Annotated in this window: 46 protein-coding genes (2 of these 46 only partly in view); 37 read left to right on the top strand and 9 right to left on the bottom strand. The window is 54.8% G+C overall.

Going from position 1 to position 57,671, the window contains the following annotated elements:
• From purH to AL01_RS04225, 4 genes are all read left to right on the top strand, one after another.
• Nucleotides 1-310 carry the final stretch of a bifunctional phosphoribosylaminoimidazolecarboxamide formyltransferase/IMP cyclohydrolase gene (purH, locus tag AL01_RS04210; RefSeq protein WP_077396202.1) on the top strand. Its footprint begins 1,280 nt before the window's first position, so 310 of the gene's 1,590 nt are visible here — the last part of the coding sequence; its start codon lies beyond the left edge, outside the window; the stop codon is at nt 308-310.
• 5 nt (nt 311-315) lie between these two features.
• Nucleotides 316-705: a hypothetical protein gene (locus AL01_RS04215; RefSeq protein WP_077396203.1), complete on the top strand. Its 390-nt coding sequence runs from the start codon at nt 316-318 to the stop codon at nt 703-705.
• 8 nt (nt 706-713) lie between these two features.
• Nucleotides 714-1,472: an NAD kinase gene (locus tag AL01_RS04220; protein WP_077396204.1), complete on the top strand. Its 759-nt coding sequence runs from the start codon at nt 714-716 to the stop codon at nt 1,470-1,472.
• A 126-nt stretch (nt 1,473-1,598) separates the two neighbouring features.
• The gene (locus AL01_RS04225; RefSeq protein WP_077396205.1) at nt 1,599-2,075 is read left to right on the top strand and encodes a TM2 domain-containing protein; all 477 of its coding nucleotides are present in this window, start codon (nt 1,599-1,601) and stop codon (nt 2,073-2,075) included.
• An 87-nt stretch (nt 2,076-2,162) separates the two neighbouring features.
• Here AL01_RS04225 and AL01_RS04230 read toward each other — a convergent pair whose 3' ends face one another.
• The 5 genes from AL01_RS04230 to AL01_RS04250 form a co-directional block, all read right to left on the bottom strand.
• Entirely contained in the window at nt 2,163-3,110 is a 948-nt protein-coding gene (locus AL01_RS04230; RefSeq protein ID WP_077396206.1) for a 2-hydroxyacid dehydrogenase, read from the bottom strand.
• Nucleotides 3,111-3,162: 52 nt separating this feature from the next.
• Nucleotides 3,163-3,654, bottom strand: a complete 492-nt coding sequence (locus tag AL01_RS04235; RefSeq protein ID WP_077396207.1) for a low molecular weight protein-tyrosine-phosphatase — start codon at nt 3,652-3,654, stop codon at nt 3,163-3,165.
• The gene (locus AL01_RS04240; protein ID WP_077396208.1) at nt 3,651-4,631 is read right to left on the bottom strand and encodes an AEC family transporter; all 981 of its coding nucleotides are present in this window, start codon (nt 4,629-4,631) and stop codon (nt 3,651-3,653) included. The genes AL01_RS04235 and AL01_RS04240 overlap by 4 nt, the downstream gene beginning before the upstream one ends.
• Nucleotides 4,632-4,724: 93 nt before the next feature.
• Nucleotides 4,725-8,750: a Hint domain-containing protein gene (locus AL01_RS04245; RefSeq protein ID WP_077396209.1), complete on the bottom strand. Its 4,026-nt coding sequence runs from the start codon at nt 8,748-8,750 to the stop codon at nt 4,725-4,727.
• 62 nt (nt 8,751-8,812) lie between these two features.
• Complete coding sequence (locus AL01_RS04250; RefSeq protein WP_077396210.1) at nt 8,813-9,376, bottom strand: hypothetical protein; 564 nt, start codon at nt 9,374-9,376, stop codon at nt 8,813-8,815.
• Between the two features lie 572 nt (nt 9,377-9,948).
• Between AL01_RS04250 and AL01_RS04255 the strand changes: the two genes are divergently transcribed.
• The 8 genes from AL01_RS04255 (at nt 9,949) to AL01_RS04290 (ending at nt 23,697) form a co-directional block, all read left to right on the top strand.
• Entirely contained in the window at nt 9,949-10,488 is a 540-nt protein-coding gene (locus AL01_RS04255) for a DUF3576 domain-containing protein (protein WP_077396344.1), read from the top strand.
• Nucleotides 10,489-10,497: 9 nt separating this feature from the next.
• Entirely contained in the window at nt 10,498-13,113 is a 2,616-nt protein-coding gene (leuS, locus tag AL01_RS04260) for a leucine--tRNA ligase (RefSeq protein WP_077396211.1), read from the top strand.
• Between the two features lie 14 nt (nt 13,114-13,127).
• The gene (locus AL01_RS04265) at nt 13,128-13,874 is read left to right on the top strand and encodes a hypothetical protein (protein ID WP_241502698.1); all 747 of its coding nucleotides are present in this window, start codon (nt 13,128-13,130) and stop codon (nt 13,872-13,874) included.
• Nucleotides 13,871-14,881 (top strand): DNA polymerase III subunit delta, encoded by a 1,011-nt coding sequence (gene holA / locus AL01_RS04270; RefSeq protein WP_077396212.1) that lies wholly within the window; start codon nt 13,871-13,873, stop codon nt 14,879-14,881. Before AL01_RS04265 ends, holA begins: the two co-directional genes overlap by 4 nt.
• A 216-nt stretch (nt 14,882-15,097) precedes the next feature.
• Nucleotides 15,098-17,458 carry a TonB-dependent receptor gene (locus AL01_RS04275; RefSeq protein ID WP_077396213.1) on the top strand — a complete coding sequence of 787 codons (2,361 nt, stop codon included), beginning with the start codon at nt 15,098-15,100 and terminating at the stop codon, nt 17,456-17,458.
• Nucleotides 17,459-17,768: 310 nt separating this feature from the next.
• A complete protein-coding gene (locus tag AL01_RS04280) occupies nt 17,769-20,153 on the top strand; it encodes a TonB-dependent receptor (protein WP_077396346.1) in 2,385 nt (794 codons plus the stop codon).
• Between the two features lie 335 nt (nt 20,154-20,488).
• Nucleotides 20,489-22,867, top strand: coding sequence for a TonB-dependent receptor (locus AL01_RS04285; RefSeq protein WP_077396214.1), 2,379 nt, complete (start codon nt 20,489-20,491; stop codon nt 22,865-22,867).
• A gap of 146 nt (nt 22,868-23,013) precedes the next feature.
• A complete protein-coding gene (locus AL01_RS04290) occupies nt 23,014-23,697 on the top strand; it encodes a Fe2+-dependent dioxygenase (RefSeq protein WP_077396215.1) in 684 nt (227 codons plus the stop codon).
• Nucleotides 23,698-23,712: 15 nt separating this feature from the next.
• On the opposite strand, the gene AL01_RS04295 is transcribed toward AL01_RS04290, so the two are convergent.
• The 4 genes from AL01_RS04295 to minC form a co-directional block, all read right to left on the bottom strand.
• On the bottom strand, nt 23,713-26,235 hold the full coding sequence (locus tag AL01_RS04295) for a TonB-dependent receptor plug domain-containing protein (protein WP_077396347.1): 2,523 nt from the start codon (nt 26,233-26,235) through the stop codon (nt 23,713-23,715).
• Between the two features lie 380 nt (nt 26,236-26,615).
• Nucleotides 26,616-26,924, bottom strand: coding sequence for a cell division topological specificity factor MinE (gene minE, locus AL01_RS04300; RefSeq protein WP_077396216.1), 309 nt, complete (start codon nt 26,922-26,924; stop codon nt 26,616-26,618).
• Complete coding sequence (minD, locus tag AL01_RS04305) at nt 26,921-27,736, bottom strand: septum site-determining protein MinD (RefSeq protein ID WP_077396217.1); 816 nt, start codon at nt 27,734-27,736, stop codon at nt 26,921-26,923. Before minD ends, minE begins: the two co-directional genes overlap by 4 nt.
• 177 nt (nt 27,737-27,913) lie before the next feature.
• The gene (gene minC / locus AL01_RS04310; RefSeq protein WP_077396218.1) at nt 27,914-28,702 is read right to left on the bottom strand and encodes a septum site-determining protein MinC; all 789 of its coding nucleotides are present in this window, start codon (nt 28,700-28,702) and stop codon (nt 27,914-27,916) included.
• A gap of 82 nt (nt 28,703-28,784) precedes the next feature.
• On the opposite strand from minC, the gene AL01_RS04315 reads away from it, so the two are divergent.
• The 25 genes from AL01_RS04315 to rplP form a co-directional block, all read left to right on the top strand.
• Nucleotides 28,785-29,453, top strand: coding sequence for a glutathione S-transferase family protein (locus tag AL01_RS04315; protein WP_077396219.1), 669 nt, complete (start codon nt 28,785-28,787; stop codon nt 29,451-29,453).
• Between the two features lie 27 nt (nt 29,454-29,480).
• Nucleotides 29,481-30,671 carry a BaiN/RdsA family NAD(P)/FAD-dependent oxidoreductase gene (locus AL01_RS04320; RefSeq protein ID WP_077396220.1) on the top strand — a complete coding sequence of 397 codons (1,191 nt, stop codon included), beginning with the start codon at nt 29,481-29,483 and terminating at the stop codon, nt 30,669-30,671.
• 69 nt (nt 30,672-30,740) lie between these two features.
• Nucleotides 30,741-31,472: a response regulator transcription factor gene (locus tag AL01_RS04325; RefSeq protein WP_077396348.1), complete on the top strand. Its 732-nt coding sequence runs from the start codon at nt 30,741-30,743 to the stop codon at nt 31,470-31,472.
• The gene (locus AL01_RS04330; protein WP_077396349.1) at nt 31,459-32,898 is read left to right on the top strand and encodes a sensor histidine kinase; all 1,440 of its coding nucleotides are present in this window, start codon (nt 31,459-31,461) and stop codon (nt 32,896-32,898) included. Before AL01_RS04325 ends, AL01_RS04330 begins: the two co-directional genes overlap by 14 nt.
• Nucleotides 32,899-33,169: 271 nt before the next feature.
• Nucleotides 33,170-36,349 (top strand): efflux RND transporter permease subunit, encoded by a 3,180-nt coding sequence (locus tag AL01_RS04335; protein ID WP_077396221.1) that lies wholly within the window; start codon nt 33,170-33,172, stop codon nt 36,347-36,349.
• Complete coding sequence (locus tag AL01_RS04340; protein ID WP_077396222.1) at nt 36,346-37,692, top strand: efflux RND transporter periplasmic adaptor subunit; 1,347 nt, start codon at nt 36,346-36,348, stop codon at nt 37,690-37,692. The genes AL01_RS04335 and AL01_RS04340 overlap by 4 nt, the downstream gene beginning before the upstream one ends.
• The gene (locus AL01_RS04345; RefSeq protein ID WP_077396223.1) at nt 37,692-39,296 is read left to right on the top strand and encodes an efflux transporter outer membrane subunit; all 1,605 of its coding nucleotides are present in this window, start codon (nt 37,692-37,694) and stop codon (nt 39,294-39,296) included. Before AL01_RS04340 ends, AL01_RS04345 begins: the two co-directional genes overlap by 1 nt.
• Before the next feature lie 120 nt (nt 39,297-39,416).
• The gene (gene rplK, locus AL01_RS04350) at nt 39,417-39,851 is read left to right on the top strand and encodes a 50S ribosomal protein L11 (RefSeq protein WP_077396224.1); all 435 of its coding nucleotides are present in this window, start codon (nt 39,417-39,419) and stop codon (nt 39,849-39,851) included.
• A 3-nt stretch (nt 39,852-39,854) separates the two neighbouring features.
• Complete coding sequence (gene rplA, locus AL01_RS04355) at nt 39,855-40,547, top strand: 50S ribosomal protein L1 (RefSeq protein WP_077396225.1); 693 nt, start codon at nt 39,855-39,857, stop codon at nt 40,545-40,547.
• Between the two features lie 271 nt (nt 40,548-40,818).
• Nucleotides 40,819-41,343, top strand: a complete 525-nt coding sequence (gene rplJ, locus AL01_RS04360) for a 50S ribosomal protein L10 (protein ID WP_077396350.1) — start codon at nt 40,819-40,821, stop codon at nt 41,341-41,343.
• A gap of 62 nt (nt 41,344-41,405) precedes the next feature.
• A complete protein-coding gene (gene rplL, locus AL01_RS04365; protein WP_077396226.1) occupies nt 41,406-41,780 on the top strand; it encodes a 50S ribosomal protein L7/L12 in 375 nt (124 codons plus the stop codon).
• A gap of 227 nt (nt 41,781-42,007) precedes the next feature.
• Entirely contained in the window at nt 42,008-46,174 is a 4,167-nt protein-coding gene (gene rpoB, locus AL01_RS04370) for a DNA-directed RNA polymerase subunit beta (RefSeq protein ID WP_077396227.1), read from the top strand.
• Nucleotides 46,175-46,256: 82 nt separating this feature from the next.
• Nucleotides 46,257-50,573 carry a DNA-directed RNA polymerase subunit beta' gene (gene rpoC / locus AL01_RS04375; protein ID WP_077396228.1) on the top strand — a complete coding sequence of 1,439 codons (4,317 nt, stop codon included), beginning with the start codon at nt 46,257-46,259 and terminating at the stop codon, nt 50,571-50,573.
• Nucleotides 50,574-50,896: 323 nt separating this feature from the next.
• Nucleotides 50,897-51,268, top strand: a complete 372-nt coding sequence (rpsL, locus tag AL01_RS04380) for a 30S ribosomal protein S12 (protein WP_023979007.1) — start codon at nt 50,897-50,899, stop codon at nt 51,266-51,268.
• A 12-nt stretch (nt 51,269-51,280) separates the two neighbouring features.
• Nucleotides 51,281-51,757: a 30S ribosomal protein S7 gene (gene rpsG / locus AL01_RS04385; protein WP_043557827.1), complete on the top strand. Its 477-nt coding sequence runs from the start codon at nt 51,281-51,283 to the stop codon at nt 51,755-51,757.
• Between the two features lie 108 nt (nt 51,758-51,865).
• Complete coding sequence (gene tuf, locus AL01_RS04390; protein WP_077396229.1) at nt 51,866-53,056, top strand: elongation factor Tu; 1,191 nt, start codon at nt 51,866-51,868, stop codon at nt 53,054-53,056.
• Between the two features lie 114 nt (nt 53,057-53,170).
• A complete protein-coding gene (gene rpsJ, locus AL01_RS04395; protein ID WP_018980179.1) occupies nt 53,171-53,479 on the top strand; it encodes a 30S ribosomal protein S10 in 309 nt (102 codons plus the stop codon).
• Nucleotides 53,480-53,489: 10 nt separating this feature from the next.
• Complete coding sequence (gene rplC / locus AL01_RS04400) at nt 53,490-54,173, top strand: 50S ribosomal protein L3 (protein ID WP_077396230.1); 684 nt, start codon at nt 53,490-53,492, stop codon at nt 54,171-54,173.
• Nucleotides 54,174-54,178: 5 nt separating this feature from the next.
• Entirely contained in the window at nt 54,179-54,793 is a 615-nt protein-coding gene (gene rplD, locus AL01_RS04405) for a 50S ribosomal protein L4 (protein ID WP_077396231.1), read from the top strand.
• Nucleotides 54,794-54,834: 41 nt separating this feature from the next.
• Nucleotides 54,835-55,131, top strand: a complete 297-nt coding sequence (locus tag AL01_RS04410) for a 50S ribosomal protein L23 (RefSeq protein WP_181005181.1) — start codon at nt 54,835-54,837, stop codon at nt 55,129-55,131.
• 18 nt (nt 55,132-55,149) lie between these two features.
• Nucleotides 55,150-55,980 (top strand): 50S ribosomal protein L2, encoded by an 831-nt coding sequence (rplB, locus tag AL01_RS04415; protein WP_077396232.1) that lies wholly within the window; start codon nt 55,150-55,152, stop codon nt 55,978-55,980.
• Between the two features lie 16 nt (nt 55,981-55,996).
• Nucleotides 55,997-56,275, top strand: a complete 279-nt coding sequence (gene rpsS, locus AL01_RS04420; protein WP_043557836.1) for a 30S ribosomal protein S19 — start codon at nt 55,997-55,999, stop codon at nt 56,273-56,275.
• A 2-nt stretch (nt 56,276-56,277) separates the two neighbouring features.
• On the top strand, nt 56,278-56,703 hold the full coding sequence (rplV, locus tag AL01_RS04425; protein ID WP_077396233.1) for a 50S ribosomal protein L22: 426 nt from the start codon (nt 56,278-56,280) through the stop codon (nt 56,701-56,703).
• A 3-nt stretch (nt 56,704-56,706) separates the two neighbouring features.
• Entirely contained in the window at nt 56,707-57,384 is a 678-nt protein-coding gene (gene rpsC, locus AL01_RS04430; RefSeq protein ID WP_077396234.1) for a 30S ribosomal protein S3, read from the top strand.
• A gap of 59 nt (nt 57,385-57,443) precedes the next feature.
• Nucleotides 57,444-57,671 carry the 5' portion of a 50S ribosomal protein L16 gene (rplP, locus tag AL01_RS04435; protein WP_043557840.1) on the top strand. Its footprint extends 189 nt past the window's final position, so 228 of the gene's 417 nt are visible here — the first part of the coding sequence; its start codon is at nt 57,444-57,446; its stop codon lies off the right edge, out of view.

Below are 57,671 nucleotides of genomic sequence, written 5' to 3' on the forward strand. Positions count from 1 at the left end.
TGTGAAGAATCAGGCTACGGTGGGCATTGGTGCCGGGCAGATGTCTCGTGTGGACAGTGCACGGATTGCCGCCCGCAAGAGCGAAGATGCCGCTCATGCAGCTGGGGAGTCCGAGGCTTTGACCAAGGGATCCGTTGCTGCCTCTGATGCTTTCTTCCCCTTTGCCGATGGGTTGGAGAGCGTGGTTGCAGCAGGGGCTACAGCCGTCATTCAGCCCGGTGGGTCCATCCGGGATCAGGAAGTGATTGACGCTGCAGATGCTGCGGGTATTGCTATGGTCTTTACGGGGATGCGCCACTTCAGACATTGAGGTTTATGATGATCACCCGATTTTCTGCTCTTTCCGTACTGATAGCTGGGCTGGCTGGTCTGTTCCCCGTGGCCTCCCATGCGGCGGACTGCCAGTATGACGTAAAGCCAGTGCCGGTTTTTACCGGCACGGTCAGTCGGATCACGGGTGATGGCGTCCTACTTTCTGATGGGCGGGATGTCGTCATGCCGGAGTCCCTGTTGCCTTTTGTTCGTCTGTCCAATGATGTGAAAGTGCATGGGCTGCTCAGTCTGGATGGGCGGAAAATCTGGGTTCTAGCCCTCTATGATAAAGATAAGTTGGTTTGTCCTTCGGTTCTGGATGTCCGTAAGGGAGCTTATCCCGGTTCAGCGGCTTATGATGTGATCCAGCACCAGGGAAGCGAGGCTCCCTGAGGCGGCGTATGAATATAGCTTTCGTTGCTGCTCCTACCGAGGCTGCACAGGAGGCGTTGAAGCGTTTTACCGGGCGATACGGTAATGTTCCGCTGGAGCAGGCCGAGGTGCTGGTGTGCCTAGGTGGGGATGGCTTTATGCTGGAGACGTTGCTGCATATCTGCGGTAGTGATGTCCCTGTTTTCGGTATGAATTACGGGACGATCGGGTTCCTGATGAACTGCCCGGAAGAAGACCATCTTCCACAACGTCTGGCTCATGCTCAGCATACGGAAATCGCTCCCTTGCATATGTGGGCACGGACCAATTCTGGGGAGATTCATGAGGGTATAGGCTTTAATGACGTGTTCCTGTATCGGGAAACCCGTCAGACGGTCCATATTGGCATTGAGATTGATGGTCGGATGCGGATGCCCCGCCTGACATGTGATGGCATCATTTTGTCGACCCCCGCAGGCTCGACCGCATATAACCGTTCCGCCCATGGGCCAATTATTCCCTTGGGGGCAGAGCTTTTGTCTCTGACACCCATTTCCCCCTTTCATCCCCGGCATTGGCGGGGGGCCCTCTTACCTGCAGGGGTGACGGTCCGTTTCACCCTATCTGACACAGAGAAGCGTCCCGCTTCGGCTGTTGCAGGGCCGGAGGAGATTCGTGATGTGGATGAAGTGATTGTCCGGTTGGATAATGAAAAGAAAGTAACGCTTCTATTCGACCCAGATCATAGCCTGTCAGAACGGATTATTGCGGAACAATTTGCCGAATAGAGCGTACCGCTTGTAGGGTGGCACACTTGTTTTATGTCCGTCCGAGGGTGTTCGGCGGAAATGTTGCTTTATGTCTGGTCAGTTCTCTTTTACTCTTGGTTCTCTTAGTCGAGATGGAGAGATGAGATGCGTGGGACCATTCTAAATTACGATGTGAAGCAAGGTGAGGGCATTATCAGCGGGGATGACGGCAAACGTTATTCTTTTAAGGGAAGCAGCTTCGGGTCTGAAGGTGCCCTACTGCGTAACGGCACGGCAGTTGATTTTGAAGTGCAAGATGATAAGGCTCAGTCCATCTTCGCAGTTCCGCCAGTTCGGCAAGAGGGATTGGGGAATGTCTTTGATGGGATTGGTGGTAAATCCAAAATGATCGCTGGGCTGTTGGCCCTTTTTTGTGGCGGGGTAGGCGTCCACAAGTTTTATCTGGGTTACAACCGGACTGGTGTCATCATGCTGTTGGTGACGATATTTGGGATTATCCTATTGGGCTTCCCGAGCCTCATCATCGCTATTATCGCCTTTATTGAAGGCATTATCTACATGACAAAATCCGATGAGGATTTTTATTTGACGTACGTTAAGAACAAAAAGGAATGGTTCTAATCATCTCTGCTTCGACAGGTGAGATGACAGGCAGCCCGGAATATCTTTTGATGGGATATTCCGGGCTGCATGCGTTTGGAAGGCCAATTAGCAGGCTGGTGTGAGCAAAGGCTTGCCGCTGAAATGGGCTAGAAGATTGTCGATGATATTCTGCCCCATGGCCAGCCGTGTCTCGATTGTGGCGGAAGCCTGATGTGGCTGTAGCACGACATTATCTAGCGTTAGGAAGGCCGGATTGATTGTCGGTTCGTTTTGGAAGACATCAAGTCCAGCCCCGGCGATGCTTTTGCTCTTCAGGGCTGCCAGCAGGGCTTCTTCATCAATAACACTGCCTCGGGCTGTGTTGATCAGCACACCATCCTTGCCGAGTGCTGCCAATATGTCAGCATTGATGATATTTTTTGTCGCCGCAGTAGCAGGAAGTGTGATGACGAGGACATCTGCCCACGCCGCTAGTGCTTTGAGGCTGGGCTCGAACGGTAGGGAGCTACCTTCACGAGGATGGGGGTTAAAGTAAGCAACTTCCATATTGCTGGCTTGTGCCCGTCGTGCCACGGCCTGACCGATGCGGCCAAAACCAGCAATACCCAGCTTCCGGCCATTGAGAGAATGGGCCAGAGGAGGCAGTTTCCCGGCTGCCCAGTTGCCATCAAGCAGGAACTGTTCATTAGCCTTGAGATTACGCTTCAAGGCCAGCAGGAGGAGCATGGCCATGTCGGCGACATCATTAGTGGAAATGTCCGTGGTGACGGTCACCCGGATATGCCTCTTTCGGGCTTCTGTAAGGTCGATCCTGTCCAGTCCAACCCCGTTAACGGCAATAATCTCCAGATGTGGCAGAGCGGCCATGACCTCAGGTGCTACGCCGTAGGAGCCTCCTGTAGCAATGGCTCGGATATCCGGCGCAATCTTGGTCAGATCATCCATATTGGTGAAAGGATGGATGATGAAATGTTCCGCCAGTACCGCCAAGGTGGGTTCTGGAAGAGGCTCCAACAGAAGCAGATGCTGTTTTGTCCAAGATGATGCAGTCATGATGCATACTTTCAGAAAGAAGGAGATGGCTGGTTTGGGGGCCGGCTATCGTTTAGCGGGAGGATGGGGTGTCCAGATAACGGGCGGCTAAGGCTTTACACCCTGCCTCGACATCACGCCATGTGGTTTCAAAACCATCTTCAGAGCCATAATAGGGGTCTATAACATCCCGCCCTTGCTGGCCGGGGACATGGTCTAAGAGAAGGCTGACACGGGCTTTGCTGCCAGAGGGTTGAAGCTTTTTCAGGGCAGTAAGGTGAGATTTGTCTAGGGCGATGATATGGTCGAACCTATCAAAATCCATAGTCCTAACTTGGCGCGCCCGTAAGGGGTTGCCATCTAGGCCATGACGCTTTGCCGTGGCGCGGGCGCGCGGGTCTGGTCGGTCACCTTCGTGCCAGTTTCCTGTCCCGGCGGAATCAATATCAACCGTCAGACCACGTTGTTCGGCCTCTCGCCGCATGGCGAGTTCGGCCAAGGGCGAACGGCAGATATTGCCAGTGCAGACAAAAAGAAAAGAAGGAAAGGGAGAAGAGTGTGTCATGCGTTTGTCAGCCAGATGAAGAATGCCAGAGTCAATATGGAGCTAATTGTACCGAAAAAAAGGACTGAGGCGATCTCACGCTCCATCATGTGATAGCGCATGGCGAGAATGACATTCATGGCAGCACTGGGCATAGCCATGGCGAGGACCCCTTGTTGCATGGTTAAGGAGGGGAGATGCCACAGGAAAGCGAGCGCACAGACGCCAAGCGGGATGAGAATGTTCCTACCCAGCACCATGAGGCCCACAGGTAGGCTGAACCGAACCTGTCGGGCACAGAGGACTACGCCAGAGGCGAACAGTGCTGTCCCCCCTGTGGCATGCCCCAGAAGCTGGAGAGAGCTTTTGAGCGGCAAAGGGAGGCGGATATTAGCGAGCACCATTAGAAAGGCCAGCATAGGCACCCAGACAACAGGCTCTTTGCAGGAATGGAGAAGATGGCCACCTAGCTCCCGCAATGTGGTTTGCCATGTGGATTGTGCCTCATCATCCTGACGCTGCCGACGTTGTTGGTCATGGTTCATCAGGATGAGTGTCAGAGGGATCTGACACAGATTCATAACGAGAGATGCAACAGAGATAGGTACGGCACTGGTCGGGCCAAAGAGCTGCCCAAGAACGGGAATCCCAATAAAAGGAACAGACGGGCCCGTCACGGTCATGGTGATCAGGGCGGCTTCACCTTGTTTGCGTCCTAGCCCCCAACGCAGAATAGCGAAGAGAACACTATAGACGCCGAGCATGGCTATGAGGATGAGGCCTGCTAACGGCCCTGCCGAGAGAACCCGTTCCCGTGGTGTGCTGAGGATAGAGGCTAGAAGAGCCAGTGGTAAAGCGTAGAGCATGACAAGCCGGATGAGAACACCAGCCTGATGGGAGTCGAAGTCCCTGCGCCATGCAGCCAGATAGCCTAACCCAAGTGTAACCAATATGGGCAGGATGGCTTCTATAATTGTCAGGAAAAGGGCTGTCGTCATGGGCTGCCATCAGTCCTGCTTAGGGAAGTGATGAAACAGCCTATGACGTTTCAGCCCCCAAGGGAACAGTTCTATTCCCTTGGGGAGCAGGTTTTAGGCCTGCCGGTAAGGACCGCCGGCCTGCACTTCGATGCTGAGCATGTTCTGGCCAACGTTAGCGGACGGAACATCATGCAGAAGAAGTTCTGCTTCCCCCTGCGTCCAGCGATGCGGTCCAGCTTCGATGACATCCCAGCCCTTCAGGTGCCGTTCTGTCAGATGGCGGGTGATGACATGTTCATGGCCACCAGCCCAGACAGATACCTGGCCAACCAGCATACCGAGCTCACGGCGGTCATCCATATGCGGCCCGATATTTTCGGAAGGACGGAACGTCCGAGAGCCAAGTATGACACGACGGGCATGGGCAGGCAGTGAGAAGAGATAACGGCCTGCTTCATGCCGCTGCGGGCGAATAGTCCGCCCATCTTCCAGTCGGATATAGGGGGCGGGGTCTGCCGTCATACCATCATGGGAGGTATCAGCAGCCGTTTCGACCTTTGTAATACCCAGTTCAGCCGCCCGTGCAGCGAAGGTCTCGTGAAGTGGTTTCACGAAGGCCTGCGAAACATCCAGCGGTGCTGCAGCATGTTCGTCCCAGTTAAGCCGCTGACGCTCTGCCAGGCTCAGGATGTCTTCCGAGGAACCATCTGGCTTGTAGAGTTCTTCCTCGTCTGTATCCAGCCAGCTTTCTGTCAGAACATCATTGGCCCAGATGACGGAATGAGGTGCCGTCTGCACATGGTAGTAGTCATACTCTACCTGGCTGTGGTCGTAGCGGATTGATGTGCCGTTGACGAGCATACGGGCAGGAACGAAGCGTCCTTCGAAGTAGAAGCAATGTTCCGGCGTGACAGAAAGGTCCTTATTGGGCAGACCCTCGCCAAAGGCATTCTTCGACACGATGACGGACCAACCGGCCATATCCTCAGGCTGGGACGTGTTAACACGGGCACGACGCTGGATGACGGCTGTAATCTCGCGAACGTCTTCTTTCCCGTCTTTAAAGACGCAGATCTGCTCGCCCTTACGCAGCCGCTCCACAGCTTTCTCCCCCTTGGGGGTGCGGATCATGCTGCCAGCAAGGAAGCACTTCTGATAGACAATAACGGTATTGCCGTTTCCGTCATCATTGATGATGAACCCGTTGTCAGCGTAGCTACCTGTCAGGTTTATCTGCCAAGTCTGACCGTTCTCGGAAACCGTTAGAAGACCCTGTTTGAGGCTAACACTGCCGGAATTGCTGTATTTCAGTCCAGCAACACGGATACGAGCGTTGTAGCCCATGGAGGTGTTGACGAGTACGGCACCAGAATCAATGTTCAGCAGGCCGCCCAGGTTGTTTGTTCCAGCACTATCTGTGGCACCGACAATCGTAGCGCCGGACATGGTACCGCCGGACTGAACCATGGTGTTGGGGCTGCTGGAAACATGCTGGCCAGAACCCGCATCGTACGTGACGAGGGTCTGAACAGCCGTACCGCCAGAGGACACAGTCAGCTCGCCACCATTGGCAATGCGTGCCCCGCTGACCCATCCGCCATTAGCAACGTCGATGTGCTGGACAGACGCCCCGGAGTTCAGAATACCGGAAGCCCCGCTCATGATGGTCAGGCGGCTAATGAACGCACCAGAGGCGACAGTAGCCTGACCGGATGAGAGGTACACGCTGTTGAGCTGAGCACCGGAGTTGATGATGCTCGTTGCTCCATTGAAAGCAGAAAGGACCTTAACGCCTGCACCACCCTGAGGGATGTCCGTATTGACACCATTCAGCGTGACATTCGGTACTATAGCACCGCTGGCGATGGCGAGAGAGGCGCCCTGGCTGGCACTGAGCATGGTGGTAATGCGGGCACCAGAACTGACGCTGTTTACACCACCGATTGCGTTGAAGGTGTAGAGGAACGCCCTAGCGGAAATAAGGTTCGTTGCATTCGTAGCGTTGAGGTTGAGGATAGCCCCGCTGGTAAGGCTGTTCGTTCCGCCCGTTGCATTGAGGTCACCGATGACACCCCCACCGGAGATGGTGTTTGTCGCACCCGAGGCTGTCAAAGTCCCAACGGTGCCTGCGGCGTGAATAGTATTCGTTCCGCCGGTCGCATTGAGGTTAACGACGTAGGCTCCACTGGAGACGTCGTTCGTTCCGCCCGTTCCGTTGAGGGTACCTACGATAGCCTTACTGGAGATGTTATTCGTCCCGTTCGAGGCGTAAAGGTACTGGATTGTTCCTGTGCCGAGAATATTATTAACAGCATTGGGGGCACCATTAATGGTGAAGACATCGGCGCCATTAATGGTGGCTGTCCCATTGCTGCCAACATCAATTTCCTTGAAGCTGTAGCCGGAATCAACAAACAGGGACCCACCAACAGCCGATGTGGTTGTTGGGGCGCCATACCACGACCCTTGTGCAACCGTCGCAGTGCCAGCAGAGACCTGTAGCGGTATACTGTTGTTGATCAAGCCACCGGACATGAGGCTACCCGTACCACCAACGATGGAGAGCCCGTTAGCGATCGCCCCTCCAGAGCTGAGGACAACGGCACCATTTATCTGGGCTGTTGCGGAGGAGACAACACCCCCGTTGCCGATAACAACAGCACCGCCGGTGGCGGACGTGTTATTGGGGTCCGACCCAGAGCCGGCCATAGCAGTACCAACGGCAGCACCCGAGCCGGAAACAAGAGCCGTACCACTACCAACAGCATAGATAGCGTTGCCACCAATTGTAGCACCGGACGTGATAACCGATGTACCACCACTGGCCACGATATAATCCACCGATGCCCCGCCCGGGAAGACGGTGCGGTCAGTCGCATTGGTGATGATGGTAGCACCGTTTCTGATGGTCCCGCCGGAGAGGAGTGTCAGGGTACCGCCGTTACTTACAACGAGATGACTGGCGCTACCGCCGTTATCGACCTGGATGGTACCGCCATTATTGGCGACAAATTCAGACCCAACACCACCGGATTGAATTTCAGCATAGCCCTGGCTGGCACTCAGGCCAGAAATATAGCCACCCGAGGCAACAAGGGCAGAACCACCATTTTTGACAGCCCCATTGAGGAGCGTCCCGCCGGAACTAACAGTCTCTGTACCACCGGTGATAGTGGGGCCCACGCTTGTCCCGCCATAAAGAACCGTGCCCTTTGCCCCACTTGAGAGGACAGAGCGCGTTACGGTCCCATCACTACCGACGATCTCAGTCGCACCGGATGTAATGACATCGTCATAAGAGGAGCCGAGACCATAGCTACCGTATTGCAGGGCGTAGCCAGCGTTAAGCCAACTGAAATACGTCCCACCGGTGACCTGCATTGTCCCACGATTGCTGATGGTGGCACCGGAGGTGGTTCCGCCAGAGTTGAGAAGCGTACCACCCAATATGGTAGCGTTGGAGGACAAACCGTTACTGAGGACCAGCTGGATACCTTGGCTATGTGCAAAGAGCTGATCTTTGGAGAGACCACCGGAGAACACGGCCTGACTACCGAAGAGGGTTCCGCCGCTCCCTGTTCCCCCGTTACCAACCCCGTAAAGGCTGCCCGGGTTAAATGTTCCGCCGCTGATCAGACCACCGGACCCGTTCACCGCATAGCCTTTAACGACGAAGTCAGCCGCACCACCACCAGCAAGTGCATACCCACCGGAGCCGACAATGGGGTCTAGCGCGGTACCACCCGCACTGACGTACTTTGCGTTAGCACCGGCACCGGTCACACCACCGGCAAAGATGGCCCCTGATGAGCCGACAATCCCACGGGAGATGACGCCACCACCCAGAGCCTCAATAGAGGCATTGTAAAGTGCCGTGGCACCCGTCATGAGGCCGCTCGACCCAATAATGGCTATGGAGCCACCATTAACGGCAATCCCGCCATCTGAAAGGCCATTATATGAATATAGAAGACTGTTCTTGCCAGACCTAGTGACACCACTGACGTAGTTGTTGGACGTATCGTCGTCGTGCTTTGTGCTGCCGTTAAGAACCGTATGCCATTTTGAAGGAAGGCTATTCGTACCAATGGCGAAAAGGCGATCGTACTGGGTGTCGTAAGTGTAGGAAGTGGCCATAACGCAGGGAATCCTTCGGCTATGCTGTGGCAGGCAAGATTAAGCAAATATAAATGAACGTTTTAAGAATCTCCAGAGGAATCGCTACATTCCTCAGATAACATTTGGAGATAGTTCACACTGCTAAGATCGGTGTCGTCTTCATAAAAACTACAGACCAAAACGACACCATCCCCTTTAGGGGAAAAGAAGACAACACGAGCGGCACTGCCGTTTGTAAGGTCTATGGTGCGTAGCTCCTCTGCCATCTTAAGTGATGGGTGTGCCTGTTCTAGTCGTGGTTTGTGGGGGTCAACTCCTCGGTGTTCCAAGAACCGATCTGGCACAAGATCACGTCCATGTGATTCAATAAAATTAGGTACTGTGGATGTATCACAGTCAAACGAACCACCAAGGAAAGCCATTATGGCTGACTTTTCATCAGGAAAGGCGAATGTATACTTCCGACCCTGCGGAATGTAGCAGAGTTCCGCCTGATATCCGTTACGCCGATAGAGGGTGATGGTAATCATACCGTCTTTGTGGGCGGTCGGCTGATGGAGGGGAATGTGTGTCAGGCCGGGGCCGGATATGGAAAGAAACCATTTCTGAAAAGCCCGCAGGGCCTCAGTATTTCGTTGGGTCATGCAGGTTTCCTTGCGGGCAGGGGAGAATCTGCTCCGGCTGTCATCCTAGTCTATCCTATTGGTGTTTTGTGTGGTGTCCACGGGGGGATTCGAACCCTCGACCCCAGGATTCATACCACTTCGGTTTTCACCGCCGGTCCCCCCTTGGAGGAAGGGCCGTTCGTGGTCTGGACTGTCTCTTCACCACAGGCGTTTTGCCTGCCATGGTGTCGCCCGTACAGTCTCTACACCTTCCTGCCCACTAAGTAGGGGGTAGGCTTGGCTCGGGATTGGCTTGGCCTAAAACGGCGTTAGCGTTCCCCGACTTTGAGCGAATTCACCGGGTGGTTTGCCATCCCGGTGCCCAATTACGATTAGGAATCCTGTGCTCTATCCTGCTGAGCTACGTGGACACGCAACGTCTAGCTAGCGTTTTTTTTACACTTTCGCAAGTCTGTCACCGTACCATGTCCCTTGGCCTGTGAGGGGGAACACGATAAGAAGGAATTGTTCTGACAGTCGATGCTTCCACCCCTGCCATGCTGGAAGCCTTGTTTAAGACCGGCCCTGGCACGGCCTTTGCAGGTTTGCCCATGTTCCTTTCATCATCACGCCCAGTATTCCGTTCTTCTGTCCTCTGGCACGGTCTACGCCGTCCTATGGTACTGTCGCTCTTGGCGGTGATGACTGTTGGCGGGCTGGCTGGCTGCGGTGGAAAGCCGCGTGATCCGTCTTCGCTGACATTGCCTCGCAACCATCTTCTGGGCGTGGACCGTGGCGCACAGGGTGGTGACGATCAGCTCCGTGGTGGGGTAAACGCTTATCTCTGGCGTGGGGCGATTGATACGCTTTCCTTCATGCCGATGGCCTCTGCCGATGCACAGGGGGGTGTTATCCTGACAGATTGGTACCAGCCCCCGGGCGCACAGGATGAACGCTTCAAGATTGCTGCCTATGTATTGGACCGCCGCTTGCGTTCGGATGCCATCCGGTTGAGCGTCTTCCGTCAGACACGCATTAATGGGGGAGAGTGGGAAGATACACCCGCAGCTCCCAATACAGCGGCGGACATCACAGCCCGTATTCTGGAGCGGGCACGTCAGCTGCGGGCCGAGAATGGCGGTGGGAAATAAGATAATCCAATGAGTGACATGACAGCCAATAACATTTCTGAGTCTTCCAATTTCGACTTCCATGCCCGTGAGCCTCACTGGCAAGCTCGGTGGGCGGAAGCCGACATTTTCCACGTACCGGATGTTCCCCCGGCCGATAAGCCGAAATATTATGTTCTGGAAATGTTCCCCTATCCTTCGGGGCAGTTGCATGTAGGGCATGTGCGCAACTATACGCTGGGTGACGTTGTCGCCCGGTATAGGCGTGCTCGTGGTTATGCCGTGATGCACCCGATGGGTTGGGATGCCTTCGGTCTGCCTGCAGAAAATGCTGCACGGGAGCGGGGTGTGCACCCGGGTAAGTGGACTCTCCAGAACATTGATACCATGCGTGGTACGCTCCAGCGGCTTGGTTTCTCTCTGGACTGGAAGCGTGAGATCGCAACCTGCCTGCCGGATTATTACGGCCAGCAGCAGAAGCTGTTTCTCGATATGTTGGCTGCTGGACTGGTGGAACGGCGTGATTCATCCGTTAACTGGGACCCTGTGGACCAGACTGTTCTTGCTAATGAGCAGGTCGTGGATGGACGAGGCTGGCGGTCTGGTGCGCTGGTGGAGAAGAAGACACTCTCCCAGTGGTTCTTGAAGATCACCGACTTTGCCGAGCCTCTTCTGGAGGGGTTGAAGGAACTGGATAAATGGCCAGAGCGTGTCCGCACGATGCAGGAACGCTGGATTGGCCGGTCCGAGGGGGCAAAGGTTCGTTTCAGCCTGCATAACCCGCCGCAGGGTTATGATGTGGACGGAGATTCTATTGAGGTCTTCACGACACGGCCTGACACGCTGTTCGGTCTGAGCTTCATCGGTATTGCGGCGGATCATCCGCTGGCTCGCAAGATTGCAGCGAGCAACCCGGAAGCACAGAGCTTCGTTGAAGAATGTCAGCGTGTCGGTACGTCCGAAGAAGCGTTGAGCACGATGGAGAAGCGCGGCTTCGACACAGGCTTGCGTGTGGTGAATCCGTTGAACCCGGAGCAGACGGCTCCTGTCTGGATCGCTAATTTCGTTCTGACAGAATATGGCACGGGTGCCGTGTTCGGTTGCCCTTGTGGGGATCAGCGTGATCTGGACTTCGCCCGTAAATATGGTTTGGATGTTCCTTCCGTCCTGCTGCCTGCAGGGGAGGAAGAAGCCAGCTTTACAGTGGGTAAGAAGGCCGTCACGGGTGAGGCAACGCTCTATAATTCTGGTTTTCTGAGCGGGAAGAACACGAAGGAAGCCATCCGAGCTGCTATTGAGCGGGTGGAGGAGCTTGGTGTTGGCCAAGGCGTGACCAACTGGCGTCTGCGTGACTGGGGTATCTCCCGTCAGCGTTATTGGGGGTGCCCGATCCCCATCATCTATTGCGACTCCTGCGGAGCTGTTCCCGTGCCGGAAGATCAGCTGCCGGTGACGCTGCCGGAGGATGTCAGCTTTGACACGCCGGGCAATCCGCTGGACCATCATCCGACATGGAAGCATGTTTCCTGCCCGAAATGTGGTGAAGCAGCACGGCGCGAGACGGATACCTGCGATACGTTCGTGGATAGTTCATGGTACTTTGCTCGTTTCACAGCTCCGAAGGCCGCAACCCCGACTGATCGCAAGGCCGCTGATGGCTGGCTGGCTGTGGATCAGTATATCGGTGGTATTGAACATGCCATCCTGCACTTGCTCTATGCTCGGTTCTTTACTCGTGCGATGAAAAAGACGGGCCATCTGGATGTGAGCGAGCCATTTGCTGGCCTCTTCACGCAAGGTATGGTCACGCATGAGAGCTACCGTGACGGAAGCCAGTGGCTCTATCCGGAAGAGGTTGAGCATCGTGGTGATGTGGTTGTTCGTAAGGATAATGGAAATCCCGTTACGGTTGGACGCTCGGAGAAGATGTCCAAATCCAAGCGGAACACGGTGTCCCCGGTAGAGATCATTGAGCGTTATGGAGCTGACACGGCCCGCTGGTTCGTGCTGTCTGATAGCCCGCCAGAGCGTGACATGGAATGGACGGCGGCAGGCGTGGCGGCTTCTGGGCGTTTCATGCAGCGTTTGTATCGGCAGGTTCAGGCTGTGGCGGCAAAGGATAAGGCCGATGCGGCTCACGGTGCCGCCGGGGAAGATCTGCGCCAGGTAACGCATCGGACGATTGCTGCCGTGACAGAGGCTCTGGAAGGTTTCACGCCGAATGTGGCTGTAGCCCGCCTGCATGAGCTATCTTCTGCACTGGGTGACGCTGAGGGCAAAGACGGAGAAGGTCTGTCTGCTGCCCGCCGTGAGGCTGCTTATGTGCTTGCCATGCTGATTTCTCCCATGATGCCGCATCTGGCAGAAGAGCTGATGCTGCTGCTGGAGCCGGAAGGCCCGATGGTGGTGGAACGGAGCTGGCCGGAAGCAGATGAAAGTCTGTTGGCTGTCAAGAAAGTGACCATCGCTGTGCAGGTTCTTGGTAAGCTGCGTGGCACCATCACATGCGCACCGGATGAAGCGAAGGATGCCGTATTGGCACAGGCCAAAGCAGAGCCGAATGTGGCGAAGGCGCTGGAAGGCAAGCGGATCGTCAAGGAGATTCACGTGCCGAACCGGATCGTCAACTTCGTGGTGGCAGGCTGAGTGTGAGAGGCTGGATGAGCAATATCTCCCCGATGAGGAAGATGGTCCGCTGGGGCCTCGGCGTCTTGATGGCAGGGGCCGGGCTTGCCAGTCTGGGAGCGTGTGGCTTCCAGCCTCTTTATGGTAAGCAGGCGGGACAAAAGACTGACGCCATTAGCAATCAGCTAAAGGATGTTTATGTAGCGAACATTCCGACCCGCTTCGGTCAGGAACTACGCCTTGGCTTGCAGAAAGAAATGGCAGGCGATGGGCCGGAACGCCCAGAGGGTTATATCTTGCAAGTGAGTGCTACGGCCTCGCTTGAATCGGTTGATATTCATCAAGACAACACATCCGGTCACACCCGGGGTGTTGGTTGGGCGGATTGGCGTCTCTATCGTGTTGGGGATGCGAATACTGTGCTGGCTCAGGGTTATGCTCGGACGCTGGACGGCTACAATATGAATATCGAGCAGTATTTCGCCGAGACGCTCAATAACGAGACGCTTTATAAGCGGATTGGCGAAAATCTGGCGCATGACATCACTATGCAGGTTGCTGTGTGGTTCCGGTCGCACCAGTCGCTAGGAGCAGAGAAATCCATCCGTCCGGGGCGGGACCCGTATCTGGACCGTCTGCCCGGTACCCAGCGGACAGACCTGCGCTATCTTGGTGTTGATGGCTTCCCGGCTAATGCAACAGGTCGTAGCAGTAACAACGCCTCCACACGGACCGGCGAAGATAGCCGGAATCTGGAGGAGGAAGAGGATAACGGTCTGTGAAGATCACGGCGCAGGCTGTCAGACAGACGCTGAAGAAAGCTGGCAGCTGGCGTGTAATTCTTCTTCATGGGGATGATGGCGGGTTGATCCGTGAGCGGGCGAAAGAGGCTGTTCAGACCGTTTTAGATGATCTGGATGACCCATTCCGGTTGGCCCGCCTCGAAGAGGAAGAGCAGGACAGATTGGGGGAGGAGGCTCTGGCTCTTTCTTTGACAGGTGGGCGACGTGTTGTCTGGTTGCGAGGAGCACAGGATGGCATTGTAGGTACGCTAAAGTCCGTTCTGGAGCATGAGAGTGATACGCTGATTGTTCTGGAAGGGCAGGGACTTGGTGCTCGGTCCAAATTGCGGCAGTTTGCAGAAAAAGCAAAAAATGTGGCCTCCATCGGTTGTTATCCGGAAGAGGGGCACTCTCTTTCCCGTACGGTGGTGGATCTTCTGGCAGAAGATAAAATCCGTATGGATCGAGACGGTATGGCCTGGTTGCTGGGGCATCTAGGTAATGACCGAGCATTGGTCCGCAGTGAAGTCGAGAAATTGCGCCTGTATGGCGAGCCTGGTGGCACCTTGAGTGTAGAGGATGTGCAGGCCTGTGTAGGGGATTCCGGGCAAGCCTCGTTGGATGATGCTGTTTATGCTGCCTTGGCAGGAAATCGGCTGGAGGCGGATCGGGCCTTTGAGCGAGCCATGGGGGATGGTGCTACCTCTGTGGCCTTTACTCGTGTAACGTTGTCCGTGTTGGAGCGGTTCCAGCAAGCCTTTTTACTGGTGCAGAATGGGCAGTCCCGTCAGGAGGCGATGGGTATGTTAAAACCGCCCGTTTTCTTCCGCCGTAAAGATGCGTTTCTGGCAGGGATGAGGCGGTGGTCGTTGGTGACGACGTCTCAGGCAGCACAGGCAACGCAAGAGTTGGAACTGGCCTGTAAGCAAAGCGGTACGCCTGATGATTTGCTCTGCCGCCGCCATCTGGTCAGGCTATGCCACCCTCGTGCGTTCGAGCAGGACTAGAGCAATGGTTCTTTATAAGAGGAACCATATTATTACATCGAATTAATTGATTTATCCGCTTATTGCTTGTTCTCGATACGGCAGAAAACGGGGGATTGTAGCTGCTTTCAGTGAGAGGGGCGGTGCGGTTCCGTGGTCTTTAAATTAAACTTTAGTATATAATGAAAATGATTATCATTTAGATGAACCCCAACAATATCTTTCTTGGGTGGGGTTATGAGTCGTTTTATTCGTAGTGGTCTTAAGCCGTTATCAGCTGCTCTGACATTAGGTGGTGTCGTGGGAGGGGCTCATGCAGAGCCGGGAGCTGCGGTAAACGTCACTCAGGATACAACGGCACCTGCCGAGGATACGGATGAAGGAAAGGGTCTTCAGGCCAAGGGTGTTGAACAGATCCATGTTATTGGTCATCCGTTCAATACAATGCATGCCAGTAACGATATGGGCCGTATGCCACAGGATGTCATGCATACGGCACAGACGATTGATGTCGTGCCGCGGGAGTTGATCAGACAGCAGAATGCGAAGTCTCTTGATGAAGCCCTGAAGAATGTTCCCGGTATTACCTCCTCGGTTGGGGAAGGGGCTGGCGGTATGAGTGGCGATCAGTTCCTCATCCGTGGTTTCCCTGCACAGAACGATATTTATGAAGATGGTTTGCGGGATTTTGGTGTTTATACTCGCGACAGCTTCTTTCAGGATTCCGTCAATGTCATTAAGGGGCCCTCATCGGAGGTCTTCGGGAATGGCACAACGGGCGGTGCCATCAATATCATCACCAAAACTCCGACATTGCGTGACCATTATGGAGCTGACTTTAGCGGTGGGTCAGGCAATTTCTATCGTGGTGTCGTGGATGTAAATAAACGCATCGGGGATACATCAGCCTTCCGTCTGGAGGGGATGGCGAACTCCAATGAGGTTGTGGGGCGTGACTATGTCCATTCCCATCGTTGGGGTATTGCGCCGTCTATCTCTTTTGGTATCGGCACCAAAACAACCGTTGTTCTTCAGGTCATGCATCAGACATCCCGCAATGTGCCAGATTATGGTGTGCCGGTTGTCAAAGGCCATCCGATCACGGAGAAATCGTCTTTCGGCGTGTCCCGGAACAATGTTTATGGCAAATCGCAAGATCACGATAACAGTGATGACACGATGGAGACATTACGGCTGAAGCATGTCTTCAACCGGCATTTTACATTCCATAATGATCTTCGCTTCGGAGAGTACAGCCGTGACTTTGCGGCTTCTACACCGCAGTGTGTCAATGCCACATGCTCGGAAATGCAGATTTATAACCCGGGCTACAAGAAGGTCAATCCGGCGGCTGGTATCGGCCTTAATGGTGGGCCGATGCCGTACAAACAGTCGAGCTGGTCTTTCCAAGATGTTGCCTCCTTGCAGGCGGATTTTAATACGGGGTTCCTGCGGCATCAGCTCGTGACAGGGTTCGACATAGAGTATGTGCAGGATTCCCGGCGGCAATATGCCTATGATGCTGTTGGAGCACACCGGGCCATCCCGTGGCAGGACACCTATAATCCGAAGCGTGATAATTACGCTTATTCAACATGTCGTGCTGATTCTGGAAATTGCTGGAAGAATACTAACTATAGTCTTGGGCGGCCTGATTCTCATGGTTATGGCTTCGATACGGGGCTGTTCCTGTATGATCAGGTATGGTTCACGAAGTGGTTGTCTGCCAAAGGTGGGCTGCGTTGGGATCGTTGGCAGACCAGGTATGAGACATGGGGCGCAGACGGGCAGGAAAGTGCAGCTCAACGTGGCCCGCTGGGGAAGGCCCCTTCTGCGGCCTTGGATTATCGTGATACGACAGGTGTTATCAATCCAACGGCTAGCCTGCTGATCACCCCTAATAGCTGGCAAACATTCTACTTTACCTATGCTAGCTCCACCACCCCGATGGGCATGTATGTGACGAACGGCGCCCTGCCAATCCGTCCTGTGAATGGGCAGGTCGCTAGTCAGCCTGAACGCTCCCAGCTTTATGAAGTTGGTTCCAAGATGAGTCTGCTGCATGACCGCCTTGGTGCTACGATTTCGCTCTTCCGGCTGGATAAGAATAATGCTCTGACGGCCGATCCAGTTGCTGGGCAGATACTTGCCACAGGTGTGAAGGAGCGTAATCAGGGGCTGGAGCTGTCCCTTGGTGGTGTGATCCTGCCGGGTTGGAACGTGACAGCTACTTACGCTTTGTATGATCCCCGGGTCATGTCTGGTGCTAATCGTGGGCGGAACATCCAGTACGTGCCGCATAATCAGGCGACTATCTGGTCTGCTTATGAGGCCTTCCCCGGCAAGCTGTGGAACTTCACCATTGGTGGCGGCCTGACATGGCGTCAGGGTGTGTATTTGGACCTCGCCAATACGGCTAAGGTACCAGCGAATGTGGAGTTTGACTCCTATATTTCGCACCGTATCAACCGGCATTGGGTTGTCTCGCTGAATGCGTACAATCTTTCCAATCGCCTCAATTATAACTCGCTCTTTACAAACCGGGTAACCCCGGCACCGGGGCGTGCCTTCCTCGGGCGGTTGAGCATGGATTACTGAACTTACCATCACGACATACGATGTGCTGGCTGCGCCCTTCTTTGATCAGAGGGGCGCAGTTTTTTTTATGGGGATGTCGTGAGAGGAGGGGATTGTCACCCTAAAGGTCTAACTGGCTATACCGATTACGAACTGCCATTCTATAGATAGTAAATAACTTTTTAAAATAAACGTGTTATTTTTAACACAGTTACTGTCCTTCTGTGCCGATGAAAGAATTCCTTAAAGTTAAAATTAAGACTTATTCGCATTTATGGAGCAGCTGTCCTTTCAGGACGTGCGTGACCCCCTTTCAGACAGAGATTGTTCCATGAGTCGATTTATTCATCAGTGTCTCCGACCAGTTTCAGCGGTGCTCACCTTGGGGAGTGTGGCGGGCGGGGCCTGTGCAGCGTCTGCTTCCCCGCAGGAAGAGACCATGCCCGTTACAGGGCAGAGAACAAACCACTCGGCGCAGCCCAACAGTGATGCACAGACACAGGGCGTTCAGGCCACGCATGTGGAGCATATCCATGTTATCGGCCATCCGTTCAATACGATGCATGCCAGCAACGATATGGGGCGTTTACCACAGGATGTCATGCATACGCCGCAGACGATTGATGTGGTGCCCCGTGAACTCATCAAGCAGCAGAACGTCAAGTCGCTAGATGAAGCCCTGCGTAACGTCCCCGGCATTACGGCGTCCGTTGGGGAGGGGGCTGGCGGCCTGAATGGGGATCAGTTCCTCATCCGTGGTTTCCCGGCACAGAATGACATTTATGAAGATGGCTTGCGGGACTTTGGTGTCTATGCTCGTGATAGCTTCAATTATGATTCGGTCAACGTCATCAAGGGGCCATCTTCACAGGTTTTTGGTAACGGTACGACAGGTGGTGCCATCAATGTCGTGACGAAGACGCCGACACTCACTGATCATTACAATGTGGATTTCAGCGGTGGGTCTGCGGATTATTTCCGTGGCACGGTGGATGTAAATAAGCGCATCAACGACAAGACCGCTTTCCGTTTGGAAGGATTGGGAGCCTCCAACAATGTGGTTGGGCGGGACCATGTCTGGGATCATCGTTGGGGTATTGCCCCCTCCATCGCCTTTGGGTTGGGGACGAAGACGACCGTTGTACTTCAGGTCACGCATCAGACCGACAACAGCGTGCCTGATTTCGGTATGCCTGTCATCAAGACAAAATGGTCGGCCTATGGGCGTCCATTGTCTGAATATGGCGTGCCTCGTCACAACTTCTTTGGCAAGCAGCAGGACCATAACCATACTGATGATACGATGGAGACGCTGCGGTTAAAGCACATCTTCAATGATCATCTGACATTCCATAACGATTTACGCTTTGGTGAGTATAGCCGCAATTTTGAGGCTTCCAAGGTTGTGTGTAGGGCAGGGTGTATTGATGCCATCAATGGCGGTGATTTTGCCAAGGGGCTGGTAAATCGCACGACGCCGGGCAATAGCGTGCCTTTGCCGTACAAGCAGAATAGCTGGTCTTTCCAAGATGTTGCCTCCTTGCAGGCTGACTTTAAGACCGGTTTCTTGCGGCATCAGGTCGTGACTGGGTTTGATATGGAATATGTCCATGATTCCCGTCATCAGGATGTTTATGCCGAGGCTATCCCGGCGGCTAATCTACTCCACCCCAACCCATATGAGGTTACGGATGCGCAGGCTAGGCGTGTTCCGGGGGGAGAGAATATCAAGAACATGCCGTATATTGCCGGGTTGGGTAGAAAGCCGGATAACCACGGCTATGGTTTTGATACAGGTATCTTCCTGTATGATCAGATTTGGTTGACGAAATGGGCGTCTATCAAGGGTGGGTTCCGTTGGGACCGCTGGCAGAGCGGTTACACCATAACCGGCGGGCCAGCTATGACGCTGAATGACAAGAACCGCCCTGTATCTAATGAGGATCGCCGTTTCCCGCAGACGAAAAATACTTTCAACCCCACGGCGAGCCTCGTGCTGACGCCAACGACATGGCAGACCATCTATTTCACCTATGCCAGCTCTACGACACCAACCGGCATGTATGTCACCAGTGGGGCTGTGCCGGTGCGGCCGGGTAAGAATGGCGGATCGGTGGATAACCGGCCACAGCATGCTCGCCTCTATGAAGTGGGAAGCAAGTTTAGCTTCTTGCATGACCGTCTGGGGGCGACCATCTCGCTCTTCCGTCTGGATAAAGACAATGCTCTGACAACCGATCCGGTTTCTAATGCTACCATCAATACGGGTGCCCAGCAGCGTAACCAGGGGATGGAGCTTTCTCTGGGAGGGCTAATCCTGCCGGGTTGGAATATCACGGCGACCTATGCCCTGTATGACCCCAAAACATCCAGTAATAATGGTGGAGCGAAGTATAATCAGATTCAGTATGTGCCGCATAATCAGGCAACGCTTTGGTCTGCTTATGAGGCCTTCCCCGGCAAGCCGTGGAACTTCACTATCGGCGGTGGTCTGACGTGGCGTCAGGGTGTGTATCTGAATAACGACAACACGGCCAAGGTGCCCGCTAATGTGGATTTCGACACTGTCATTTCCCATCATTTTGGGCGGCACTGGCTGGTATCTCTCAATGGGTACAATTTGGCGAACCGTCTGAATTACAATACGCTGTTTAGTGGTTATTCCACCCCAGCACCGGGGCGGACGTTCCTTGGCCGCCTGACGATGGATTACTGAGTATGTTTTTTCAGGCCGGATGCTTGTGCATCTGGCCTGAAAGGCATCTGCCGACAGAGAGATGAGGCTAGAATAACCTTATCTCATTGTTCGGTATTGCTTATTATTTCCATGAAATAGATAGATTGTCGCCTTTTGTTTGGGCGAGCTTTTGCAGAAAAATAGGAGAAAAAAGCCATTTTCATGGGGGAAGAGGAGATTGTGGCAATTAAGACACAATCTCATTACTAAACGTTTAGAAAGAGCGTTTAAGGTTTGAAACTGAGAATAATTATCATCTATCAGGGGCTTCCTCCTTTTGGAGATCGTATTACTCTGCCGTGGAGCACCTTGATATGAGCCGTTTTATCCATCAATGCCTCAAGCCGGCTTCGGCTGTTCTGACACTGGGGGGTGTCGCTGGGGGCGCATATGCCGCTGATACAACAGCCCCACATCAGGTCGGTTCGGCTACAGCAGAGGAGACGCATAAGGCTGGAACATCGGCGTCTCAGACAGCAGCTCAGGCACCAGCACAGACTGGTGTTCAGGCTACGCATGTGGAGCGTATCCATGTCATCGGTCATCCGTTCAATACGATGCATGCTGGCAACGACATGGGGCGTATGCCACAGGATGTCATGCATACGCCGCAGACGATTGATGTGGTGCCCCGTGAACTCATCAAGCAGCAGAATGTTAAGTCGCTGGATGAAGCCTTGCGCAACGTTCCCGGTATTACGGCGTCTGTTGGGGAAGGGGCTGGCGGCCTGAATGGGGATCAGTTCCTCATCCGTGGTTTCCCGGCACAGAATGACATTTATGAAGATGGCTTGCGGGACTTTGGTGTCTATTCCCGTGACAGCTTCAATTATGATTCGGTCAACGTCATCAAGGGGCCGTCCTCACAGGTTTTTGGTAATGGTACGACAGGCGGTGCCATCAATGTCGTCACGAAGACGCCAACTGTTAATGACCACTATAATGTGGATTTCAGCGGTGGGTCTGCGAATTATTTCCGTGGCACGGTGGATGTGAATAAGCGCATCAACGATACAACGGCTTTCCGTTTGGAGGGGCTGGGTGCGTCTAATGATGTAGTCGGGCGAGACCATGTCTGGGATCATCGCTGGGGTATTGCCCCCTCCATCGCTTTTGGGCTGGGGACGAAGACGACCGTTGTGCTTCAGGTCATGCATGAGACGGATGACAGCGTGCCGGATTACGGTATGCCGGTTATCAAGGCTCGTGGTTCCGCTTATGGGCGGCCGATCTCGGAATATGGTGTGCCCCGCCAAAACTGGTACGGCAAGCAGCAGGACCATAACCATACCGATGACACGATGGAGACGTTGCGGTTAAAGCATATCTTCAATGATCATCTGACATTCCATAACGACTTGCGCTTTGGTGAGTATAGCCGTGACTTTGAGGCCTCCAAGGTTCAGTGCGGTACGAAATGCGTCAATGCACTGAATAGTGGCAATTACGGTGCCGGTGTGATTACTCGCAACACTAATGGTAGTGTGCCGCTGCCTTATAAGCAGAATAGTTGGTCCTTCCAGGATGTCGCTTCCTTACAGGCTGACTTCAATACGGGCTTCCTGCGGCATCAGGTCGTGACCGGGTTTGATATGGAATATGTCCATGATTCCCGTCAGCAGGATACGTATCAGGGTGTGTCTCTTACTAAGGCCGTCCCAACGGCGAACATGCTGAACCCGGACCCATATAATGTGCCGGATGCGATGGTTCGCCGTGTTTCAGCTAAAGCGGATTCTATGCCGAATATTGCGGGTATCGGTAAAAAGCCGAATAGCCGGGGCTATGGGTTTGATACAGGTATCTTCCTGTATGACCAGATATGGCTGACGAAATGGGCGTCTATCAAAGGTGGGTTCCGTTGGGATCGCTGGCAGAGCAATTACCGGGCATACGGCCTGTCTGAGCTGCCGAATAATCCGGATAAGAGTTTCCCACAGACGACCAATACCTTTAATCCCACGGCCAGCCTCGTGCTGACCCCGACCAAATGGCAGACGGTTTATTTCACCTATGCTAGCTCCACCACACCGACAGGTATGTATGTGACCAGCGGTGCCGTGCCGGTCCGTCCGGGATCACAAGGAACTGTGGATACACGCCCGCAGCGTGCTCGCCTTTATGAGGTCGGTAGTAAGTTTAGCCTGTTCCATGATCGTCTGGGGGCGACCATCTCGCTCTTCCGCTTGGATAAGAGCAATGCTCTGACGACTGACCCTGTGTCTAACTCCACCATCAACACGGGTGCCCAGCAGCGTAACCAAGGTATGGAGCTTTCCCTTGGTGGGATGATCCTGCCGGGCTGGAACATCACGGCCACCTATGCGCTGTATGATCCGAAAACGTCTTCCAATGGTGGCGGGCGGATGCGTAACCAGATTCAGTATGTACCGCACAATCAGGCGACGCTCTGGTCTGCTTATGAGGCCTTTCCCGGTACGCCGTGGAACTTCACTATCGGCGGTGGTCTGACGTGGCGTCAGGGTGTGTATCTGAATAACGACAACACGGCCAAGGTGCCCGCTAATGTGGATTTTGACTCCGTTATCTCCCATCATTTTGGGCGGCACTGGCAGGTCTCCCTCAACGGGTACAATCTGGCGAACCGTTTGAATTACAATAGTCTTTTCACGGGCTATGCCACACCGGCACCGGGGCGGACGTTCCTTGGTCGCCTGACTATGGATTACTGAGTGTTGGGGCCGGTCATGCCTCCTGCATGTCCGGTCTTGAAACCTCTGGATGATGGTGTGAAGGTTTCACATGGAGCAGACGGCCTCGTCTGCTCCTTTTCCTGTAAGTGGCGGTGCCGCCGGGCCTGCCTGAAAGGCATGATCTCATGATGTTGCATATTCCGGGTGTTCTCACGGCAGAAGAACTGGCCGATCTACGGTCCCGTTTGGCAGCGGGGGAGTGGGTTGATGGCCGGGGTACGGCCGGGGCACAATCTGGCAGTGTGAAGAATAATCTCCAAATCGCTCCAGACAGCCCATTAGGGAAGGAACTTTCCACTTTTGTGCTGCGTAAGCTGGGGACGAACCCGCTTTATAACAGTGCCGTTCTACCGCTCCGTCTCGTACCACCACTCTTTAATCGTTATGATGTGGGGATGAATTTTGGGGCGCATGTTGATAACGCCCTGCGGCCTATTCCCGGTACGGGGCATCGCATCCGTACGGATGTGTCCAGCACGCTTTTTATTTCCGATCTTGATGAATATGACGGGGGCGAGCTGGTTCTTCATGGGCCATCAGAAGAAAAGCGTGTGCGCCTGCCTGCGGGGGATATGATTGTCTATCCTACCACGGCCCTGCATACGGTCACCCCCGTGACACGGGGCAGCCGCTGGGGGTCTTTCTTCTGGGCACAGTCCGTCATCCGGTCGCAGGAACATCGGTCCATCCTGTTTGATCTGGACCAGAGCATCATGGCCCTGACCCAGAGTCACGGCCCTAAGAACGCAGAAGTACTGCGTTTGACCAATGTTTATCACAACCTGCTGCGGACATGGGCAGAGATGTGAGGTCTGACCCGCTTCTTAGAAGCGGGCTGACACGTCTAGATAGTAATAACCACCATTAATGCCGAGCTGGGAGGTACTCATGTAATATTTGGGTGCCCCCAGATAGCGGTTCCCACGGGGCACCTTGCTGGGGAACGCAGCGAAGATGTTGTTCCCGCCCAGTGTCGCACTCCACACTTTGGTGATGTTGTAGGTCACCGAAAGATTGGTCGTCCATTTCGGCTTGTTATGGAACTGGAGATAGTTGGTGGTGGAGGCAGTCGAGGTGTTGTTGTTCTTATAATAGGTAAGAGCGGAAGTCGTCTGTCCGTATCGGATTTCATGCAGGGCTACGGCCCAGCGATGGGCTGGTGATACCCATGTGCCACCAAAGATGATCTTGCTGCGGGGATAGGCCGTAGTGATGTAGGCTCGGCTTGGCGCATTGAGAACTGGCGTGCCATCGCTACGGACGGCCTGATGGCGCAGCCTCGTGCGGTTAAGATTGAGGGCGGCATCCCAGTCGATATGTCCAGCGTGGCGGAACTTGGTGGTGTAGGTGATGGTCATGTCCATGCCCTGCGTGCGGGTATTGGCCACATTGGCAAACCACTGGGTGGACAGGTTATTATTATTGATGTTGGCGGGCAGGTCCGTAATGCCATTGGCTGCCAGAACATTGGCGGCTTCCACGCCGTAGATATTGTTTCCGGGCAGGATGCGGCCCCGTAGGTCGATTTGGTAAAAGTCAGTCGTGACATGCAGCCCTTTGAAGGGCTCGGCAATGATGCCGCCTTCTACGTTCGTGCTTTGCTCCGGCTTCAGACGCTGGGCGCCGCTGGCAATGGCACCGGGTGAGTTAGCTGCTACCAGCCCACGGGCTACGGTCGGGGAAAGGGTCAGGGCTGAATAATGCTCTTGTGCCAGAGTGGGGGCATGGAAACCGTTGCTAAAGGTTGCCCGGAAGGCCAGACGTTTTGATACATCATAGCGTGTGGAAATCTTGCCAGTCTGGGTATTGCCGACATCTGTGTAATGTTCATACCGCCCGGCCATGTCTAGCTGCCAGTTTTTTGTCAGATGGGTGGCGATATCAATATAGCCGGAAACTACATCACGGTTTGAATTGCCTGCACTCCGGGGGCTTGTGCCCGCAAGGGCTAGGCTTGTCCCGCCGCCATATGTGCTGGCGCTGGAACCTTCAGCGATGGAATATGCTTCATAACGGTAGCCTGCACCCCCGGCGAGGTTGATGCTATGGGGCCAGAAGGGGAGATAGAGCTTCCGGTTCAGGTTCAGCTCATTATTCCATTGCGTGTCATTAAAGCCCTGCACCCTTTTATAGGTTGTCTGAAGAGCAGAGGCAGGCAGGGCTTTGTTGGCGTCATTCTTCAGGCCGATATTGTCGAAATCTCGCCCGTAGGTGCTGGAAAGGTCCCAGTGCCAGCCCGCAAGGCGGCCTTTTAGTCCTGCCGTGATTTCAAAGTCATTTTCTTCCAACGTCTGGAGAGGGGAGTAGCCGTCAGGATAAATGGCGGCATAACCCGGTGTGCTGGAGAGGGAAGAGGGCAGACGATAATTTTGGAAGGCTTCCGCATGACGGTGGGCATAGGTAGCCGTGCTGTAGAGCTGGAGTGTGTTGGTAATGTCGTAGCCTGCATTGATGGCTACGGACTCACGGGTCTGCTCTGGTTGGCTTAGGATTTTGTTGATGGTTGTTCCGGTCCGGCTATCTGGTGCGGAGCGGAAACTGTGATCCTGATGGACGAGATCACCGCTGACATGGATGAAACCACGGTCCTGTGCAAACGATGCCCCGCCATCGATGAAGATACCTTGTTGGTAGCCATCGCCATCACTGGTAATGCCGCTGTTGGAGCGTATCGTCAGGCCATGATCCTGTTTTTTGAGGATGATGTTTACCACGCCTGCAATAGCGTCTGACCCATATTGGGCAGAGGCACCGTCTCTCAGCACTTCGATATGATCAATAGCGGAGAGGGGGATCATGTCGATGTCGGTAGGGGTGGTGCCTTGCTGTGGGCCAGTATCGGCGTAGATGTTGGCCGTGGTGTGCCGCCTGTGCCCGTTCACGAGGATTAGCGTCTCATTGGAACTTAGCCCTCGTAGGCTGATGGAATCAGTTAGGGCACCTGCATCAAAACCACCTGTGGGTACGGTGAGGGACGGCAGCAGGAGCTGCATGGCATCACGCAGGGTTGGCTGACCGGTGTTGGTGAGCTGCTTGCTGGAGACAACATCAACGGGAGCAATGGAATCACGGGCCTTTTTCCCAATCTCTCGTGTACCGGTGACGATGAGGGTTTCCGTGCCGCCCTGCACCTGCTGGACATGTCGTTGCAGGAGCGGTGCAGCGGCCTGTTTTTTGGTGACCTTCCTTGATGAGGGAGTCTTTTTATGGGGGGTATGTGGCTGCTCAATAGTTTGGTCCCTATCTGCGGCATTAGCCTGAAGCGGCAGAATGGGGATGCAACCCAGCCCGATTCCAAGCAGGGAGGGCAGGGAAGCGAAACGGCGCGAAAGAAGCAGGGAACGCATCGGGACCAACTTTCCAGCAGATGAGATCATAATCCTGCACGCAGAGTAGGAGGTTCTGGAGCAAGAACTATCTCAAATAGTGAAAATAGAAAAAAACTAAGTGTTGACCTGATATAGAATGGCTTCTTTTCTGGCTATGGAATAAAGGGTGTTATGAACAAACCGCAGCATGAAAGACACAATTGTGTGTTGTTCAGAACACAAAATAAACTATAATTAATAGTTAAAAATCACTCAGCCCGACACCCTATCTACTACAGATGGGCAGGGCAGCAATCAGAAACTATGATGATTGCTTAGTGATAGCCTGTCATGGCTGAGGACAACGGCGGGGAAGACCCCGCTCAGGGTCCGGCTAACTGTGGATTACTAAAGCTGATTTAGAGGTCCTCATTAGGCGTCACGGTGGAGACCTGCGCCCTCAGGCCACTCTGGGGCACTTGAATGTCGATTTCCAGCTTGGAACATTTCTGGCCCCGATCCATCTTAATCTGCACATTGTCTTCATCAATGGAGACATGACGTGCCAGAACCTCGAGGATTTCCGCATGGAGAGTGCGCAAGAGGGTGGAATCACCTCCCTCTTGAGCTTGACGCTCATGCGCTAGAAGAATTTGCAGTCGGTCCCGCGCCACATTGCTGCTTGCCTCGGAGCGTTTCCGGGAAAAAAAGCTGTCCAGAAAACTCATGAGCCCCTCTTTTTGAAAATGCGATCAAACAGACCACGTTTCTCTGTCGGAATTGTGACGGGGACGTCTTTGCCTTCCAGCCGGTCTACAGCTTCGAAATAGGCAAGAGCGGGAGCACTTTCTGGTGAGGCAAAAGTGACAGGGGCACCAACGTTGGAGGCCTTGAGGACGTCTTCACTCTCGGGCACGATGCCAAGCAGGGGAAGGGAGAGAATACCCACGACATCCTCAACACTCAGCATCTCCCCACGGGAGGCGCGGCTCGGGTCGTAGCGTGTTACGAGTAGGTGTTTTTCTATCGTCTCACCCTTCTGTGCACGGGCCGTTTGGCTGTCGAGCATCCCGATGATACGGTCTGAATCACGCACAGAGCTGACTTCAGGGTTGGTGACAATCACGGCATGGTCGGCGTGGTGCATGGCTAGACGGGCACCGCGTTCAATTCCGGCAGGACTGTCACAGAGGATCCAGTCGAAACGTTCCCGCAATTCGTCCATCACTCGTTCTACGCCCTCGCTTGTCAGGGCATCTTTATCACGGGTTTGGGAGGCCGGCAGAATGGACAGGGTATCGCAGCGTTTATCACGGATCAGCGCCTGATTGAGTGTGGCTTCGCCCTGAATCACATTGATGAGGTCGAACACAACGCGGCGTTCCACCCCCATGATGAGGTCCAGATTACGCAGCCCGACATCGAAGTCGACCACCGCCACATTTTGCCCACTTCGTGCCAGAGCGGCCCCAAGGGCGGCTGTTGTGGTTGTCTTACCAACCCCCCCCTTGCCGGATGTAACAACGACGATCTTTGCCATGGACTCTTCAGCTTTCCCGTAGTGGCCCGTAAGCCTTTGTTAACACTGTTACAGACTGTCAAGGTTCAGGAAAAGCGAACCTTATTCTATTGCTTCGTACTCTACCGCATTGACTAGGCATTGATAAGACATTCTACCGGCAAAATGGGATTTTCCTTTTCGCTGGAAAGATAAATATCATGCCTTAACAGTTCCTGCCGGAAGAGGAACAACTTTCAAGCGTTCATCTTCTAGATAAACCTGTGCGGCTTGCCCAATTGATTCCTCTGGCATTTCCTCGGCGACCATATAGAAGCCATCAATAGCTAGCAGTTCGGCTTCCATTTTGGCGGTATAGATGCGGGCATGGGGGTGGCCGTCTACACCGGCTATGGCCCGCCCGCGCAGTGGGCCATAGACATGGACAGACCCCCCGGCAATGATCTCAGCCCCGGAGGAGACGGCTCCCAGCACAATGACATCACCATCAGGATTCTGGATGGACTGCCCGGACCGCACAGCACGGTTGATGATGAGGGGCTCCCGCAATGTTACGGCGGTGGAGCTGCTATCCTGTTTATCTTCTTCATTGTCGGGGAGTTTTACAGGGCCGCTCGGGCGTCCTCCCTGAAGTTCGATGGGCCATTCCCAAGACTGGAGTGCTTCCCAGTGGCGGTCTCCACCTTCTATGCCAATCAGATGCACATGGCGTTGGCGTAGCTCCTGCTGGAAGTCGGCTAGGCCCTCTGTGTGTTCATCCAGCAAGCTGAGGTCCAGAATGACAGGCTGACGGTTGAAGAACCCGGCTGCCCGCCTCATATGCTCATCAAGGCCAGCCAGCCATTCCTTTAGAGGTGCCTCTGGAGAGAGGATAAGTGCCAAAAAGGAACGACCCCGGGCACGAATGGTCATAGCGTTGGATGCCGGGGCTTGCACTGTAGGCGCATCTGACAGATGGAATGACTGAGATGCTGATGGGCTGGACATGAACTTGGGGTCACCGTAGCTGTGTCTGGATTGATCGGAATGGTCTCTGTTCCCTGGTGCAAAAATGCCGTAGGAAAAACATATGCGTATACTGCATCACTTACCCCTGTCTCCGCAATCGCGTTTTGTACGGCTTATGCTGGCAGAGAAGAAACTGCCTTTCGAGCTTGTCGTGGAAAAGACGTGGGAGCAGAACGAACGCTTTTACGACCTAAACCCAGCAGGTGAGGTTCCTGTTTTGGTGGAGGATAACGGCATTATCGTGCCCGGTGGGCGGGTTATTGCTGAGTATCTGGAAGATGCCTATCCGGAGATCTCCCTCATGGGGCGTAGTCTGACTGATCGTGTGGAGGTCCGCCGCCTGATGGACTGGTTCGAGCGACTGTTCCAGCAGGAGGTTATGGTCAATCTGTTGGGGGAGAAGGTCGAGAAGCGTCTTTTCGGGCAGGGTCATCCTGATGGTAAAGTGCTTCAGGCTGGTTACAAGAATCTCCGTTTCCATCTCGATTATATCGGTTATCTGGCCGAAACACGGACATGGCTTGGTGGTTCTGTTTTGACAGCAGCAGATTTTATAGCCGCAGCCCACATCTCCGCATTGGACTTTCTGGGGGATATCGACTGGCGTCGGGCCCCATGTGTGCGAGATTGGTACGCCCGCATTAAGTCTCGTCCCTGTTTCCGGGACCTCTTGAGTGATCGTGTTAGCGGTGTGAAGCCTCCTGCCCATTATGCTGATCTTGATTTTTGAGCGAACGCCGAGAAAGGTGATGTGGGCATGACAGTATGGGATGTGGCCGTCATAGGGGCGGGGGCAGCCGGAATGATGGCCGCTGCTACAGCAGGACAGAGAGGGGCGAAGACTATCCTGCTTGATCATGCCGATCAGCCGGGGAAGAAGATTCTCATTTCTGGTGGGGGACGGTGTAATTTCACCAACCTAAAAGCGGATTGGACGCATTATCGTTCTGAAAATCCACGTTTCTGCCGGTCAGCGTTAGCACGCTATCGGCCACGGGATTTCCTCTCCCTTGTCGAAAAACACCGTATCCGCTGGCATGAGAAGGAAGATGGTCAGCTCTTCTGCGATGAATCGGCCAGACAGATCGTCACCATGTTGGAAGATGAGTGTCGGGCGGGTGGAGTACAGTTTCAGCTTGGGTGTTCTCTGAGCGACATAAGGCACGATGGCCATGTCTTCACGCTGGATACGTCATGGGGGGGTGTTCAGGCACGGTCTGTCATTCTGGCGACAGGTGGGCTGTCCATTCCTAAATTGGGCGCAACGGACTTCACCCTGAAAATGGCCCGGCAGTTCGGGTTAAGGGTCGTGCCGCCGGCCCCGGCTCTCGTTCCTTTCCTCCTTGAGGAACCTTGGCCAGACCTTGCAGGTGTGTCGCTACAGGTTACGGCTTCGCTTGTGGGGCGGAAAAAGCCCGTCTTTACTGGTGGGATGGTTTTTACTCATCGGGGTGTGTCTGGTCCGGCCATCTTGCAGATATCGTCATGGTGGGAGGGCAATGAGGCTGTGCGCCTGAATCTGCTACCCGGTCAGGATGCTCATGAGGTCATGCGGACAGTCTGTCATCAGCGGCCTAAGGCGCATGCGCCAGCTCTGCTGGAAGCTCTGCCCTCTCGGCTGGTGCGTGTTCTGATTGCTGGAAAATTGGATGATCGCCCCTTAGCTGAACAGCCGGGGAAGGCAATCCGGGCTTTAGCTGCAGAGGTGAATGACTGGGTGTTGAAGCCCGTTGGGACAGAAGGTTACCTCAAGGCAGAAGTCATGCGGGGTGGCGTGGATACGAGGGACCTATCGTCCCAGACGATGGAGGCCCGCACGGTGCCGGGACTGTATATGGTTGGCGAGGCCGTAGATGTGACAGGCTGGTTGGGTGGTTACAACTTCCAATGGGCTTGGGCTAGCGGGGTAGCGGCTGGACAGTCTGCAGCGGAGCGGGCTGGTAGCTGATGGCGGACATGGTATCGTACCCGTCAGAAGAGAGGCTATGAGATGGCGGCAGGAAAGAAGATTAGAAAAATGGAACGACAGCCCTGGCCAAGTGATGCGTTGCCAGAGGGTGATGAGCAGGCTCCTGTGAAGCTTCTGCTTGTAGAGGATGATGATAGCCTTGCTGAGGAAATCGTAGGGGACCTGAGCGGGCGAGGCTATGAGGTCTCTCGTGCGGCGACAGGAACCGAAGGGCTGGAGATGGCCCGCAAGGGGGATTACGCCCTGCTGGTAATGGATCGCATGTTGCCGGGGCTAGACGGGTTAAGCGTGCTGGAGACCCTGAGAGAACAGGGTATGACTATGCCGGTTCTCGTCTTGTCGGCTCTGTCCGCAGTGGATGACCGCATCAGTGGTCTAAAAGCGGGTGGGGATGATTACCTTACAAAGCCGTTCGTGATGGAAGAACTGGCGGCTCGGCTGGAAGCTCTGCTGAGGCGACCTGTTTATGGGCGTACGTCCATGCTGAAACTGGGCCCGCTGGAAATGGACCTTCTCGAACGGCGGGTACGGCGGGACGGACGGGAGATTGACTTGCTCCCTCGGGAGTTTCGGTTGCTGGAATATATGATCCGGCGTCCCAATACGGTTCTGACCCGCACTATGCTGCTGGAAGATGTCTGGAATTACCGGTTCGTGCCCCGTACCAATCTTGTGGATGTGCATATCGGCAAATTGCGGCGCAAGGTGGATAAGGACGGAGAAGAGCCGTTGATCCATAGCATCCGTGGTGCCGGGTTCTGTTTACGTGTTCCGGAGTGACCTGTTCCGCACGGCGGCTTTCCGGCTGACGCTGGGGCTTGTCTGTGTTGTGGTGCTGGGAATGCTGCTGGAGCTGGTTCTGCTTTATGGGCAGATCAGTACCTATGAGCAGCTCCGTACCAATGATCTGCTGCGCCGTTCGGCTTCTGTCCTCATGCAGGAGGCCCCGGGGGACTTGGAAGTCCGGCTGAAGGAACGTAGTACCAGTGAGCTGCGTATTTTTCTTAATGCGGCGGCCTTGTTTGATAAGGACCATCACCCCATTGCAGGGGATATGACGGCATGGCCTGCGGGATTGACGGCCAGTCAGTCCACCCAAAACCTGTCCTTTGTCTTGCCGGATCACTCCGTGACGATCATGCGTTTTCTGGTGGTGGAAGTGCCGGGGATGCAGCCGGGGAAGACCCGCCTGTTGGTGCTGGGGCGGTCTCGCCATATGGTGGATGAGCTGCGGCATGTCGCTCGACAATGTGCCTTGTTCTCCATGTTGCCAGTCGTACTTTTTGCCCTAACTGCCGGAATGATATTGAGCCGCCGGGCATTGGGGCGCATCACCAAGATGCATCATTCCATTGAGCAGATTGTTAAAGGGCAGATGCGGGAAAGGCTGCCTGTTGGACGTGGCCATGATGACCTTGACCGTCTGGCAGGGTCCGTCAACCGGATGCTGGACCGGTTGGAGCAGCTGATGGGCGAAATGCGGGATGTGGGCAACGATATCGCCCATGACCTCCGCACGCCTTTAGCTCGTGTTCAGGCCCGATTAGACCGGCTGAACGGTTTTGTTCTGACGATGGCTGCGACAACAGAGGAAGAAGCACGTTTTGAGCAGGCGATGGCACTGTGTCAGCGTGATTTGGAGCAGTGTTTTTCGGTTATCACAGCTTTGCTGCGGATTGGGGAGATTGAAAATGGGCAGCGGCGGGCTGGTTTCAGGCGCATGGATGTCATGCCGCTGATTGCCGATATGGCCGATCTGTACGAACCTAATGCAGAGACGCAAGGGCTGATTCTGTCTGTCGTGCCGCATGAAGGGCCTGTGGAACTATGGGGGGATGCGGACCTCCTTAATGAGGTACTAGCCAATCTGCTTGATAATGCCCTCAAATTTACGGGGGAGGGTGGTGAGGTTACTCTGCGAGCAGGCTGTAATGAGCTGTGTGAACCGTGGTTTGAGGTACGAGATACGGGGGTCGGCATTGCTGTGGAAGAGCGCAATGCTGTCATGAGCCGTTTTTACCGGGCGGATAAAAGTCGTCACATTCCCGGTAGTGGGTTAGGGCTGAGCCTCGTGGCGGCCATTATTCGGCTGCATGAAGCTCGCCTCGTAATTGAGGAAAACCGCGAGGGAGAGGTGAGGAGTGGTACAGTATTCCGTCTCATCTTCCCACATCCGGAAGACGCTCAGGGCACGGGGCAAGGGTAACAGATAGGCGTAAATAAAGTGCTGGCAACTGAGCCATGCTTCTTAAAAATCTTTTCAGATGAAAAGCATTTTTTCTTTGGGCGTCGTCGTTATAATCCCCCGAATGCGGCGCAAGGGGGACCCAGAATATTCGGGGCCCCTCCAGGTGGAGAGACAGATTGCTCAGCGGTATTGAGACAGAGAGACGAGCCTATTGCGGGATATTAGAGGCGGGAGATGATTCTCTTACTCCGCCGGGACTGCATATCTCTAGTGTAGGTTATTGCCTGTCATGAATGCCATCGTCCTGACAGCCCTGCGGCGGCCTTATACGTTTGTTGTCATGTCCATCATGATCCTCATCTTCGGGGTGAGGGCCATTTTGGGAACACCAACGGATGTTTTCCCCAACATCAAGATTCCGACCGTTGCGGTTGTCTGGTCTTATACCGGGCTGATGCCGGAGGAAGTTTCAGGTCGTATTGTTTATTATTATGAGCGAACGCTAACAGCGACCGTAAATAATATCGAACATATCGAGAGTAGCTCCTATTACGGGCGAGGGATCGTCAAGGTTTTCTTCCAACCGGGCACAGATGTTAGCGTAGCGCAGACGCAGATTACTTCTGTATCGCAGACGGTCATCAAGCAGCTTCCCACTGGGGCTACGCCGCCGCTTATTTTGGCACTGGATGCATCTTCTGTCCCGGTGCTGACCCTACAGGTCAATAACCCCAATATGTCCGCTTCGGAAGTCTACAATATGGCTTCCAACCTTATCCGTCCTGAACTTGTTTCTGTGGCGGGGACGGCTATCCCCAACCCTTATGGGGGGGTAGCGGCGGATATTATGGTGGACATCGACCCAGTGAAGCTGCTGGCCCATCGGCTTTCCGCTGTTGATGTGGCCAGTGCATTGAATAAGCAGAATATCGTTCTTCCGGCTGGAGACCAGAAGGTCGGGGCTATGGATTTCATGGTGCGGACTAACTCTGCACCTTTGGATATTGCAGCCTTTAACCGAATGCCCATCAAACAGGTGGGCAATTCCGTCATCTATCTGAGGGATGTCGCTTGGGTGCATAAAGGCGGCCCGCCGCAGACCAATGCCGTGCTGGTGCGGGGCAAGCAGGCGGTGATGATCGTTATTCTGAAAAGCGGTAATGCCTCAACGCTGGATGTGGTGAGCGGGATCAAAAAGTTACTGCCTGACATTCAGAAGACACTGCCTCCCGGTACAAGCATGGATGTGCTGACGGATGCTTCCAGTTTCGTGAAGGAATCCGTTGTTGATGTGGTGCGGGAAATGATTACCGCTGCCATTCTGACCAGCCTGACCGTTCTGCTTTTCCTGGGGTCATGGCGTTCGACTGTGATTGTGGCCGTGTCTATTCCTCTAGCCATGCTCTCAGCCTTGATCGGCCTCAGTTTGGCAGGGCAGTCCATTAATGTGATGACGCTGGGCGGGTTGGCACTGGCTGTCGGTATTCTCGTGGATGATGCCACGGTGATGATTGAGAATATCGATGCTCATCTTCATATGGGCAAGGAGCTTGAGCCTGCCATTGTCGATGCCGCTAATCAGATTGTCATCCCGACATTTGTTTCGACAACATGTATCTGTATCGTTTGGTTCCCTCTCTTTGAGCTGACAGGCGTTGCGGGTTGGCTGTTCATGCCCATGGCCGAGGCTATCATTTTCGCAATGATCGCTTCTTTCATTCTTTCCAGAACGCTCGTGCCGACAATGGCGAACTGGCTGCTGGCGGCTCAGGTGGAAAAACAGCGACATCCAGATTATGCGAGCCGGAAGAAGGGCTTCTTCGGCAGGTTTCAGGAAAAATTTGAGTCTTATTTTGAACAGTTCAGGCAAGGTTATCATGGTATCCTGCTGACTGCTCTGTCGATCAGAACAAAATTCATCGCTCTGTTCCTTTCCGGTGCGCTGGCGTCTCTCCTTCTTCTTTTCTTTGTTGGGCAGGATTTCTTCTCGGAGATTAAATCCGGGACTATGCAGATGCATTTTCGGGCACCGGTCGGCACCCGTATTGAAGAAAGTGCAAAATTAAGTGGTCTGATCGAGAAGAAAATTCGGGAGACTTTACCCGGTCAGGTGAAGTTGATCGTCAATAACTGCGGCCTGCCGATGAGTCAGATGAATCAGGCAATGGTGCCTTCTCCCACAACGGGGGCGCAGGATTGCGATGTGACGATCCAGCTGGAGGATTCAGAGAGTCCAATCTCCGATTACCGGAAGCAACTGCGCCGGTCTCTCGGGGCGGCTTTTCCGGGGATAGGTTTTACCTTCCAGCCGGGTGACCTTACCGCCAAGATTCTCAATTTCGGTCTACCTTCCCCTATTGATGTGCAGATCGTTGGGCGTGACCTCCAACATAATTATGATTTTGCTGTTCATCTAGCGCAGCATCTTCGGCAGATCCCCGGTGCTGTGGATGTCAGCGTGCAGCAGCCGATGACACAGCCGACCATGCTCATCAATGCTCATCGTAGCTTCGCCATGGGTACGGGGATTACCGAAAAAGATATTGCCTTTAATGTCCTGACGACCCTTTCAGGGAGTTCGCAGGTTGGTCAGACGTACTATCTCAACCCGCAGGGCACATCTCAGTTGATTGATGTGCAGGCTCCTGCCACCTATCTCCAGACACTCAATGACCTTGAGAAAATGCCCATTGATAGAGGGGACGGGAACCCCCAGAATGGAACCATGCAGATTCTGGGAGGGGTCAGTCATATTGTGCAGACGGGCACTCCGGCGGAAGTCTCCCACTATAATATCATGCCGGTGTTCGACATTTATGTCGCTGCGGAAGGTGTAGACCTTGGGACCTTATCCCGGGCTGTTGGGCGAGAGGTAGAGAAAGTCCGCCCCAATCTGCCGCGTGGCTCCAGCATGGTGGTACGTGGCCAAGTCGTGACAATGAATAATGCCTATGTCCAGCTGATTGGTGGGCTGTTGCTCTCCATTGTGCTGGTCTATCTGATTATTGTCGTGAATTTTCAGTCATGGCTGGACCCATTCGTTATCATCATGGCTCTGCCAGCGGCTCTGGGTGGTATTTCGTGGAGCCTGTTCCTGACCCATACCACATTGTCCGTTCCAGCTCTGACAGGGGCTATTATGTGTATGGGGACGGCCACCGCTAACGCCGTGCTTGTTGTGGCTTTCGCTCGGGAACGTCTGGAAGCGCACGGTAATGCCGTTCTTGCTGCTTCCGAAGCTGGGTTCGAGCGTATTCGTCCCGTGCTGATGACGGCTCTTGCTATGATGATCGGTATGGTCCCAATGTCCATCAGTAATTCCTCCAATGCGCCACTGGGCAAGGCGGTCATCGGAGGGCTATTGATGGCAACAGTAGCAACGCTACTGTTTGTTCCCTGTGTTTTTGCTCTGATCCATGGCGGTGCCCCGAAGGGTGACCAGACCACTCCAGAAGGAGAACCTTCATGAAGCCGTCCACCAATCAGACATCATCTGTGGCCCGTGGTAAGGGGCGTTTGCTGATTCTGATAGTTCTGGCCGTGCTGGTCGGGTTGGTCGTGCTGGGTCTCGTGCAGCGGGCCTTGCATAAGCGGGAATTAGTGCGGGAGACGCAGGATAGTTCTATTGCCCGTGTTGTGCTAATAAAGGCCCAACCGGGACCAGCGACTAGGACTGTGGACCTGCCCGCCAATCTGGCTGCATGGTACGAGGCGCCGATTTATGCGCAGGTCTCCGGCTATGTGAAGATGTGGTACAAGGACTACGGTGCCCACGTGAAACGTGGCGACCTGTTGGCCGAAGTCAGCACACCAAGCATCGATGCCCAATACGCAGCAGCCAAGGCGCATTATGAGGTCGTCAATGCCCGCTATCAGTTGGCTCTCATTACAACAAAACGTTGGACTGCTCTGCGGGGAACACAGGCTGTATCCCGGCAGGAGGTGGACGTGCAGGCCGCCAATGCTGCCGCCCAGAAGGCTGAGCTTGATGCCGCTGCTCATGAAGTTGAACGGGTGGAGGCTCTGGAAAATTTCAAGCGGATCGTAGCTCCGTTCGATGGGATTGTGACATCCCGTCTGGTTAATGTCGGGGACTATGTGAATGCTGCGGGGGGTAACCTCAATTCCCGTGGTGCCATTGCTGAACTCTTCTCTGTGGCGGATGTGCATCGGATACGTGTTTTTGTGTCCGTCCCGCAGGATTTTGCGAGTGTCATTTCACCGAGCATCAGTGCGGAGCTGAGCGTCCCTCAATATCCGGGGCGTGTGTTTAAGGCGCGTTTCCTGGCAACGGCCAATGCCTTCAATGCCTCTACCCGGACAGTGACAACCGAGTTGGTTCTGGATAATCCCGATGGGCTGCTTTGGCCCAATTCCTACGCTACGGCCCATATTCAGGCTCCGGGTGACCCGGATGTGCTGATTGTGCCGACTAGTGCGCTCATTTTCCGGGCGCAGGGAATGCAGGTGGCTAAGGTCGTTAATAATCATATCAGGCTGGAAACCGTGCAGGTCGGCACGAATTTCGGCATGACGACACAAGTGCTTTCCGGCATGTCTCTGAATGATGAGATTGTGGCTAACCCAACGGCGGATATGCTGGATGGCGATGAAGTCCGAGTTGTGACGCCGACCCGTGGTTATAATGACGTGAAACCGAAGGAGCTGGAAAAGCCTGTTCCGAATGTGACGTCAAACGATTTGCGCCGTGTCGGTGCTATGCCGCCACCGGAAGAAAACAGCGCGGACGATCAGCCAAAACCGGGTGAGGGTGGAGCGGCACCTGCGCCGACCAAACAGGGGCAGCACTGATGATGAGGACATGGCGGAAGCTGCCGCTGTTGGCGGGTGGATTATCGTTTTTTCTGACATCATGTGATCTGGCCCCGAAATACCAGACGCCGCATTTCATCTATCCTGATGGCTGGGAAGGCAAAGGCATCATGGGTAATGCCAAGCCTGCTGATGCGGTCGTAAGGGGAGAGTGGTGGAAGATTTTTCACGATCCCCAGCTTGATGAGCTTGAAGAACGGCTGAACGCTTATAACCCTGACCTTCAGGCGGCGGCAGAAGTTTTCACGCAGGAGCGTGATATCGCCCGTGAGACAGAAAGCCGACTGTATCCTCAGATCGCCGGTGGGGCGCAGATGAGCCGGAATAAGCAGTCGGAAGGGCGGCTTTTCCTGCGGCGTACCAATAATACACCTATTTATGAATCCAATGTGGCCTACAGCGGGGCAGCCACGTGGGAGCCGGATTTCTGGGATGCCATCCGTAATCAGACGCATATGCAGAAGAATCTGGCACAGGCCGGAGCGGCTGAATATGCCCTGACGAGGTTGAGCCTTCAGGCAGAGCTTGCATCAAATTATATGGCACTGCGTGGGATTGATGCGCAGCTGGCTGTGTATGACGATTCTATCCGGTATTTCCGTACGGCAGTGGAGATCACCCGTCTCCGGCAGGGCGGAGCCATCGGAGCAGGGCTAGATGTGTCCCGTGCGGAGAATGAGCTATATTCCGCTCAGGCGGCACAAAGCTATTTATTGGCGACCCGGCAGGTGCAGGAACATGCCATTGCTGTCATGGTCAATGTGGCACCTACCAGCTTCCACATTCAGCCGATCAAGGATTTCCGGCTTCATTTTGATACGATCCGGGTCAAGGAAGGGATACCTTCTACCTTGCTGGAAAGACGACCTGACGTTGCTGTGAGTGAGCGTCAAATGGCTGCGGCAGCACGCGCCATCGGTGTATCCAGAGCAGCCTTTTATCCGCACATTACTATCAGTGCGACAGGCGGGTTTGAGGACGCCGGGTTTGACCTCGCTAGTGTTGCTAAGGCGTTCTGGCGGGTGGCTGTGCAAGCTGTGGAGCCGCTCTTTACGGGTGGAATGCGGCGTGCTGCCCTGCAACGGGCATGGTCGCAGTATCGGGAGCGTGTGGATTCCTACCGAGCTACGGTTCTTGCTGCGTTTCAGGACGTGGAAGATGGTTTGAGTCAGACAGCCTTGTATCATCAGGAGCAGCTGCAGCAGCATCAGGCTGTAGATGCCGCCTTGAGGACGCAGGCTATGACGATGGCTCTTTATACGGGCGGGCTGACAAACTATCTGGATGCACTGGTAGCGCAGCAGGATGCCCTTAAGGCTCGTTTGCTGGAGGTTCAGGCGCAGACGAGGCAGGTGCAGTCCACGGTCCGGCTGATTCGTGCCCTTGGTGGGGGGTGGTCAAACACGTTGCTACCGGACATTAAGAGCATCGATCCGATTGGACCGTTACAGTATGAGGGTCTCCATCATGCTCGGCCTGCTGGAGAGGTCCCGGTGGGGACACAGCAGAAAGGGTCTGAGATTCAACCCCCGGCTGCTGAAAGTGATCTGACAGGGAAGGCCGCCGTGCCAGCTCATCCCTGATTCCAGCTTGACGCTATGGGGGGAATGGTCTAGGCACCCTCTCAGTCGAACGTGGGAGGCGGGGATGATCCCTGCCGTCTCAACCACGGTTCGGGAACTATAAATCAGGGAGTCCCGGATATGGCCAAAAAAGTAGTTGGCTACATCAAACTGCAGATTCCGGCTGGCAAGGCTAACCCGTCTCCGCCGGTTGGTCCGGCGCTGGGTCAGCGCGGTCTGAACATCATGCAGTTCTGTAAGGAATTTAACGCAAAGACGCAGAGTCTCGAGCCGGGTATGCCGATCCCGGTTGTGATCACTGCCTATGCGGATCGCACCTTCACCTTCATCACGAAGACACCGCCGAACACTTACTTCCTGCTGAAGGCTGCTAAGATCACCAAGGGGTCTCAAACGGTTGGCCGTGCTGCGTCTGTCGGGTCCGTGACGACTTCCCAGCTGCGTGAAATCGCTGAGAAGAAGTTCCAGGACATGAACGCAAACGACATCGATGGTGCCGTGCGTATGCTGGCTGGGTCCGCCCGTTCCATCGGTCTTGATGTGGTGGAGGGCTAAGACATGGCCAAGAATAAACGTATTGCTGCTCTGCGCTCCAAGGTTGAGGCTGATAAGCTGTACTCCCTGAATGAAGCTGTGGCTCTGGTAAAGGGCAACGCAACGGCTAAGTTCGATGAGACGGTTGAATTCGCTATCGGTCTGGGTGTTGACCCTCGTCATGCCGATCAGATGGTTCGTGGCCTGATCTCCCTGCCGCACGGTACAGGTAAGACACTGCGCGTTGGTGTGTTTGCTCGTGGCCCGAAGGCTGAGGAAGCAACTGCCGCTGGTGCCGAGGTTGTCGGTGCTGAAGACCTGGCCGAGAAGGTGCAGGCTGGCGAGATCGAGTTCGATCGCTGCATTGCTACACCGGACATGATGGCTCTGGTGGGTCGTCTTGGTAAGATCCTTGGTCCGCGTGGTCTGATGCCGAACCCCCGTCTCGGTACCGTGACGATGGACGTCAAGGGTGCTATCGAGGCTGCTAAGTCCGGTCAGGTGGAATATCGCGCAGAGCGTGCTGGTATTGTTCATGCTGGCGTTGGTAAGGCTTCCTTCTCCGAGTCTCAGCTTGCTGAGAACGTGAAGGCTCTGGTGGATGCCCTGCAGAAGGCTCGTCCGTCCGGTGCGAAGGGAACTTACCTGAAAAAAGCTTCACTTTCTTCCACAATGGGAGTAGGTGTGCGTATTGATCTCTCCAGCTTCGAAGGCTGATTGACGAGAGATTAAGGAATCGCCATTTTTCGGAATGGTGTGGGAGCAGTTCGCTGCTCCCTTTTCCTGTCCTAGAACGCATGTGGGACGTGGTTCCTTAAAGCCCTAGAGGGGCGCAGGCGTGAGACGGGTAGAACGTATTATAGCCCTCGGGTGCGATGCGGTCTTCCTCAATATGGACAGGCGAGCGGGTCTTGTTATGCCGTAAGGTAGGGCAGGACCTATGGGTAACCTGGTCCGAGATGATCGGACTAACCGAGGAGACAAGGTTTTGGACCGTACGGAAAAACGGGCCTTTGTCGAGTCCCTCAGCAAAGTGTTCGGTAGCACGTCCATGGTTATCGTCACCCAGAATCTGGGTCTGACGGTTGCTGATGCGACAGAGCTGCGTCGTAACATCCGCGCTGTGGGTGCGACATACAGGGTCGCGAAGAACCGGCTGGTCAGCCGTGCTCTGGATGGGACCCAGTTCGACGGCATTGCGCCGCTGCTTAAAGGCCCGACGGCCATTTCTTGGTCGGATGAGCCGGTTGGCGTGGCAAAGGTGCTGGTCGAGTTCGCCAAGAAGAATGACAAGCTGGTGGTACTTGGTGGTGCCCTTGGCAATCAGACTCTTACGGCTGATAGCGTCAAGGCACTGGCATCCCTGCCATCTCTGGACGAGCTGCGTGCACAGCTGGTTGGTATGATCAGTACCCCGGCAACCCGCATTGCAGGCGTCACCCAGGCTCCGGCTGGGCAGCTTGCTCGCGTTCTTGGTGCCTATGCCAGAACAGGCGACACGGAAGCCGCTTGATTAACAAGGTGGCCCGCATGAGCGAAGCCGCCTGATATTTACGCATCTTAGAGGATATTATCATGGCCGATTTGGCAAAACTGGTTGACGAACTGTCCGCTCTTACCGTTCTGGAAGCTGCTGAGCTGTCCAAGCTGCTCGAAGAGAAGTGGGGCGTTTCCGCTGCTGCTCCGGTGGCTGTTGCTGCTGCTGCTCCGGCTGCTGGTGGTGAAGCTGCTGCTGAGAAGACAGAGTTCGACGTCGTGCTGGCCAAGGCTGGTGACAAGAAGATCAACGTCATCAAGGAAATCCGTGGCATCACAGGCCTGGGCCTGAAGGAAGCTAAGGACCTGGTCGAAGGCGCTCCGAAGACCATCAAGGAAGGCGCCACGAAGGACGAGGCAGAGAAGATCAAGAAGGCTCTGGAAGATAACGGCGCTACAGTCGAGATCAAGTAAGAGTTACATCCATGCGGTCCCCTTAGGGGAAGCCGTTGGAGCGAGTGGGCGGGTGCTTTATGGTGCCCGCCCCATTTGCCGTTGACAGGAAAAGTGTCTATACAAGGCATTCCGTCACGCGTCATGGACAGAATTAAGCCAGCCGTTCAAGTCGTCTGATATTCCATGGGGTAATGGGATGGTCATATAGCGGACGACTTGAAGGTCTGGTTCAGAGGCAGGATAAGATGGCGATCACAAAATCGTTCACAGGGCGTAAGAGGATCCGCAAGAGTTTCGGGCGCATTCCCGAAATTGCGCCGATGCCTAATTTGATTGACGTGCAGCGGGCTTCTTATGAAGCTTTCCTGCAGATGAATGTTCGCCCCGACAGCCGCGAGCCGGCTGGCCTTCAGGAGGTGTTCCGTTCAGTTTTTCCGATTCATGATTTCGCTGGCCGTGGTCGGCTGGACTTCCAGTATTATGAATTCGAAGAACCGAAATATGACGTGGAAGAGTGCATCCAGCGTGGGTTGACCTATGCAGCTCCGCTGAAGGTCATTCTGCGTCTGACAACATGGGATATTGATGAAGATACAGGGACCCGCTCCATTCACGATCTGAAGGAGCAGCCGGTTTATATGGGCGATATGCCGCTCATGACGGATAACGGGACCTTCATCATCAACGGGACAGAGCGTGTCATCGTTTCTCAGATGCACCGTAGCCCCGGTGTGTTCTTCGATCACGATAAAGGCAAGACACATTCCTCTGGGAAGTATCTCTTTGCCGCTCGTATCATCCCTTATCGTGGTTCTTGGCTCGATTTCGAGTTCGATGCGAAAGACATTATCCATGTCCGTATCGACCGTAAGCGTAAGCTGCCGGTTACAACACTGCTTTATGCGCTTGAGGGGCAGAACTATCTCACAGCTCGTGAGGGTAAGTTGGCTGAGGGCGGTGATGTTGATGCGCTCGAAGTCACCGGTATGGATGAGGATGAGATCCTCGCCACCTTCTACGGTATTGTGCCTTTCACTCGCATGGGTAGCGAGTGGGCTCGTCCGTTCGAGCCGGATGCCTTCCGTGGTCTGAAACTTCTCAGCCCGCTGGTAGATGCGGATACTGGTGAAGTTGTTGCGGATGCTGAAACGAAGCTGACGGCGCGTCTCGTTCGTAAAATCGCCGAAAAGACCCGTGTCGTGCAGGTGGGGCGTCTGGATATTCTGGGCCGTTTCATCGCTCATGACCTTGTCAATGAGAAGACCGGTGAGATTTATGCCGAGGCCGGTGAAGAACTGACCGAAGAGAAGCTGACCGAGCTGGAAGATCTGGGCCTGAAGGAACTTCCGGTTCTGGCCATTGATGGCACGCATGGTCCGTGGATCCGCAACACGCTGATGGCGGATAAGAACACCTCACGAGAAGAGGCTCTGATCGATATTTATCGTATCATGCGCCCCGGTGAGCCGCCGACCCGTGAGACAGCGGAAGCTATGCTGCGTGGTCTGTTCTTCTCTCAGGATCGTTACGACCTGTCTGCTGTCGGTCGTGTGAAGATGAACATGCGTCTGGATGTGGATGCTCCCGATACGCTGCGGACGCTGCGTAAGGAAGACATTCTGCGGACGGTCAAGATTCTGTGCGATCTCAAGGATGGCCGTGGTCAGGTCGATGACATCGACAACCTCGGTAACCGCCGTGTTCGTTCCGTTGGCGAGCTGATGGAGAATCAGTATCGCATCGGTCTGCTGCGCATGGAGCGTGCTATCCGTGAGCGTATGGGGTCTGTCGATATTGATACGGTCATGCCGCATGACCTGATCAACGCCAAGCCCGCTGCTGCCGCTGTGCGTGAGTTCTTCGGCTCCTCCCAGCTTAGCCAGTTCATGGATCAGACCAACCCTCTCTCCGAGGTGACCCATAAGCGCCGTCTGTCGGCACTTGGTCCGGGCGGTCTGACCCGTGAGCGTGCAGGCTTCGAGGTTCGTGACGTTCATCCGACCCATTACGGCCGTATCTGCCCGATTGAAACACCTGAAGGGCCGAATATTGGTCTGATCAACTCTCTGGCTACCTATGCCAAGGTGAATAAGTACGGCTTTATTGAGACGCCTTATCGCTTGGTGAAGGATGGGGTCTTCCAGGATGGTTGGAAGTATCTGTCCGCCATGGAAGAAGAGCGTCTCCTGGTGGCGCAGGCTGATGCTAAGCAGAGCGATAACCGCCTGACCGATGAGCTGGTAGCAGTTCGTCAGACTGGTGACTTCCGCCTTGTGCCGCCGGAGCAGGTAACTGCCTGTGACGTGTCACCGAAGCAGCTGGTCTCTGTGGCTGCTGCGCTGATTCCGTTCTTGGAAAACGATGACGCCAACCGTGCACTGATGGGTTCCAACATGCAGCGTCAGGCTGTGCCGCTGGTACGGGCTGATGCTCCGCTTGTTGGTACCGGCATGGAAGGCCCCGTGGCGCATGACTCTGGTGCGACTATCATTGCCAAGCGTGGCGGTGTGGTGGACCAGCTGGATGGTGCCCGTATCGTGATCCGTGCTACGGACGAACAGGGTGCAACTCAGGGCGTGGATATTTACCGTCTGCGTAAATATATGCGTTCCAACCAGTCCACCTGCCTCAATCAGCGTCCGCTGGTGAAGGTTGGTGATTTGGTTGCTGCTGGTGACATTATTGCTGATGGTCCGTCCACCGAGCTTGGTGAGCTGGCTCTGGGTCGTAACGTGCTCGTGGCCTTCGTGCCATGGAATGGTTACAACTTTGAGGACTCCATCCTGATCTCTGAGCGTATTGCTCGCGATGACATCTTTACTTCAATTCATATTGAAGAATTCGAGGTTATGGCTCGTGATACCAAGCTGGGCCAGGAAGAGATCACCCGTGATATTCCGAATGTCGGTGAGGAAGCTCTGCGCAACCTCGATGAGGCTGGCATTGTCTATGTCGGTGCTGAGGTCAACCCGGGCGATATCCTGATTGGTAAAGTCACACCGAAGGGTGAAAGCCCGATGACACCGGAAGAAAAACTTCTGCGTGCCATCTTCGGTGAGAAAGCCTCTGACGTGCGCGACACCTCCCTCAAGCTGCCCCCGGGCACGAGTGGGACGGTGGTTGATGTCCGTGTCTTCTCCCGTCGTGGTGTGGACAAGGACGAGCGCGCCATGGCGATCGAGCGCGCCGAGATCGAACGTCTGGCCAAGGACCGTGACGATGAGCGGGCCATTCAGGAGCGTAGTTTCTATAACCGTCTCAAGGAGCGTCTGATCGGGCAGGAAGCTGCCGCAGGCTTCAAGGGTGTTCGTGCTGGTACGCCGATCACGGCAGAGCTGCTGGGTGAGCATCCCCGTGTGACGTGGCGCAACATTCCGGTTGCCGATGTCGCTGTTATGGCCGAGCTGGAGACGCTCTGCCGTGAGTTTGATGGTGCTATCAAGCGCATTAACAACCGCTTCGACAACAAGGTCGAGAAGCTCCAGCGTGGTGACGAACTGCCACCGGGTGTGATGAAGATGGTTAAAGTCTTCATCGCTGTGAAGCGTAAGCTTCAGCCGGGCGATAAGATGGCTGGTCGTCATGGTAACAAGGGTGTGGTTTCCCGTGTTGTTCCTGTTGAGGACATGCCGTTCCTTGAGAATGGTCAGCCGGTTGATCTGCTGCTGAACCCTCTGGGTGTGCCGTCCCGCATGAATGTGGGGCAGATTCTGGAGACACATCTGGGCTGGGCTTGTGCCAATATCGGTCAGAGCATCGGTGCGATGGTTGATGAATACCAGCGTACGGGTGAGCGTCGTCAGGAGCTGCTGGATCGCCTGAAAGATGTCTATGGCGAGAAGATCTTCGATGAAGATATTGCCACGATGGACAATGATCAGCTGATCGAGCTAGCCAACAATCTGCGCAAAGGTGTGCCGATTGCTACGCCGGTGTTCGATGGTGCTTCCATTCCTGACATTGAAGAAATGCTCAAGAAAGCGGGTGTCAGCGAAAGTGGTCAGTCCCAGCTGATTGACGGACGTACGGGCGAGAGGTTCGAGCGTCAGTCTACTGTGGGTTACATCTACATGCTGAAGCTGCATCATCTTGTTGATGACAAGATTCATGCTCGTTCGATCGGTCCTTACTCGCTGGTTACCCAGCAGCCGCTTGGTGGTAAGGCGCAGTTCGGTGGTCAGCGCTTCGGTGAGATGGAGGTCTGGGCACTGGAGGCATACGGTGCAGCTTATACGCTTCAGGAAATGCTGACCGTGAAGTCGGACGATGTGTCCGGCCGTACGAAGGTGTATGAGGCGATCGTTCGTGAGCAGGACGACTTTGAAGCTGGTATTCCAGAGAGCTTCAACGTTCTGGTGAAGGAACTGAAGTCGCTTGGTCTGAATGTCGAACTTGAGCAGGGAGGGCTGTGAGGGCAGTGCTTTCCGCTTCTTCTTCATTGTTCATGTTTAACGTGCCGGCGGGACGCCGTCCGGCACAGTGGGGTTTCGGCAAATGAACGAACTCATGAAGATTCTCGGTCAGTCTGGTCAGTCAGGCACATTTGACCAGATTCGAATCCTGCTTGCTTCTAGCGAGCAGATTCGGTCATGGTCTTATGGCGAGATCAAAAAACCGGAAACGATCAACTATCGTACCTTCAAGCCGGAGCGTGACGGTCTCTTCTGTGCTCGGATCTTTGGTCCGACCAAGGACTATGAGTGCCTCTGCGGTAAGTACAAGCGGATGAAATTCCGTGGGATCGTTTGTGAGAAGTGCGGTGTCGAGGTGACGCTGGCCAAGGTCCGCCGTGAACGGATGGGGCACATCGATCTCGCTTCACCGGTCGCCCATATCTGGTTCCTGAAGTCCCTGCCGAGCCGTATCGCCACGATGCTGGACCTGCCGCTCAAGGATGTTGAGCCGGTTCTGTATTTTGAGAAGTTCTTGGTGCTCGACAAGGGCGTCTGTGAATCTGATCAGGTCGAGTCTTACAAGCACGGCAAGCGTCGTGACCAATATCTGCTGGATGAAATCCGTTGCGAAGAGCTGATGGATGAATTCGCTGATGATGGTCTGGATGTCGGCATTGGTGCCGAGGTGATCAAGCGTGCGCTGTCCAGCTATGACTGGGGTCTGCCGAACGCACAGGAAGCCGAGCTGAGCCGTGCCGCTCGTGAGCGTGGTGAGCCGGATCCGTTTGATTATGACGCCGAGGTGATGGAAGGCGATTCGGAAAAGACGATCATGCGCAAGAAATTGCGCAAGGCGACATCCGAAGCGGCCCGCAAGAAGCTGGTCAAGCGTCTCAAGATGGTCGAGTCCTTCGTGGAAAGTGGTGCTCGTCCGGAATGGATGATCATGGACATCGTGCCCGTGATCCCGCCGGAACTGCGTCCGCTTGTGCCGCTGGATGGTGGGCGTTTCGCTACATCCGACCTGAACGACCTGTATCGCCGTGTTATCAACCGTAACAACCGTCTGAAGCGGCTGATTGAACTGCGTGCGCCGGACATTATTGTCCGTAACGAAAAGCGTATGTTGCAGGAAGCTGTTGATGCGCTGTTCGACAATGGTCGTCGTGGTCGTGCTATCACTGGTGCCAATAAACGTCCGCTGAAATCCCTTTCCGATATGCTGAAGGGGAAGCAGGGCCGCTTCCGTCAGAACTTGCTCGGTAAGCGTGTGGACTATTCTGGTCGTTCCGTGATTGTGGTGGGGCCGGAGCTGAAGCTGCATCAGTGTGGTCTTCCTAAGAAGATGGCTCTGGAGCTGTTCAAGCCGTTCATTTATTCCAAGCTGGAGAAGTACGGTCACGCTACGACCATCAAGGCCGCAAAGCGGATGGTTGAGAAAGAGCGTCCGGAAGTTTGGGATATCCTCGAAGAGGTTATCCGTGAGCATCCGGTGATGCTGAACCGTGCGCCGACCCTGCACCGTCTGGGTATTCAGGCGTTTGAGCCGAGCCTCGTGGAAGGTAAGGCTATTCAGCTGCATCCGTTGGTCTGTACCGCCTTTAATGCGGACTTTGACGGTGACCAGATGGCTGTGCATGTGCCGCTTTCGCTGGAGGCCCAGCTGGAAGCCCGTGTGCTGATGATGTCCACTAACAACATCCTCAGCCCGGCTAATGGTAAGCCGATCATCGTGCCGTCTCAGGACATCGTGCTTGGTCTGTATTATCTGAGCCTTGAGGTGCCTGAATATCGCCTTACGCCGGATGAAGCTGAGATCAAGGATGGCAAGGTCATTAAGGCGGCTCCGCCTGCCTATGCGGCAGTTGCGGAAATTGAAGCAGCTCTGCTGTCCAATGCCCTGAAGCTGCACGATAAGATTCGTCTGCGTCTGGATGCTCAGGATGAGGACGGTAAGCCGGTTCGTCAGACAATTCTGACAACACCGGGCCGTGCCCTGATCGCCCAGATTCTGCCGAAGCATCCAGCTGTTCCGTTCAGCCTGATTAACCGTCAGCTGACAAAGAAGCTGGTGTCCGATGTGATTGATACTGTGTATCGTCATTGTGGGCAGAAAGAGGCGGTTATCTTCTGTGATCGTCTCATGGCTCTCGGTTTCCGTCACGCCGCTAAGGCTGGTATTTCCTTCGGTAAGGACGATATGATCGTTCCGGCCGAAAAGACCACTCTTGTGAACAAGACCACGGAAGAGGTTAAAGAGTTTGAGCAGCAGTATCAGGAAGGTCTGATCACCGCTGGCGAGCGCTATAACAAGGTGGTGGATGCTTGGTCCCGTTGTACGGATGAAGTGCAGGCGGCCATGCTTAAGGAGATTTCCAAGCAGGTACCGGGTAAGCCGACCAACTCTGTTTGGATGATGAGCCACTCCGGGGCCCGTGGGTCACCGGCTCAGATGAAGCAGCTGGCCGGTATGCGTGGCCTGATGGTGAAGCCATCTGGTGAGATTATCGAGCAGCCGATTGTGGCCAACTTTAAAGAAGGTCTGTCGGTTCTTGATTACTTCACATCCAGCCATGGTGCCCGTAAGGGGCTTGCCGATACGGCGCTGAAGACGGCTAACTCCGGTTACCTGACACGCCGTTTGGTGGATGTGGCGCAGGATTGCATCATCACCGAAACGGATTGCGGCAGCGAGCGTGGTCTGGTTGTCCGGGCAGTGACGGATAGTGGTGAGGTCGTGGCCTCCCTTGCAGAACGTGCTCTGGGGCGTACCCTGTCTCAGGATGCTTTCCATCCGATGACAGGTGAGAAACTGCTTCCCCGGAATCGCCTTCTGGACGAGGCTGATGTCGAACTGCTCGAAGGGGCAGGGATCGAAGCGGTTGAGATCCGCTCCGTTCTGACCTGTGACAGCAAGGCCGGCATCTGCGCCCATTGCTATGGCCGTGATCTGGCGCGTGGTACGCCGGTGAATATCGGTGAGGCTGTAGGCGTTATCGCTGCTCAGTCCATTGGTGAGCCGGGTACACAGCTGACGATGCGTACCTTCCATATTGGTGGTGCGGCGACCCGTGGTGCTGAACAGTCCATGGTCGAAGCCTTCCGTGATGGTAAGGTGACCATTCGTAACCGAAACGTCGTTCAGAACTCCCAGAATGTTCCTGTGGTTATGTCCCGGAACTGTGAGATTCTGCTTATTGACGAGACTGGTGCGGAGAAAGCCCGTTACCGTGTGCCTTACGGTGCCCGCCTGATGGTTGCCGAAGGGCAGGAGGTCAAGCGTGGTGATAAGATGGCAGAGTGGGATCCGTACACACTGCCGATCATCACCGAGCAGGCTGGTACAGTCGAGTATCAGGATCTGATCGACAGTATCACACTGGTTGAGCGGGTTGACGAGGTGACGGGTCTGACCTCACGCGTGGTCGTGGACTATAAGCAGGCTGCCAAGGGTGTGGACCTGCGTCCTCGCCTGCAGCTTAAGGATGCTGACGGTAACGTGGTCCGTCTGGCCAATGGTAACGAGGCTCGTTACTTCCTGTCTCCTGACAGTATTCTGTCTGTGGAGAATGGGGCTGTGGTCCATGCGGGTGACGTGCTGGCACGTATTCCGCGTGAGGGCTCCAAGACGCGCGATATTACCGGTGGTCTGCCACGTGTGGCTGAGCTGTTCGAGGCTCGTCGTCCGAAGGACCATGCGATTATTGCCGAAGGTGATGGCCGTATTGAGTTTGGTAAGGACTATAAGTCGAAGCGTTGTGTTATCGTACATAACGATGAGACGGGCGAACGGACGGATTATCTCATCCCTAAGGGCAAGCATATTTCCGTGCAGGAAGGTGACTTCGTCCAGAAGGGTGATCCGCTCGTGGATGGTCCTCGTGTGCCGCATGACATTCTCAAGGTCATGGGTATGGAGGCTCTGTCAGACTACCTCGTTAACGAGATTCAGGACGTCTATCGTCTGCAGGGTGTGAAGATTAACGACAAGCACATTGAAGTGATTGTTCGTCAGATGCTGCAGAAGGTGGAAATTCTGGAGCCGGGTGACTCCACTTACCTTATTGGTGAGACTGTCGACCGGATCGAGTTCGAGCGGGATAGCCGGATGCTGCAGGAGCAGGGGCGTGAGCCGGCCAAGGCCATGCCAATTCTTCAGGGTATCACAAAGGCATCCCTGCAGACGCAGTCCTTTATCTCTGCAGCGTCCTTCCAGGAGACCACGCGTGTGCTTACCGATGCTGCCACATCTGGTAGAATCGACACACTGGGCGGTCTTAAGGAAAACGTGATTGTGGGTCGCCTCATCCCGGCAGGGACGGGGGGAGCCATGCGGCGTCTGCGTAATCTCGCAGTAGATGACGCCCCAGCCCGCCTCAATAAGGGTCTGGCTGAGGTAGAAGACGCTGCTGAGTAAGGAATTCTGGTGGTTAAGCCTCTCTGCGAAAGCGGAGAGGCTTGACTCTTGGGGCAAGCCCACTTAGGGTCCGCGCCTTAGACAGTTCCCGCCTCTTAAGGTGAAGGAATCGTCCCAGAATAAAAAATAGCATCTGGTACTACTTTTGTTTCTTAGAAAAAAAGGTTAAGTCCAGAGGCAAGTAGCTTTGGAGGAGGGAAGATTCTTTCCTTTCTTCTGTGCAATCGTGCGAAGACAGGCGGTTCAGCCGCGTGTCGGTTAGAACGGAATGTCGTGGCAGGGATACTCCCTGCCAGCATATGGACAAGGATTGGGAAGGGCGCATGCCGACCATCAACCAGTTGATCGCAAAGGGCCGGGAGCCGGCCGCGAAGCGGAACAAGGTTCCTGCTCTGCAGGGATGTCCGCAGAAGCGTGGTGTTTGCACACGTGTTTATACTGTAACGCCGAAAAAACCGAACTCCGCCCTGCGTAAGGTCGCCAAGGTGCGCCTGACCAACGGGTATGAGGTGGTGAGCTATATTCCTGGTGAAGGCCACAACCTTCAGGAGCATAGTGTCGTTCTTATCCGCGGTGGTCGCGTGAAGGATCTTCCCGGTGTGCGTTACCACATCCTTCGTGGTGTGTTGGATACGCAGGGTATCGCAAAACGCCGTCAGCGCCGTTCGCTGTATGGCGCCAAGCGGCCGAAATAAGGGGTATTTGGAATGAGTCGCCGTCATCGCGCTGTTAAGCGTGAGATCCTTCCCGATCCGAAATTCGGAGATGCCGTCATTACGCGTTTTATGAATGCGTTGATGTATGATGGTAAGAAATCTACTGCTGAGCGTATCGTTTATGGAGCACTGGAAGTGCTGCGTAAGCGTGGCGGGTCCTCTGCTGACCCTGTGGCAATGTTCCACTCAGCGCTGGATAACGTAAAGCCGGCTGTTGAGGTTCGTTCCCGCCGTGTTGGTGGTGCGACCTATCAGGTTCCGGTAGAGGTTCGTGCAGAACGCCGTCAGGCGCTGGCTATTCGCTGGCTGATTGAGGCGTCCCGCAAGCGTGGTGAGAACACCATGCAGGACCGTCTTTCCAATGAGTTGATGGACGCGGTGAATAACCGTGGTGCAGCCGTCAAGAAACGGGAAGACACGCACCGTATGGCTGAAGCCAACAAGGCATTCAGCCATTATCGCTGGTAATTTTACCAGTAGTAGGGCTTCTGGCCATTTCCTGGTTTCCAGAATGGCCAGCATGAAGTTTCAGTCATACCTCTGGCCCTTGCCGGGCCAAGGTTTTGGAGAGAGACGATGGCAAAGGCTAAATTTGAGCGTAATAAGCCGCATGTTAACATCGGCACGATTGGTCACGTTGACCATGGTAAGACCACGCTGACGGCTGCAATCACAAAGACACTGGCTGAGACCGGTGGTGCAACCTTCAGTGCCTACGACCAGATCGATAAGGCTCCTGAAGAGCGCGCTCGTGGTATTACGATTTCCACAGCTCACGTTGAGTACGAGACGGAAAACCGTCACTATGCTCACGTGGACTGCCCCGGCCACGCTGACTATGTGAAGAACATGATCACCGGTGCTGCCCAGATGGATGGTGCCATCCTGGTTGTGTCCGCTGCTGACGGCCCGATGCCGCAGACACGTGAGCACATCCTGCTGGCTCGTCAGGTCGGTGTGCCGGCTCTGGTTGTCTTCCTGAACAAGGTTGACCAGGTTGACGATCCGGAGCTGCTGGAGCTGGTGGAGATGGAAGTTCGTGAGCTTCTGTCCTCCTACGACTTCCCGGGCGATGATATCCCCATCGTCAAGGGTTCTGCTCTTGCCGTTCTGGAAGATGGCAACCCGGCACAGGGTAAGGAAGCTATCCTTGAGCTGATGAAGGCTGTTGACAGCTACATCCCGCAGCCGGAGCGTCCGGTTGACCGTCCGTTCCTGATGCCGATCGAAGACGTGTTCTCCATCTCCGGTCGTGGTACGGTTGTGACCGGCCGTGTCGAGCGTGGTGAAGTCAACGTTGGTGATGAAGTCGAGATCGTTGGTCTGCGTCCCACCGTCAAGACAACAGTAACGGGCGTTGAAATGTTCCGTAAGCTGCTGGATCGCGGTGAGGCTGGTGATAACATCGGTGCTCTGCTGCGTGGTACGAAGCGTGAAGATGTTGAGCGTGGTCAGGTTCTGGCAAAGCCGGGCACCATCACCCCGCACAGCAAGTTCAAGGCTGAGGCCTACATCCTGACGAAGGAAGAAGGTGGCCGTCATACACCGTTCTTCACCAACTATCGTCCGCAGTTCTACTTCCGTACAACGGACGTGACTGGTGTTGTGACTCTGCCGGAAGGCACCGAAATGGTGATGCCGGGTGATAACGCAACCATGGATGTCGAGCTGATCGCTCCGATCGCCATGGACGAAGGTCTCCGCTTCGCTATTCGTGAAGGTGGCCGTACAGTGGGTGCCGGCGTGGTGGCTTCCATCAGCGCCTAAGTCCCTGCTGGCTTTAGAATGTGGGGCCCCGGTCGAATTTTCTTCGGCCGGGGTTCCATTTCTGAAAGAAATGCAGTAGGACGGCATCCGGTTTATTAAGGATGAAGTGAAATCATGGACGACCAGAACATCCGCATTCGCCTTAAAGCGTATGATCATCGCGTGCTGGACAACAGCACGAAAGAGATCGTCAATACGGCGAAGCGTACGGGTGCGCGGGTTCGGGGTCCTATCCCCCTGCCGACGCATATTGCCCGGTTTACTGTGAATCGTTCACCGCATGTGGATAAGAAGAGCCGCGAACAGTTCGAAATGAGAACTCACCGTCGGCTGCTCGACATTGTCGAGCCGACCCCGCAGACCGTGGACGCCCTCATGAAGCTCGATCTCGCCGCTGGCGTAGATGTCGAGATTAAACTCTAAGGTCCAGACGATGCGTACCGGATTGATTGCAAAAAAGCTGGGGATGACCCGGCTCTTTAAAGAAGACGGCACACATGTGCCGGTGACGGTGCTGCACCTTGATAATGTCGAGGTTGTGGATGCCCGTACACAGGAGCGTGATGGCTACACGGCTATCCAGCTCGGTATGGGGGCTGCAAAGGCCAAGCACGTCACGAAAGCGAACCGTGGGCACTTTGCCCGTGTGAAGGTTGAGCCTAAGAAGAAACTGGCCGAGTTCCGTGTGGCAGAAGATGCCGTTCTGGAGCCGGGCACGAAGCTTTCTGCCGCCCATTTCGTGGTTGGTCAGAAGGTGGACGTCACAGGCCGGAGTAAGGGTAAAGGTTTTGCTGGTGTTATGAAGCGCCACAACTTTGCCGGGCTTGAAGCTACGCACGGTGTGTCCATCAGTCACCGTTCTCACGGCTCTACAGGTCAGCGCCAGGATCCTGGTAAGGTCTTTAAGGGCAAGAAGATGGCTGGTCACCTTGGTGACAAGCGTGTGACAACACAAAACCTCGAAATTGCTGCTGTGGATGAAGAGCGTAACCTGATTATGGTGCGCGGTGCTATCCCAGGTGCCAAGAACAGTGTTGTTCTGGTTCGCGATGCAATCAAGAAGGCCCGTAATGCGGACGCGCCATATCCGGCAGCGACCGTTGAGGCCGCCGGGTGAGGGATATGGAATACGATATCAAAACCCTCGAAAACGGGAGTGACGGCAAAGTCGCACTGCCGAAAGAGATTTTCGGGATTGTTCCCCGCAAGGACATCATGGCCCGCGTCGTGAACTGGCAGCTTGCCAAGCGTCGCGCTGGTACACACGCAACGCTGGGTAGGGGTGTCGTTTCGGGCACAACCAAGAAGCCCTATCGTCAGAAGGGAACAGGCTCCGCCCGTCAGGGTTCTTTGAGAGCGCCGCAGTTCCGTACTGGTGGTGTTGTTCATGGTCCTGTCGTGCGTGATCATGGCTTCGACCTTCCTAAGAAGGTGCGTCGTCTTGGCCTGCGTTCCGCTGTTTCTCAGAAGGCTGCCGATGGCAAGCTGATCATTCTGAAGGATCTGGCTGGCGTTGAGAAGACTCGTGAGGCTGCAGCTCGTCTGAAGGCACTTGGTTGCTCTTCTGCTCTGATCGTGGATCAGGTGGCAGATCAGCCGTTTGCTCGTGCGATTGCCAATCTGCCCAAGATTGATCTCCTGCCCACGATCGGGGCAAATGTTTATGATATTCTCAAGCATGACGTGCTGGTGATTACCCAAGCTGCTCTTGAGGGTCTCAAGGAGCGTCTGGCATGACAACGAAAACAGTTCTGAATGCACGTAAGGCGGCTGCTGGTCTGTCTCAGGAAGCTCTGTTTGATGTGCTGCGTGCACCGCTGATCACTGAAAAGGCAACCATGGCTTCTGAAAAGAACCAGGTTGTGTTCAAGGTGGCACTGGAAGCAACGAAGCCGCAGATCAAGGTCGCTGTTGAGAAGCTCTTCAATGTGAAGGTTGCTGGTGTCAGCACCCTGATCCAGAAGGGTAAGACAAAGCGCGTCAAAGGTCGTCCAGGTCGCCGTTCTGACATCAAGAAGGCGTATGTCCAGCTTGCTGAGGGTCAGTCCATTGACCTTACAGCGAAGCTTGGTTGAGGCGCGGGGTAAGATACCATGGCATTGAAGCACTTTAATCCCACGACACCAAGCACTCGTGGAACCGTGCTGATTGACCGGAGCGAGCTCTGGAAGGGCAAGCCCGTCAAGCAGCTTACGGAAGGTAAGAACAAGACTGGTGGTCGTAATAACTACGGGCGTACGACTGTGCGCTTCCGTGGTGGCGGGCACAAGCAGTCTTACCGTTATGTTGATTTTAAACGTCGCAAGTTCGATGTTGTCGGTACGGTTGAGCGTCTGGAATATGATCCAAACCGTACGGCCTTCATTGCACTGGTGCGTTATGAAGACGGTGAGCTGGCCTATATTCTGGCTCCGCAGCGTGTGAAGGCAGGTGACCGCGTGGTTGCCTCCCATCATGCTGACGTCCGTCCGGGTAATGCGATGCCGCTGGCCTCCATGCCGGTTGGTACGATCATCCATAACATCGAGCTGAAGCCCGGTGCTGGCGGCAAGCTTGCTCGTTCTGCTGGTAACTATGCCCAGCTCGTGGGTAAGGATGCTGGCTACGCACAGATCAAGCTGCAGTCCGGTGAGCTGCGCATCGTGCGCGCTGAGTGCATGGCAACTGTTGGTGCGGTTTCTAACCCAGACAACATGAACCAGCATTTCGGTAAAGCTGGTCGTCGCCGTTGGATGGGCCGTCGTCCGCATAACCGTGGTGTGGTCATGAACCCTGTTGACCATCCGCATGGTGGTGGTGAGGGACGTACCTCTGGTGGTCGTCATCCTGTCACACCGTGGGGTGTGCCGACCAAGGGCTACAAGACCCGTACCAACAAGAAGACGGACAGCCTGATTATCCGTCGTCGTAAAACCGGCAAGTAAGAGAGGGGCATAGAAGATGGCACGTTCCGTCTGGAAAGGCCCGTTCGTCGACGGGTATCTGTTTGGTAAGGCTGAGAAGGCTCGTGCATCGGGCCGGAATGAGGTGATCAAGATTTGGTCTCGTCGTTCCACCATCCTGCCGCAGTTCGTCGGGCTGACGTTCGGCGTCTATAATGGTCAGAAGTTCCTGCCTGTGCAGGTAACGGAGCATATGGTTGGTCATAAGTTCGGTGAGTTCTCACCCACCCGTACTTATACCGGTCACGGTTCCGATAAGAAGTCGAAGCGAGGCTGAGCATGAGTAAGCCTAAGCATATCCGTACCCTGGCTGATACAGAAGCGCAGGCTGTTGCCCGTAATATTCGTGTTAGCCCGCGTAAGCTGAATCTGGTTGCTGCTACGATCCGCAACCAGCCGGCTGATAAGGCCATTGCTGCACTGACGTTCTCACGTCGCCGCATTGCCCAGCAGGTCAAGAAGGCTCTTGAGAGTGCCGTGGCCAATGCAGAGAACAATCATCAGCTTGATGTTGACAAGCTGGTGGTGAAAACTGCTGAGGTCGGCAAGTCCATCGTGATGAAACGCTTCCATGCACGTGGCCGTGGCCGTTCTGCTCGTGTTGAGAAGTTTTTCAGCCACCTGAAGATTGTTGTTGCTGAGCGTGCCGAGGCTGAAGAAGCCCCTAAGGCCGGCAAGAACTCCAAAGAGCAGAAGGCAGCCTGATCTATGGGACATAAGGTTAATCCGATCGGGCTGCGGCTCGGTGTCAATCGTACGTGGGACAGTCGCTGGTATGCAGGCGGGGATTATGCCCGTCTGCTCCATGAAGACCTTAAGCTGCGTGCGTTCCTGCGTAAGAAGCTTTCTGGCGCCGGTGTTTCCCGTGTGGTTATTGAGCGCCCGGCCAAGAAGCCTCGCGTGACGATCTATGCGGCACGCCCTGGTGTCATTATTGGTAAGAAGGGGCAGGACATTGACGCTCTGCGCAAGACCCTTAGTGCCATGGCTAAGGCTGATGTCGCCCTGAATATTGTCGAGATCCGTAAGCCGGAAATCGATGCGACTCTGGTGGCTGACAACATCGCCCAGCAGCTGGAACGTCGTGTTGCTTTCCGTCGGGCTATGAAGCGCTCCATTCAGTCTGCTATGCGTCTGGGTGCCCAGGGTATCCGCGTGACCTGCAGCGGTCGTCTTGGTGGCGCTGAGATTGCTCGTGACGAGCAGTATCGCGAAGGTCGTGTACCGCTGCATACACTGCGTGCCGACATTGACTATGGGACTTCTACAGCGCACACCACTTACGGTTCCTGCGGCGTGAAGGTCTGGATCTTCAAAGGTGAGATCCTGGCTCACGATCCGATGGCTCAGGACCGTCGTGCTGCGGAGCAGGCTCCTCAGCGTTGAAGGGCGGGGGTTTATCCCCCGTTCTTTATCCGAGGTGCTTGATGTGAGGATAGAAAATCATGCTTTCTCCAAAGCGGACAAAGTTTCGTAAGGCCCACAAGGGCCGTATTCATGGGATGGCCAAGGGCGGTACGCAGCTGAATTTTGGTGCGTATGGTCTGAAGGCTCTGGAGCCGGAGCGTATTACAGCTCGCCAGATTGAGGCCTCCCGTCGTGCCATTACACGTGCCATGAAGCGTGCTGGTCGCGTCTGGATTCGGATTTTTCCGGACACTCCGGTCTCGACA

Origin of the sequence: Bombella intestini, from assembly GCF_002003665.1 — a bacterium.
GTDB lineage: Bacteria > Pseudomonadota > Alphaproteobacteria > Acetobacterales > Acetobacteraceae > Bombella > Bombella intestini.

Coding starts and splice junctions, on each gene's coding strand:
- AL01_RS04235 (WP_077396207.1), bottom strand. CDS start 3,654: ATGACACACTCTTCTCCCTTTCCTTCTTTTCTTTTTGTCTGCACTGGC.
- rpoB (WP_077396227.1), top strand. CDS start 42,008: ATGGCGATCACAAAATCGTTCACAGGGCGTAAGAGGATCCGCAAGAGT.
- rpsG (WP_043557827.1), top strand. CDS start 51,281: ATGAGTCGCCGTCATCGCGCTGTTAAGCGTGAGATCCTTCCCGATCCG.
- rpsJ (WP_018980179.1), top strand. CDS start 53,171: ATGGACGACCAGAACATCCGCATTCGCCTTAAAGCGTATGATCATCGC.
- AL01_RS04335 (WP_077396221.1), top strand. CDS start 33,170: ATGAATGCCATCGTCCTGACAGCCCTGCGGCGGCCTTATACGTTTGTT.
- AL01_RS04285 (WP_077396214.1), top strand. CDS start 20,489: ATGAGCCGTTTTATCCATCAATGCCTCAAGCCGGCTTCGGCTGTTCTG.
- AL01_RS04280 (WP_077396346.1), top strand. CDS start 17,769: ATGAGTCGATTTATTCATCAGTGTCTCCGACCAGTTTCAGCGGTGCTC.
- AL01_RS04290 (WP_077396215.1), top strand. CDS start 23,014: ATGATGTTGCATATTCCGGGTGTTCTCACGGCAGAAGAACTGGCCGAT.
- rplD (WP_077396231.1), top strand. CDS start 54,179: ATGGAATACGATATCAAAACCCTCGAAAACGGGAGTGACGGCAAAGTC.
- tuf (WP_077396229.1), top strand. CDS start 51,866: ATGGCAAAGGCTAAATTTGAGCGTAATAAGCCGCATGTTAACATCGGC.
- AL01_RS04230 (WP_077396206.1), bottom strand. CDS start 3,110: ATGACTGCATCATCTTGGACAAAACAGCATCTGCTTCTGTTGGAGCCT.
- AL01_RS04250 (WP_077396210.1), bottom strand. CDS start 9,376: ATGACCCAACGAAATACTGAGGCCCTGCGGGCTTTTCAGAAATGGTTT.
- rplC (WP_077396230.1), top strand. CDS start 53,490: ATGCGTACCGGATTGATTGCAAAAAAGCTGGGGATGACCCGGCTCTTT.
- rpsS (WP_043557836.1), top strand. CDS start 55,997: ATGGCACGTTCCGTCTGGAAAGGCCCGTTCGTCGACGGGTATCTGTTT.
- minC (WP_077396218.1), bottom strand. CDS start 28,702: ATGTCCAGCCCATCAGCATCTCAGTCATTCCATCTGTCAGATGCGCCT.
- AL01_RS04340 (WP_077396222.1), top strand. CDS start 36,346: ATGAAGCCGTCCACCAATCAGACATCATCTGTGGCCCGTGGTAAGGGG.
- AL01_RS04320 (WP_077396220.1), top strand. CDS start 29,481: ATGACAGTATGGGATGTGGCCGTCATAGGGGCGGGGGCAGCCGGAATG.
- leuS (WP_077396211.1), top strand. CDS start 10,498: ATGAGTGACATGACAGCCAATAACATTTCTGAGTCTTCCAATTTCGAC.
- AL01_RS04255 (WP_077396344.1), top strand. CDS start 9,949: ATGTTCCTTTCATCATCACGCCCAGTATTCCGTTCTTCTGTCCTCTGG.
- AL01_RS04315 (WP_077396219.1), top strand. CDS start 28,785: ATGCGTATACTGCATCACTTACCCCTGTCTCCGCAATCGCGTTTTGTA.
- rpsC (WP_077396234.1), top strand. CDS start 56,707: ATGGGACATAAGGTTAATCCGATCGGGCTGCGGCTCGGTGTCAATCGT.
- AL01_RS04345 (WP_077396223.1), top strand. CDS start 37,692: ATGATGAGGACATGGCGGAAGCTGCCGCTGTTGGCGGGTGGATTATCG.
- rpoC (WP_077396228.1), top strand. CDS start 46,257: ATGAACGAACTCATGAAGATTCTCGGTCAGTCTGGTCAGTCAGGCACA.
- AL01_RS04295 (WP_077396347.1), bottom strand. CDS start 26,235: ATGCGTTCCCTGCTTCTTTCGCGCCGTTTCGCTTCCCTGCCCTCCCTG.
- rplK (WP_077396224.1), top strand. CDS start 39,417: ATGGCCAAAAAAGTAGTTGGCTACATCAAACTGCAGATTCCGGCTGGC.
- rplL (WP_077396226.1), top strand. CDS start 41,406: ATGGCCGATTTGGCAAAACTGGTTGACGAACTGTCCGCTCTTACCGTT.
- minD (WP_077396217.1), bottom strand. CDS start 27,736: ATGGCAAAGATCGTCGTTGTTACATCCGGCAAGGGGGGGGTTGGTAAG.
- rplV (WP_077396233.1), top strand. CDS start 56,278: ATGAGTAAGCCTAAGCATATCCGTACCCTGGCTGATACAGAAGCGCAG.
- AL01_RS04265 (WP_241502698.1), top strand. CDS start 13,128: ATGAGCAATATCTCCCCGATGAGGAAGATGGTCCGCTGGGGCCTCGGC.
- AL01_RS04240 (WP_077396208.1), bottom strand. CDS start 4,631: ATGACGACAGCCCTTTTCCTGACAATTATAGAAGCCATCCTGCCCATA.
- rplA (WP_077396225.1), top strand. CDS start 39,855: ATGGCCAAGAATAAACGTATTGCTGCTCTGCGCTCCAAGGTTGAGGCT.
- rplB (WP_077396232.1), top strand. CDS start 55,150: ATGGCATTGAAGCACTTTAATCCCACGACACCAAGCACTCGTGGAACC.
- AL01_RS04215 (WP_077396203.1), top strand. CDS start 316: ATGATGATCACCCGATTTTCTGCTCTTTCCGTACTGATAGCTGGGCTG.
- AL01_RS04220 (WP_077396204.1), top strand. CDS start 714: ATGAATATAGCTTTCGTTGCTGCTCCTACCGAGGCTGCACAGGAGGCG.
- minE (WP_077396216.1), bottom strand. CDS start 26,924: ATGAGTTTTCTGGACAGCTTTTTTTCCCGGAAACGCTCCGAGGCAAGC.
- AL01_RS04225 (WP_077396205.1), top strand. CDS start 1,599: ATGCGTGGGACCATTCTAAATTACGATGTGAAGCAAGGTGAGGGCATT.
- AL01_RS04325 (WP_077396348.1), top strand. CDS start 30,741: ATGGAACGACAGCCCTGGCCAAGTGATGCGTTGCCAGAGGGTGATGAG.
- AL01_RS04275 (WP_077396213.1), top strand. CDS start 15,098: ATGAGTCGTTTTATTCGTAGTGGTCTTAAGCCGTTATCAGCTGCTCTG.
- AL01_RS04245 (WP_077396209.1), bottom strand. CDS start 8,750: ATGGCCACTTCCTACACTTACGACACCCAGTACGATCGCCTTTTCGCC.
- rpsL (WP_023979007.1), top strand. CDS start 50,897: ATGCCGACCATCAACCAGTTGATCGCAAAGGGCCGGGAGCCGGCCGCG.